The sequence below is a fragment of the Serratia sp. BW106 genome (genome assembly GCF_002607755.1).
Lineage (GTDB): Bacteria > Pseudomonadota > Gammaproteobacteria > Enterobacterales > Enterobacteriaceae > Serratia > Serratia proteamaculans.
On sequence record NZ_MCGS01000021.1, the window covers coordinates 170672 to 227686 of the forward strand.

Genomic DNA, 57015 nt, shown 5'->3' on the forward strand with positions numbered 1-57015 from the left:
CAGTCGAAGAGCGTAACCGCTGGCGCAATGGGGTCTACGCCAATGACTATTGGGATCCTAACGATCTGAAACCTGGCCAACCTTCCTGGAGTAACAACCAGAAGCGTACTCGCTATACCGCCCGTTACGGCAACAAACGCGAGCGTGTTGAACTGTCCCTCAGCCAGCAGCTGTGGGCGGGTGCCAGCCTTTATGCCAACGTTAGCCATCAGAACTATTGGGGCGTATCGGGTAACGATCGCACCGTTCAGTTAGGTTATAACGACGGTTATAAACGCATTTCTTACGGCGTCTATGTCCAGGATACTCGCGGACAGTACGGCTATTCCGATCGCAGCGTAAACTTTACCGTTTCTATGCCACTGGATTGGGGTCAGAACAATAATTCAACCACGGCCAACTTCAGCGCGGCGCACAGTAAGCAAAGTGGCGACAGCTATTCCACCGGCATCAGCGGCACCATGCTGGACGACCGTCGTATGAACTACTCGGTCTCTACCGGCCACACGCAATCTTCCGGTCAGAGCAGTAACCTGAACCTCGGTTACAGCAGCAGTGTGGGTAACATTGATGGCAGTTACGCGTATAGCTCTAATTATCGTCAAGCTGGGGTAGGTTTGTCGGGTGGTCTGCTGGTGCATTCCGGCGGAGCAACCTTAACGCAACCGCTGCAGAACACCATTTTGTTGGTTGAAGCCAAGGACGCCAAAGGCGTACGTCTGGAAAACCAACCGGGCGTGACGATTGACCGTTTCGGTTATGCCGTAGTGCCATCGGCAAACCCATACCGCTTCAACTATGTTGCGTTACGCACTGAAGATTTCGGCCCAGGCCTGGATGTGCCTATTGCCAGTAAACAAGTGGTGCCAACCGAGAAGTCGGTGGTCAAGGTGACCTTTGACACTTTCAAAGGGGTCAGTCTGTTGATTCATGCTCAACTCGGGGATAACAACTATCCCGCCATCGGTGCCGGCGTGTTCAATGAAGATGGCCGCAACAGCGGGACCGTGGGTCTGAATGGCGATACCTATGTTTCTGGTGTGAAGCCAGGTGAAAAACTGACCATTAAATGGGGCCCGAAAGCCGATCAGCAGTGTGTACTGCCGATCCCGGCCAGCGTGGGTAATCAACAAACTGGTATGGGATATCAGGAACTGACTCTGCAATGCCAAAAACTGTAAGGTGCACCATGAACTTAAGCAAATTCGGACGAAATACACTTCTGTCACTGGTGGCATTGGCAGGGTTGGCGATGGCGCAGCAGGCAGCCGCAATGCAGTGCCGGTTCGGTAACTCGACCGGTTCCAGCAACCCAACCGGTAGCGTCACACAGGATATTGACGTTGGACGAGCGATTGTTTTGGCCGCGAGTGATTTCGTTAAAGGCAATCTAATCTGGCGTTCGCAGAACTTTACCTCGACCTTTACCTGCTGGGATACCGATGGTTACCCAAAGGGCGAACACGCTTATATTTACTGGAACCCGCGGAACTCCTTCGGTGGATTGGATCCATCCCTAGAGATCGGGGTATCGATCAACGGGCAGGACTATGACGCGATTAACAAGAAGCAAAGTTCCAACCGGCCAACCGGCCCTGATCTGGGTCCGGGTACCAAGCCGGGTAGCAACAGAAGGAAAGCTGACCCTCAGGCGGTAACTGCCAGTTATTCGGTATATATCAAAGCCACTGGCGTTAAACCCCCTGCGGGCAATTTTGCGCCATTGGCACGGGCTTCATTGTTCCAGATTGACGGTGAGTTGGGGCTGAATGCGACCAAAGACAGTAACTTTAACGCCTATATTAAAGGGCTGGACAAGATCCGCGTGATCCAGTGTAACCCGCAGATCAGCGTGTTAGCGAATAATGGTGCCAGCGTCGATTTTGGTGTGCTGAGTACCTCCAGTGCCAAAAACGGCACCGTTGCTAAACAGGTTCCGTTTGCAATCAAAGCCACGTTGAGCGGCGGTGAATGTGCGGGGCAGTCGCTGCAGGCCAGTTTTAGCAGCACCAATGCCGATCCGTCGGATAACACGCAGATTCTACCAACCACCAAGCCGGGTGTAGCGATCTTCCTGACCCAGCAACGCGACACCAGCAAAAAGCCGATCCCTCTGCAGACCAACGTAGACTTTGGCGGGGTATTGCAGGACAAGCAGAACGAAGTGTCGGAAACCTTCATCGCTAACCTGAAATGGCTGACAAACAATCCAACGCCTGGGGTGTTTAACGCCACGGCTAACGTAGACGTCACGTTCAAATAAGCATTACCGTGACTAGTCCTGGCATAGGTTGACACTTTGATGCCTGTAAAACGCCTGATGCACTGCATCGGGCGTTTTGTATTTCAGCGACTGGTGAGGGCGCTCTCTGTTGTAAATATCTATCGATTCTTTCACCATCTTTCTTGCCTGTTCCAGATCTGCCGGGCGTGACAGCAAAAACTCCGTCTTCAGTATTCCGTTCACCCTTTCCGCCAGTGCGTTCTGATAACAGTCATAGCCATCTGTCATTGAGCAGATTAGCCCGTATCTTTCATGGACTGCCTGGTAACTTGCTGAACAATATTGTATTCCACGGTCTGAGTGATGGATTAGCGGCTGGGTCGTTTTTCTCAGCTTTAAGGCCTGTTTTAGAGCCTGCACGACATTATCAGTACGCAGATCACTGTGCACATGATGACCCATAATTTTCCTTGAGCAGGCATCCGTTATCAGGCTCAGGTAGACCATGCCACTCCGGGTTGGCAGATAAGTAATATCCGCCACCCAGACCTGTTCTGGCCGCCTTACCACCACCTGTTCCGGCCCCGCCTTTAATAAATTGGGATGTCGCCGAAAACGGTGATGACTGTCCGTTGTTTTATGGTATGCCCGTCTGACAGGAACCAATAGTCTGCGTTCCTTTAGCAGGGAGAACAACCGGTCACGTCCGATATGTAATCCATCATCTGATTGTTTATTCAGCAGATAATGCAACTTACGGGTTCCGATACGCGCCTGACGAACTCTTATTGTTTTAACAAAATCGACGATCCGGACGTCACGACTCCGCAGCTTACTGAGCCGTGTATTGTGTTGATACCAGGCCTGTCGGCTGTGCCCCAGGAACAGGCAAACCCGGGTAATGGTTATTTTTTGGGTCTGTTTTTGCGTGAGGACTTGCCTGGCCGCTTTTTTATGACGCTGATCCCATAGTCATTTTTCAGCACGTTAACGACGGCATCCAGGAACTCAGCTTTCTGGGTGACCAGCTCAAGCTGTTCTTCAAGTTCCTTAATCCTCTGTTCAGGTGTTAAAGGGAGGGTAGGTTGATTCATGGGCAGCTCCCGGTTGGCGAGATGGGGAAGACCCGGAGCCCAGTTAAGGTGGCCATGCTTTCGCAACAAGGTCAGAACGGTCGAACGTCCCTGAATACCATAGCGCAGTTGAGCCTGTTTGTAGGTCATTTCGCCTTTTTCAACCTGCTCAACAACAGCAATTTTAAAAGACAAAGGATAGTCACGTTGTGTACGTTTAAACTCAGCCATTATCACGTTCTCCGGATTTAAGGCGAAAACGTGTCAACGCTATTCAGGACGGGTCACCGCAATAAAGAATGCCGCCCCTTTTAAAACACCAGCACGGTGCTTAAAAGGGGCGGCATTTTGCTATTCTGAGAGGGGCGCTATTGTCCCATCCAATTACCACATTTGCCGTCCAGACATTTGCCCGCATACCACAGATGCACGCCCGGTGACTCGTGGCGATGCCCTTTCAATGGCTCGATCGCCTGCGGGCGCATTTCTGCCACATCCCAGCGCGTGGTGCGGCGATACACCGCCGGCGTTTTACCGAACTGTTTTTTAAACGCGCGTGAAAATGATGGCTGGGAATCAAAGTGGAACTGCAGAGCGATATCGAGAATAGGGCGTGGGCTCGAACGCAACGCCTGTGCCGCCTGCGACAGGCGACGCTCGCGGATATAACTACCCAGCGCATGACCGGTGGTACTGCGGAACATCCTTTGCAGATGCCATTTGGAGTAGCCTGACTTTGCCGCTACGTTGTCTAACAGCAACGGTTGATCCAGATGATTTTCAATCCAGTCCAGCAAATCGTGAATGATATTGACGCGATCCATTGTTTAAGTTCTCCCGCAGTACGACATTCAGGTCAGTGTAGGTAAGAGTAATTATCCAAGTTAGTTCTTTGATAATAGGCCGGAGCACCGGGTTACGCAAGTGTTAACTAGGGTGCTAAAGGTGGCTAAAAGTGCTGTTACCGCCTCTAAGAAATGAAAAAGGCCGCACGAGGCGGCCTTGAAGCGAGTGGGAAAAGGGCTATCAGTTGGTTTCCGGCTTCACTTCGATATAGTTCAACTGCAACACGCTGCTGGTATAGCCACGGATCTTGTTGGTCATTTCAATATCGCCATTCAGCTTGTGGCCGTAGGACGGAATGATCTCTTTCAGTTTGCTCTGCCATTCCGGCGTCGCCACTTTATCTTTGAACACGGTTTCCATCAGGTGCAGCATAATCGGCGCGGCAGTAGATGCGCCCGGTGATGCGCCCAGCAGGGCGGAAATGCTGCCATCTTTGGCGCTGACCACTTCGGTACCGAACTGCAGCACGCCGCCTTTGTCATCGTCTTTCTTGATGATCTGCACGCGTTGGCCAGCGGTCCACAGCTTCCAGTCTGCCTGTTTGGCTTCAGGGAAATACTCTTTCAGCGCGGCGAAACGGTCGTCGTCGTTCATCATCAACTGACCCACCAGGTATTTCACCAGGTCGAAGTTATCCAGCCCGACGTGTGTCATTGGCATCAGGTTAGAGGTGCTCAGGGAATGCAGCAGATCGAACAGTGAGCCGTTTTTCAGGAACTTGCCGGAGAAGGTGGCGAACGGCCCGAACAGCAAGACACGTTTGCCATCCAGCATACGGGTATCCAGGTGCGGAACCGACATCGGCGGTGAACCTACGCTGGCCAGGCCATAAACCTTGGCCAGGTGCTGGTTAGCGATTTCCGGGTTGGTGGTGACCAGGAACTGACCGCCGACCGGGAAGGCGCCATAGCCCTCGGCTTCAGGAATGCCGGATTTCTGCAGCAGTGTCAGAGAGGCACCGCCCGCGCCGATAAACACGAACTTGGCATTAACGCTGGTTTCTTTGCCGTCACGGTTCAGATCGGCCACGGTCACGCGCCAGGTGTTGTCGGCGTTACGTTTGATATCGCGTACTTCATGGCTCAGGTTCAGCTTGAAGTTTGGATTTTTGGTCAGGGTATCCACCAGTTGGTGGGTGATCACGCCAAAGTTCACGTCGGTGCCCAGCGGCATGCGGGTGGCGGCAATTTTTTGCGTTGGATCGCGACCGTCCATCACCAGCGGTGCCCACTGTTTAATCTGGTTGGCGTCTTCAGAGTACTCCATACCACGGAACAGGGTGCTGTGCTGCAGTGCCGCATAGCGTTTGCGCAGGAAGTTGACGTTATCGTCACCCCAGACAAAGCTCATGTGCGGTACGCTATTAATAAAGGATTTTGGATCTTTCAGGACGTTATTTTTAACCTGATAAGACCAGAATTGACGAGAGATTTCAAAAGACTCGTTCACCACCACGGCTTTACTGATATCGATGCTGCCGTCTTCTTTTTCTGGGGTGTAGTTCATTTCGGCGAAGGCTGAGTGACCGGTACCGGCGTTATTCCAGCCGTTGGAACTTTCTTCCGCTACGCCATTCATGCGTTCATACATGTCGATGGACCAGTTTGGCTCCAGCTCGTGCAGATAAGTCCCCAGCGTGGCGCTCATGATGCCACCCCCGATCAGAACCACATCAACGGTCTTATTCTCTTCTGCTGCGGCCTGTTGCGTGACGCCAAACAGGTTCAGACAGAAAATCAGGACGAGTAATTTTCTCATTAATTCAAATCTCTTGTGTGTAAATTCTACTCATTGCAGGTGAAAGAATTTATTGGGAGCTACCCTGGGAATAGGTGAAACTAACCCGCCCGGCAAAGCCGAATAGCAGTGATAATGTCTTTTTGTTAACCATTTTTTTAACGAAAAGTGGATTATTACAGGCTGCCTGGGGACAGATTGTTCAACTCTGGTTACTGAGGGGATATTATTGTTTGCAATATTGTTAAAAACTACTTTTGTAATTAAAAAAAGCGGATTAAAGGCAGGAATAATTCATTTTTATTTATATTCAAATATAACCGCTTTATTAACAGGGTTTAATTGCCGCTGATTTAAACGATATTCTGCTATCACACAATATTTATGGAACAATTGCAAATGACAGCCGGTAACAAAAAGAAAATGGCCGCCGGGCAGGGCAGCCATTAGCCGGTTAACGCGCTTGCCAAACTCCGCTGGGGAGGGTGTCGGCGATGTAAGTGCTGAAATCTCGCGGGGCACGCCCGAGACTGCGTTGAACGTCCTCGGTCAGTGAGGCGTTGCGTCCGTCCAACACGGTGCTGAATAGATATTCCAGCAGCGTGACCATTTCCGCCGGCAGTTGTGCCTCGCGCAGGTATCCGACGTAATCTGCCACCGGCACCTGCTGATAGTGGATCTCACGCCCAGCGGCGGCGGCAATCTCGCCAATAGCCTGTTCAAAGGTCATCAGGCGCGGGCCGGTCAATTCATAATGCGTATTGCTGTGGCCGGGTTGGGTGAGGGCGGCAACCGCAACATCGGCAATATCATTCGCATCAATAAAAGGCTCGGGGATCTCGCCCGGTGGCAAATAGACTGCGCCGTTTAGCAATTCATCAAGAATAAAACTCTCGCTGAAGTTTTGCATAAACCAACTGGCGCGCAATATCGTCCAGTCTGCACCACTGAGTTCAACCACTTCTTCCGCCTGACGGGCCTCGTCCTCACCGCGCCCGCTGAGCAGGACTATCTTTTGTACGCCGCCATTTACCGCTTGCCGGCAAAAACGTTCAACGATTTCGGTGGCACCCGGTACTGCCAGGTCGGGTTGAAAGCTGAGATAAAGTTTTTGCACATCCTGTAAGGCCGGTTGCCAGGTGTTGCTGTCTTGCCAGTCGAAGGGGATGGCGGCACCACGATGTCCGGCCCGCACCGCTATGCCAAGCTGTTGCAAACGTGCTGCCACACGGTTGCCGGTTTTTCCGGTAGCGCCTAAAACCAGAATGGGTGAACCCTGTTCGTTGTTGTTCATGATGCCGCTCCAAATGTGAGTATTACTCATGTTTTGTAAATATGATAAACCCTCGTATTATTGTCAAGGCGGTTTTTGTTCAAAGGACGAGACATGATGATTGATAAGCAAAAAAAAACGCCCGCCCTGCGGCGTAAACCCAGCCAGACACGAAGCCGCGAGAAGGTGAAGCTGATCCTGGATTGCGCAACGGCGCTGATAGCCCAGCAGGGCAGTGACGCGATGCGGATGAGTGAAGTGGCGCAAAATGCGGGTATTTCTATTGGGGCGCTGTACCAGTACTTTCCGGATAAAACCGCCATCGTACGGGTGCTGGCGCAAGGTTATAACCAGGAAGCGCGTGAATGCATCGAGCAAGGCTTAATTCAGGTGCAGACGTTACCGCAGTTGATCGAGGCATTTAACTGCCTGATCGACGAATATTACGCCTTGTTTATGGCTGAGCCGGTCATGCGGGATATCTGGGCGGCGACGCAGGCCAACAAAACGCTGCGCGAGGAAGAGGTGGCGGAAAGCCGGTTAAACGGCGCGTTACTGGCGGCGGCAATACGTCGGTTACGGCCGCAGTCAGATCCGGCGGTGGTGGAGAATGCGGCTTTCTTGCTGATGCATTTGGGGGAAGCGACCATGCGGCTGGCGGTCAGTACCGGCCCAGATGAAGGCCGGGAATTGGTGGCGAGTTATAAGCAAATGGCGGCCAGGATGCTGGTGGATGGCTAGAGGTAGCCTGGTTCACTCTTTATTTTTGCTTGGCTCCACAGGGTTTATTCAACAGGCTGGGGAATAGTTTTTGCGCCGTTGGGCCATCGGTCATGATGCTAAGCGCGGTCACCTTCAGTTCACTGCGTAGCGTAGCGCTGTTCACTGGGATGCCGTTGATCACAGTCACTAATGTTTTGCCGATGTTGTTGCCGGTCGTGGTTGCTGCCAGCCGTTGTGCCGCCTGCGGTTGCAGTTCGACGTCCAACTGTACGTTGTCGGGATTAACCGGGTCTTCGAGAATGATGTTTAGCTTGCTGAAATCACAGGCAGAATCAAAGCGCATCTGCACCGGGGAGGCGGCCAGGGTAGAGGTCGCAACCAACAGCGAGCCGGAAAGAATAATCAAACGGAGTAACGCCATGAGGAGTCCTTCTCGAAAGCGAAAGTAGTCCTTCAATATAGCAGTTACCCGCTGTTTATAAAGGGTAAAAACGCCATTCATTGCCCTGAGTGCCGGCAATGAATGGCGTTTGGATATTAGGCTGTTAACTTACTTAATCGCCATTGCATCACGCATGGTATAGAACAGATCCGTCTGATCGGTTAGCCCAACCACGTTGGCAGCACGTGGGCCGTAGGCGGCAACCCGCAGTTGAGTGCCGGTATGCCCCTGTGAATCCTCTTCCGAATTGCCGTAGCTGATGGTCATCGGTGCGCCATCTTTGGTGGTCAGCGTTTGTGTCAGGCCAGGGGCCTTGGCATCGGTGGCGATAATCTGGCTCGAGTGGGCGTGGTCTGCGGTAACAATCACCAGGGTGTTACCCTCGGCGCGGGCGAATGCCAACGCTTTCTGTACCGCTTCATCCAGGTCAACAGTTTCACCAAACTGGCCGCACGGGTTGGCCGCATGATCCTGTTTGTCGATCGACGCGCCCTCAATCTGCAGGAAGAAGCCGTTTTGGTTGGTTTTCAACAGGTCGATGGCTTTTTCGGTCATTACCGCCAGCGTCGGGATATCGGCCGTGCGTGCCGGGTTGTTTTCGCAGGTTACCGCCGGTTGGTCGATATTGCCGTGATAAGTGGCTTTCGGCCCCTGCCAACGCACCGGCATATTACCGGCGGCAAACAGCCCGAGCAGCGGTTTTTGCTGGTTTGCCACGCTGACGGCGTTCAGTGCATCGAGGTTTTCGACCCATTGATAACCGAGAGCCGTTGCCTGGTCTTTCAGCGATTTTCCCTGCCATTCGCCACTTTTTGCTAACTGATTAAAGGATTTTGCCCCGCCGCCCAAGGTGACGTCGGCGCGCGCCTTGAGCAACTGCTCGCTGATGGAGCCACGGCCGCCGTTTTCCAGCGCGTTGGTGGCGCATTTTTCACTGGTTTCTTCCGGGCCGTAACATTTACGTGAGGTGACGTGGGAAATCTGCGCCGCTGGCGTGGCGTCCTGTAGCTCGGCGGTAGAGACATTACCGGTGGCTTTGCCTGCCGCCTTGGCGATTTCCAGCAGCGTCGGTTGGTCTTTACCGTTGACGTCCACACCCAGCGCACCGTTATAGGTTTTTACGCCGCTTGACCATGCGGTCGCCGAGGCGGCAGAGTCAGTCACGTAATTCGGTTTGTGGGTTTTTTTATCCAGTGAGTAATGGGTGTATTGGCCGGTCAGCGGCAGGGCATCGATACCTTTAAAATAGCCGCCCGCGCCTTCGGCGTAGTTGCGCGCCGAGGTGATTTCAGAATCGCCCATGCCGTCGCCGATCAGCAAAATCACGTTTTTGACAGTTTTGTCCGACAGCGAAGCTTGCAACGCGGCGGTCTGATCGCCACTCAGACGTCGTGCGCCACCGGGTTCAACGATGTTGCCACGTGCTGCACGTTCGTAAAGGCCTGCGGTATTGACCGGTGTTTCATCGGCGAAGGCGGTGGAACACAATAACGCGGATAAAACGGCGCCGGCGATCAGGGAAAGGGACTGTTGCATAGGGGGAAAGCTCCTTTTCGAAATGCAAAATTATAATTGGCATCAATTTGTTACGAAGGAGAGTAGTGCAGGGGTGTGACAGTTTTATGACGCTGCCGATGGTGAAAAAGGATAGCCGGGCGGCTATCCCAGGGGATCCATTATTCGCTGCGGGCGGGAATATTCAGGCCGCGTTGTACCGCCGGGCGCGCCAGACCGCGCTCCAGCCATTGCCCCACCAGTGGGAAGCTATCGAACTCTACCAGCTCACGCGCTTCGTAGAAGCCGATCAGATTACGGACCCAACCCAGCAGTGAAATATCGGCAATGGTGTAATCCTGACCCATGATCCAGTCACGGCCTTCAAGCCGGGTTTCCAGCACGCCGAGCAGGCGTTTGGATTCATTCTTATAGCGTTCCAGCGGACGTTTGTCCTCATATTCGCGACCGGCGAATCGGTGGAAGAAGCCGAGCTGGCCAAACATTGGGCCAACCGCCGCCATCTGGAAAAACACCCACTGGATGGTTTCATAACGTAGAGCGGGATCCGGCGGCAGGAACTTACCGCTTTTCTCCGCCAGATACAGCAAGATAGCGCCGGATTCAAACAGCGCCAGTGGTTTACCGCCGGGGCCATTAGGATCGATGATCGATGGGATCTTGCCGTTCGGGTTCAGCGACAGAAACTCCGGCGTCCAGGTTTCGTTCTTGCCGATATCGATCAGGTGCGGTTCATAAGCCAGGCCAATTTCTTCCAGCATAATGGATACTTTTACGCCGTTGGGCGTAGGCAGAGAGTAAAGCTGTAGCCTTTCCGGGTGCTGTGCGGGCCAGCGTTTGACGATCGGGAATTGGGTTTGGCTGAGCATGAAGAATCCTCGGGTTGACGGTTTGCCTATTGAGTATTGCAGCAAAACTAACGTGACGCAGGGTTAAAGCGTGAGACCAAAATGTGCTGTCAGCGCTTTTTTACCGGTGGCAGTGAGCTGCAGTTCACGAGTTTCAAGCTGACGGCGGATCCAGCCGCGATCGATAAAGACGTTGAGCACCGCGGCTCCCAGAGCGCCGCCAAGGTGAGCCTTGCGTTCGCTCCAGTCCAGACAGCCACAGGCGAAGCGCCGCCGTGAAAGCGCCGCCGAACAGTCGATGCCCAGCCGGGTTAAGGCAGTGCGGCCAGCGTCCGTTAACCGGTAGTCTTCATCCCCCTCCAGCCAGGCTACTTGATGCAACCGGTCATGCAATTTTACCGCGACTTCTCCGGCCATATGGTCATAACAGGTGCGGGCGAATTGCAATGAGGTTGGGGTAGTGCTTTTTACTACCGGCCTTTCAACGCCGGCCAGCGCCATCAATGTTTCCAGCGCGGCGGCCACCGCCGGCCCGGTCAGGCGGAAATAGCGATAGCGGCCCTGTTTGACGCAGACAATCAGCCGTTGTTCCTGCAGGCGTGCCAGGTGCCCGCTGGCGGTAGAGGCTGCGACGTCCACCGCCGCGCTCAGTTCGGTCGCGGTATAGGCACGGCCATCCATCAGCAGGCACAGCATGCGCGCCCGGCTGCGGTCGGCAATGGCGGCGGTCAGTGCCGCCAGACGATCTTCAATATCGATGTTATTCATACTTCGAGATTAGACGAAGTATGGCTGCTAGGCTAGCGCTAGGATGGGTTTTCACACTGGTTCGGTTCAACGGAGAACACTATGACAGTTTGTCCCTATTCCCGTGCGCTTGCTGCCGTGACTTCTGATGATCCGCTTGCTGACTATATGCCGATGGTGCCGATGGCATTTCAAGCGGACTTGCAGAGTTGGGTAGCCGTTTCTCCTGTGGTGGTGCGGGAGGTTTTGCACAATATTGACTTTGGGGTACGTCCTGCAACTGAACCTGTCCCCGCGGCCTTATTGAACACGCCAGCACAGCCCATTTTCGGTGCTCTGGTACGAATGTTGGAGGGGGAACAACAGCTCAGGCTCAAAGAGGCCATTCTGCAGACGTTAACTGCCTTTAACCCAAACCGGGTCCGGCAAACCGCATTAAGCGTGGCGCGAGAGTTAATGCCTTCCTCACCGGATCCACACCAGATCACCCGCTTTAACTATGCCCTGCCAGTGTGCGTTATCGCGGCACTGCTGGGTGTCCCAGTGGATGAGTGGTCGGAGTTAGTTGATGACATTCTGGCTTTTTCCCGCTGCATTGCTCCGGGGGGGAGTGAGCAACAGGTAGAGCGGGGGATCCTGGCCGTGGAGCGTTTAACGGCACGCCTGGAAGATTGTCGTGGCCCGTTATGGCTGAGTTTGCAGCATTCATGTGCGATACAAGGTCTTGACTGTCAGGTGGCAATGGCCAATGCCATTGGCTTGATGTTTCAGGCTTGTGAAGGGACTGCCGGCCTGATCGGGCAGGCGTTGTTATTGATGCGCAACCACCAGGGAAGCGCGCTGGAACTGATTGAAACAGTCTTGTCCGACACCCCCTCGATTCAGAACACCCGCCGCTTTGCTTTGCGGGATACGCAGGTTGCCGGCTACCCGGTGTTGGCTGGGCAGAGCGTCCTGGTGTTGTTGTGCACGGGGGATGAAAGTTTTGCTTTCGGTGAGGGGGCGCATCGCTGTCCGGGCGCGGACTGGGCGAAAATGATCGCGCGTTGTGGTATCGAGCATTTATCCGCCTTGGGTATTGATCTGCAACTGCTGAACAATGTGCGCTGGCGGGCTTCGCAAAACGCGCGCGTGCCTGAATTTACCGCTGACAGGAGCTTATTATGATCGCCGTTATTTTTGAACTGCAGGCCGCCGACGGCCAGCGCGAAACCTATCTTGATTTGGCGGCTGAGCTGAAGCCGTTGCTGGCGGAGATTGACGGGTTTATTTCCATTGAGCGCTTCCAAAGCCTGGCCGATCCGCAGCGGTTGCTGTCGCTTTCTTTTTGGCGTGATGAAGCGGCGGTGCAGCAATGGCGCAATATCGAAAAGCACCGTGCTGCGCAGACGCGTGGCCGTCATGGCGTGCTGGCGCAGTATCGCCTGCGTGTGGCGGAAGTGGTACGCGACTACGGGCTGGATCAGCGGGAACAGGCACCGCAGGACAGCCGTGGTTATCACGTCGATTGACAACTCTTGGGGTTTATCTTATTGATATCTGATGAACAGAAATCGTTTTTCATTCGTGCAGATTATTATCACCATTCATAGAGTGGTGGGATAGCGCGTCTGTTTTAAGCGAAAACCCGCCAGTCAGGCGGGTTTAGCACTCCCTCCTGTTGGCAACATCCCCTGGAGGAACCCATGGAAAATCATCTCCCTACCGTGTTGCATTTGATGTGCGGTAAAGCCGGTTCAGGCAAATCGACGTTAGCGCACAGCCTTGCGCAGCAACCTCAAACGCTGTTGCTGGTTGAAGATAGCTGGCTGAAAACGCTGTATGGACAACAGATGGCGACTTTGCAGGATTATGTTCACTACTCAGCCCGGCTACGCGAGGCGTTGAGTGAGCATGTTGTGCAACTGCTGGGTCATGGCCTGTCTGTGGTGCTGGATTTTCCGATGAATACGCCGGACCGGCGGCTGTGGGCACGACAATTAGCCGAGTTGGCTGGCGTTGGTCACTGCCTGCATTTTATCGACGTCAGTGATGCATTATGTAAAAGCCGGATAAAACTCAGAAATGAGCAAGGCGACCATCCCTTTACGCTAAGCGAGGAGGCTTTCGATCTGCTCACCCAGTACTTTGTCGTCCCTACTGAAGAGGAGCGTTTGACCATTGTCCGGTATGCCTGAGTATCCGGAATAAGGCAGGCCCTGATTCGGGCGCTGCCTCATTATTTGTCATTTGTCGATTAGAAAGGCTTGGTTGGCAGGTATTTACCGTCGAGGGTGATCACCGCGCGTTCGCCACCGTCCGGATCCGGCACTTTTTTGATATCCAGTTTGAAGTTAATGGCGCTGATGATGCCGTCGCCAAACTGCTCATGCACCAGGGCTTTCAGCGTGGAACCGTAGATTTGCACCATTTCGTAGAAGCGATAAATGGTCGGGTCGGTCGGTACGCCGCCGGGAATGCTGCCGCGTAGCGGAATGGTTTGCAGCAGGCGAATGGCGTCTTCGTCCAGATCCAGTTTTGCTGCCACCACACGGGCGGCTTGCTCCGGCAGCGGATGCTGGCCCAGCAGGGCGGCGGTGACGAACGCCAGGCTTAGCCCGGTGCCCTGATTAATCGCTTCGAAGGTCAGGTTTTTGCGGATCTTGGCCATCATAATGGTGTCGGTCAGGGTTTCGCGTGGGGATGAGTAGTGCAGTGACTGGGTCATATTGTTTCCTTAAGGAATGAAATTAAAAACGGGCTACGGCAGGGGTTGCCGTAACTTCAGGATTCGTGGCCAGCGGAATAAAACGACGGGTTTCGCCATCCAGCGCTTCAATGCCGCCGCTGGCGATGTCATAAACCCAACCGTGTAGTTTCAATCGCCCTTGTTCAAGCGCCACTGCTACGGAAGGGTGCGTTTTGATATTGGTTAACTGTGCGATGACGTTCTCGCGCACCATCGAACTGACCCGCCCGGCCTCGGTGGCATGCTGATAAGCCTGATTGACCGCCTTGGCTGAATCGGCATAGCGCAGCCAGTTAGCCACGGTGGGCATATGTTCCAGGCACTGACAGGTGGCGATAGCGGTCATCGCGCCGCAGTCGGAATGCCCACAAATCACGATATCTTCAACCCCGAGCGCGGCGACGGCATATTCCACCGACGCGGATACGCCACCGGGTTCCGGGCCGAACGAAGGCACGATATTGCCGGCATTGCGGATCACAAACAGATCGCCCGGTTCACGCTGGGTAATCAGTTCCGGGACCAGGCGGCTGTCGGAACAGGAGATAAACAGGGTTCGAGGGTTCTGCTGGGTAGCCAGCCGCTGGAACAAGGCCGTACGCTCGACAAACGCCTCGCGCTGGAACTTCAGAAAACCTTCGATAACTTCTTTCATATTGCCTCCATCTGGTTGCTGTTAAGCGATGGATGCATCATGCGCCGCTCTGGCTATAGGGTCTAAGACCCATTTATAATGGTAGCCATAGGAATTACCAATAATAGAGGCGTTATGCTGCTGCGACATATCCGTTATTTTCTGGCCGTTGCCGAACAGGGCAACTTCACCCGTGCTGCCGAAGCGCTGCACGTCTCGCAACCAACGCTGTCGCAGCAAATCAAACAGCTGGAGGAAACGCTGGGCACACCGCTGTTTGATCGCAGCGGCCGAACGGTGCGGCTGACCGACGCCGGTGTTGCCTGGATGCGCTATGCCCAACTGGCGCTGCAGGATCTGGATGCCGGTGCGCGGGCAATCCATGACGTGGCAACGCTGGAGCGTGGCAACCTGCGGTTGGCGATGACGCCGACCTTTACCGCCTATCTGGTGGGCCCGGTTATCGATGCCTTTTATCGGCGTTATCCGGGGGTAACCTTGAGTATTCACGAGATGACACAGGACAGGATTGAGGCGCTGTTGGCGGAGGATCGGTTGGATCTGGGTATCGCTTTCGGTCAGGCGCAGTCGGTAGACATTGAGGCTACAGACCTGTTTAGTGAATCGTTGAATATGGTGGTTGGCGCCGACCATCTTTTGGCCCAACGGCAACACCCTTTGACGGCGGAGGAGCTTGAAGGGCAACCCCTGGCTTTGCTGAGCGAAGATTTTGCTACCCGTCAGTTTATCGACGACTATTGCCGGCAGCAGGGGATCCGGCCACGGGTCGTGGTGGAGGCCAATGCGATTGGTGCTATCCTCGAGATTGTGCGCCGTGGTCAGCTTGCCACCATTCTACCGGCGGCAATTGCCCTCGCGGATCCGCAGTTGCGTTCGGTGGAACTTGTCGCCGCTCTGCCGGCGCGTCGGGCGGTATTACTGCAACGTAAGAGCGCTTACCGTAGCGCGGCATCGCAGGCGTTTGTGGCGGTTTTACATCAGCAGGATTTGATGTCGGCACATTCCAAACCGGTATAAAACCGGTTGAATAAGGAGACTTTTATGAAAATGATTTTTCGCGTTGTGACTTTGCTTGTTGTTTCTTTCTGTTCCCTCAACGCTTATGCCGCTGAACAAAGCAGTGAAGAGACAGAGAATGTTTTATCCAGGGTTAACAATTTCTCTTTGGGAATGAATGGGTTTGTTGGCATTGGCAGCGTTGGCGAAACCGAGTTAATAAAAATCCTAACCTACCAGGATGCGGGAGCCGTTTTCTTGCGTATTGCCAATAACCCGCAGGCAACGCCAGAAGCTAAACTTTATGCTGCCTGTGGTTTAAAAAAGCTAAATAACAACGATGGCGAACCCAGGTTTACCCAAGAGTGGGATAAAGAAGTTTCGGTATTGAAAGGGGATGTTTTAAGGAAAGAAAAGTTTAAAGATATCTATTTCAGTATCTTAAAACATGGGTGCTGGTGAGTGTATTAACCTCCCTTTAACCCGCCGGATGAGATTTACTGCATCCGGCCTCATGGCACCGCGTATTGCCTGGCTTCCCCTGCCAGCGCATCATTGCTCAAATTGTCACCGAAACTTCCCGCGATCTCTTATCCCCGTTATGGCATAATGCGCGCCAAATCACATTCCTAATGATATGAAGAGCGAGCGCTGTGTTAAGCACTAACAACATTACTATGCAGTTTGGCAGTAAGCCGCTGTTTGAAAACATCTCTGTTAAATTTGGTGGCGGTAACCGCTATGGTTTGATCGGGGCTAACGGCTGCGGCAAATCCACCTTTATGAAAATCCTGGGCGGCGACCTGGCATCGAGCGGCGGCAACGTGTTCCTCGATCCGAACGAGCGTCTGGGTAAACTGCGTCAGGATCAGTTCGCTTTTGAGCAATACAGCGTGCTGGACACCGTCATCATGGGCCACCATGAGCTGTGGGCAGTGAAGGAAGAGCGTGACCGTATTTACGCTATGGCCGAAATGAGCGAAGAAGACGGCTATAAAGTAGCCGATCTGGAAGTCGCTTACGGCGAGATGGACGGTTACACCGCCGAAGCACGTGCCGGCGAACTGCTGCTCGGCGTAGGCATCCCGGTTGAACAGCATTATGGCCCGATGAGCGAAATCGCACCGGGCTTCAAACTGCGCGTGTTGCTGGCGCAGGCGCTGTTCTCCGATCCAGAAATCCTGTTGCTCGACGAACCAACCAACAACCTGGACATCGATACCATTCGCTGGCTGGAGCAGGTGCTGAACGAGCGTAACAGCACCATGGTTATCATTTCGCACGACCGTCACTTCCTGAACATGGTGTGTACACACATGGCGGATTTGGACTACGGCGAACTGCGCGTGTATCCGGGCAACTATGACGAATACATGACGGCGGCAACCCAGTCGCGTGAACGTCTGATGGCGGATAACGCCAAGAAAAAGGCACAGATTAACGAACTGCAGTCGTTCGTTAGCCGCTTCAGCGCCAACGCCTCCAAATCCAAACAGGCGACTTCACGTGCCCGCCAGATCGACAAGATCCAGCTGGAAGAAGTGAAGGCTTCAAGCCGTCAGAACCCGTTCATCCGTTTCGACCAGGACAAAAAACTGTTCCGTAACGCGCTGGAAGTGGAAGCACTGACCAAAGGCTTCGACAACGGCCCGTTGTTCAGCAAACTCAACCTGATGGTTGAAGTGGGCGAGAAAGTCGCGGTGCTGGGCCCGAACGGTGTTGGTAAGTCGACCCTGCTGAAAGCGCTGGTTGGCGATGCTCAACCGGACAGCGGCAGCGTGAAATGGTCTGAAAACGCCAAGATCGGTTACTACGCTCAGGATCACGAATACGAATTCGATGACACCCTGACGGTATTCGATTGGATGAGCCAGTGGAAGCAGGAAAAAGACGACGAGCAGGCAGTTCGCAGCGTGCTGGGTCGTTTGCTGTTCAGCCAGGACGACATCAAGAAGAAAGTGAAGGTGTTGTCAGGGGGTGAGAAGGGCCGCATGTTATTCGGCAAGCTGATGATGCAGCGTCCTAACATCCTGATTATGGATGAACCAACCAACCACCTGGATATGGAATCCATCGAGTCGCTGAACATGGCGTTGGAAATGTATGAAGGCACCCTGATCTTCGTTTCCCACGACCGTGAGTTCGTTAGCTCGCTGGCGACCCGCGTACTGGAAATGACACCGACCAAGGTGATCGACTTTACCGGTAACTACGAAGACTATCTGCGTAGCCAGGGTATCGTCTAACTCTCTGGTAGGGGCGCGTTATACGCGCCCGCAAAAATAACCAGTGATAATCGAAGGCGGGAGCACTCCCGCCTTTTTTATGTATGTTATTCCCCGCCACACACCTCGCACTGCGGATTTTTCGGCAGCTTCATTTCACGAAATTGCATCGTCATGGCATCAAACATCAGCAGTTTGCCGGTGAGCGGCTGGCCGTATTGCGTCAGCAGTTTGATGGCCTCCATGGCTTGCAAGGTGCCGATGGTGCCCACCAGCGGGGCCATTACACCGGCTTCGACGCAGGTCAGGGCGTTATCGCCGAATAACCGGCTCAGACAACGGTAGCAAGGTTCATCAGGCTGGTAGGTGAAAACGCTCAGCTGCCCCTCCATACGGATCGCCGCGCCGGACACCAGCGGTTTGCGTTGCGCATGGCACAGGCGATTCAGCAGGTCGCGCGTTGCTACGTTGTCGGTACAGTCCAGCACCAGATCGCAGGCGGCAATCTGTGCCGCCATCTGAGAGTCGTCCAACTGCCCGTCAACGGCGTCAATGTGGATATGCGGATTGATGGCGCTCAGTTCGATACGCGCCGATTCCACTTTCGCCATGCCAACGCGTGCGTCGCGGTGCAGGATCTGGCGTTGCAGGTTGGAAAGCGAAACGGTGTCGAAATCAACCAGCGTCAGGTGACCGACGCCCGCCGCAGCCAAATAGGGCGCGGCGGCGCAACCCAATCCACCGAGGCCGACAATCAGTACCCGTGCGGCCTTCAGCTTTTCCTGGCCGTCGAAGTCGAAGCCGCGCAGGATAATCTGGCGGTTGTAGCGCAGCGCTTCGGCATCGGTTAATTCCGGCAGCATGTTCAGCTCCTCAGCAGGGCGTTGAAGGGCTCAATGTCCACCATTTCGCCCGTCGCCACTGAGCCACGGTCGCGCTCCAGCACGATAAAGCAGTTGCCCTGGCTGAACGAGCTGAAGACGTGCGAGCCCTGATGACCGGTGCTGCTCACTTCCAACTCACCCTGGGCGTTGCTGGTAAATACGCCGCGCTGGAAATCGAGACGGCCCGGTGCTTTCTTCAAGGGAGTTAATGCGCGCGCTTGCAGACGCGGTGGCAACTGCCAGTCGCTGTAACCGGCCAGCTTTGCCAACAGCGGTTGCACCAGTTGGTAGAAGGTCAGGGCGGCGGAAACCGGGTTGCCCGGCAGGCCGCAGAACCAGGCGTGTTTCAGCTTGCCGAAGGCAAAGGGCTTACCCGGTTTGATCGCCAGCTTCCAGAAGCTGACTTCGCCCAGCTCATCGAGCATCTGCTTGGTGTAGTCGGCTTCACCGACCGAAACGCCACCGCTGCTGATCACCACGTCGGCTTGACTGTCCGCCTGCTCGAAAGCGGCGCGCAGCGCTTCTTGATTGTCGCGGATAATGCCCAGATCGATCACCTCGCAGCCCAGTTGCTCCAGCATCAGGCGCACCGCAAAGCGGTTGGTATCGTAGATTTGACCTGCCTGCAGCGGTTGACCGACCGGTTGTAACTCGTCACCGGTGGAGAACACCGCGACTTTCAGTTTGCGCATCACCTGGACTTCGGCGACGCCGAGCGAGGCCAGCAACGGCAACTGTGCCGCGCCCAACCTGACGCCAGCGGGTAACACCCCGGCACCCAGGCGAATATCTTCCCCCGCCAGACGGATATTTTGCCCGGCTTGCACTTCGGCCGTGAAGCGTACTCCGGCATCACTCACCTCGGCCTGCTCCTGCATGATCACCGCTTCGGCGCCAACAGGGATAGGGGCGCCGGTCATGATGCGCACGCAGGTGTTGGCTGGCCAGTCACCGTTGAATGGCGCACCGGCAAAGGCTTTGCCCGCCACGGGCAGCGGGGCATTGGCCTGCAAGTCGGCGAGGCGCACGGCGTAACCGTCCATCGCCGAATTGGCAAACGGAGGGACATCAATAGGGGAAATCACCGCTGCGGCTGTAATACGGCCGGCGGCGGCGGTCAGGGCAATGGATTCGGTCTGCTGCAGGGGAGAGAGCTGGCTGAGCATCTTCTCCAGCGCCTGCTCCAGGGAAATGAGATCGGAAGTATGGCAATGATCCATTGAGAGAACTCCGTAATCAGGGTGCGCGAAATTTTCGGCAAAGTGGGGGTATTATGAAGGATGCTATGCTGAAGTAAACAACAGGAGACCGTGATGCACAGACAGGTATTAGACTTCTGGTTCGACGAGATCGAACCGGCAATGTGGTTCAAAAAGGATGATGAATTTGATCGCCTGCTGCATACCCGCTTTGGCCAGATTTGGCAGGCCGCCGCTGCCGGTGAACTGGCGCACTGGCGAGAAACCATTGAGGGGCGATTGGCGGAGGTGATCGTGCTCGATCAGTTCAGCCGCAATCTGTTCCGTGGCACGCCCGGTTCATTTGCCAGCGACTGTATGGCGCTGGTGTTGGCGCAGGAAGCGGTGCGCAGCGGGCAGTGTGAACAGCTCAGCCGGGAACAGCGGGGTTTTCTCTATCTGCCGTTTATGCACTCGGAGTCGGCGCTGATCCATCAGCAGGCGCTGGCGTTGTATACCGAACTGGATAATGGCGATCAGCTGGAGTTTGAATTGCGACATAAAGCCATTATTGACCGTTTTGGCCGTTACCCGCACCGTAATGCGATATTAGGCCGCGTCTCAACCCCGGAAGAAGAAGCATTTCTGTTGCTGCCGGGCTCCGGGTTCTAAATATTATCATCTGCGTTCAGCCTGCTGAAAAACAGCAGGTTGAACCTGTGACAGCTTAATATACAGAGATATCGGTTATTTCTCCGGATAATAGTTGTCTATCTGCCCAGTGCTTTTACCAAAAATCCCAACCGTTATTTACGGTGTTTTCGCTCTATTCTAACTGACTGTTTTTATTCCATTAAGCTATTTCAATGTGCGAAATAATCTAAGCGAACTACGCTAAATGCTGAGTAGTGACTTAATGCTTTACATAGAATGTCGGGCTAAATATAGTCGGGAAAAGAAAAAATAATTAATTATCAGCCCGGGAACGGTGTGGGGTTGGCAGGTTTAACACAGGGTGTCAGGCAAATGAGCAAACCAGTGATTGCCATTCACGGCGGTGCGGGTGCAATTACCCGTACGGCGCTGAGTGCTGAAAAAGAACAAGAGTATATTCAGGCGTTATCCGGCATTGTCGCCGCAGGTCAGCAGATCCTCGCCCAGGGTGGCAGCGCATTGGATGCGGTGACTGAAGCGGTGCGGTTGCTGGAAGAGTGCCCGTTATTCAATGCCGGTAAAGGCTCGGTGTTCACTCATCAGGGTACCCATGAACTGGATGCCTGCGTGATGGACGGACGCACCTGTGATGCCGGTGCCGTTGCGGGTGTCAGCCGGATACGCAATCCGATACTGGCTGCGCGTGCGGTGTTGGAAAACAGCCAGCATGTGCTGTTCGCCGGCGAGGGTGCCGAAAAGTTTGCCACTGCCCACGGCCTGGAAATGGTCGCCCCTGACTTCTTCTTTACCCAATCACGTTTTGACCAACTGCACCGCGCTCAGGCGGAGCTGGGACGAGTGTTGCTCGATCACGACGGTGCTGAGCCGATCGACCCCGACAGTAAGTTTGGCACCGTGGGTGCGGTGGCGTTGGACGCCCTGGGCAATTTGGCGGCGGCGACCTCGACCGGTGGCATGACCAACAAACAGGCCGGTCGGGTCGGCGATACGCCGATAATCGGCGCCGGCTGTTACGCCAATAATGCCACGGTGGCGGTCTCCAGCACCGGCACCGGTGAAATATTCATGCGCGGCGTGGCGGCCTATGACGTTTCCGCGTTGATGGAATACGCCGGTCTCAGCCTGCAGCAGGCCAGCGACCGGGTAGTGATGGAAAAACTGCTGGCGATGGGCGGTAGCGGCGGGATGATCGCCATCGACAGCCAGGGTAACGTGGCGCTGCCTTTTAACAGTGAAGGGATGTACCGCGGGTTTGGTTATGTCGGCGATGCGCCGTCCGTAGGGATTTATCGCTAACCGATCACCAGGAGGGTGCATGACCGATACCTTGATGCCGCCCACGGCCGACGCTGGGCTATGGTTGCCGCCACAACGCGTACTTTCAGTATGCGATCTCAGTATTCAGTTTCATCAACAGGGTGACACCCTGGATGCGGTGCGCAACCTGTCATTCGATGTCGATCGCGGTGAAACGCTGGCGATCGTCGGCGAATCCGGCTCGGGCAAATCCGTCACCTCGCTGGCCTTGATGCGGCTGGTGGAACAGGGCGGTGGCAATATCGTCAGCGGTGCCATGCCCTTCCGTCGGCGCAACGGTGAGGTGCTTGATTTGGCCCGTGCCCGCCAGGGGACGCTGCGGACGGTACGCGGTGCCGATATGGCGATGATTTTTCAGGAGCCCATGACCTCACTGAATCCGGTATTCCCGGTGGGTGAGCAGATCGCCGAATCCCTGCGTCTGCATCAGGCGATGGATCATCGGGCTGCCAAACAAGCCGCCTTGCAGATGCTCGATCTGGTCCGCATTCCCGAAGCCAAAGACGTGCTTAACCGCTACCCGCATCAACTTTCTGGCGGCATGCGCCAGCGAGTGATGATCGCCATGGCGCTGTCTTGTAAACCGGCATTATTGATTGCCGACGAACCGACCACCGCGCTGGATGTCACTATTCAGGCGCAGATCCTGCAGCTCATCCGCGTGCTGCAGCAGGAAATGCAGATGGGGGTCATTTTCATCACCCACGACATGGGCGTGGTGGCGGAGATTGCCGACCGGGTCCTGGTGATGCGTCAGGGGGAACGGGTGGAGCAGGGACCGGTGCGCGAGCTGTTTGCCGCACCGCAACAGCCCTACACCCAGGCCTTGTTGGCAGCGGTACCGAAGCTGGGTTCGATGGCACAACAAGATTTTCCGGCCAAATTTCCGTTGCCGAACGGGGCGGACAATGGCGGCCCACAGGATACCGTGCCGCCCGGTGCGGCGCCGATCCTGCGGGTGGAGAATTTGGTGACGCGCTTTGATCTGCGCAGCGGCATTCTGAACCGGGTCACCCGCCGGGTACACGCGGTGGAAAACGTCAGTTTCGATCTCTACCCCGGTGAAACCCTGGGGCTGGTGGGGGAGTCCGGCTGCGGCAAGTCCACCACCGGCCGATCCTTGCTGAAGCTGGTGGACAGTCAGCGCGGCACCATTACCTTTGACGGTCGCCAGATCAATCAGTTGAAAGGCCCGGCGTTGCAGCATCTGCGGCGGGATATCCAGTTTATCTTCCAGGATCCTTATGCCTCGCTCGATCCGCGTCTGACCGTCGGCTTCTCGATTATGGAACCGCTGCTGGTGCATAACGTGGCACGCGGCAAGGCCGCACAAGAACGGGTCGATTGGCTGCTGGAGCGCGTCGGATTGAAACCCGAACACGCACGTCGCTACCCGCATGAGTTCTCTGGCGGGCAACGACAGCGAGTCTGCATTGCGCGCGCGCTGGCACTCAACCCAAAAGTGGTGATCGCTGATGAATCGGTATCGGCGCTCGATGTGTCGATTCAGGCGCAGATCGTCAACCTGTTGCTCGATTTACAGCGTGAGTTTGGCATTGCCTTTCTGTTTATCTCACATGATATGGCGGTGGTGGAGCGTATCAGCCATCGCGTTGCGGTGATGTACCTCGGGCAGATTGTCGAGATTGGCCCGCGCCGTGCGGTGTTTGATAACCCGCAGCACGCCTACACCCGCAAGCTGATGGCAGCAGTACCGGTGGCCGATCCGGCCCATGCTCACCAACGCCAGCCGCTGCTGGTCGATGAAATTCCCAGCCCGATCCGCGCGCTGGGCGATGAACCCGTTACCGCACCGCTGGTGCAGGTTGGCCCCGGGCACTTTGTTGCCCGTCATCCGATCGCCGGTGCCTTTTAATGACCTCAGGAGATGCAAGCACCATGAAGCACACATTCAAACGTAAGGCATTAGCGGCCGTCGTGCTGTTGGCGGCGGTGGGCGCAGGCCCGGCCTGGGCGGCGAAAGATGCGGTGATCGCCGTCGCGTCCAATTTCACCACGCTTGACCCGTATGACGCCAACGACACGCTGTCGCAGGCGGTGGCCAAATCCTTCTATCAGGGTCTGTTCGGCTTTGACAAGGACATGAAGCTGGTAAACGTGCTGGCGGACAGCTACGAGGTGAGCCCAGACGGCCTGACTTACACCGTCAAGCTGCATCCGGGAGTGAAATTCCATGACGGCAGCGAATTTAACGCCGAAGCGGTGAAGGTTAACCTGGATCGTGCCAGCAACCCGGACAACCACCTCAAGCGTTACAACCTGTTCAAGATGATCGACAAAACCGAAGTGGTGGATGCTACAACGGTCAAGATCGTGCTGAAAGCGCCATTCTCGGCGTTTATCAATAACCTGGCGCACCCAGCGGCGGTGATCATTTCCCCGGCGGCGCTGAAGCAGTATGGCAAAGAGATTGGTTTCCATCCGGTCGGTACCGGCCCTTACCAGTTCGTGACCTGGAACCAGACCGATTTCGTCAAGGTGAAGAAGTTTGACGGTTACTGGAAGCCGGGGCTGCCGAAACTCGACAGCATCACCTGGCGGCCGATCGTGGATAACAATACCCGCGCGGCGATGTTGCAGACCGGCGAAGCGACCTTTGCTTTCCCGATCCCTTATGAGCAGGCCAAGGTGCTGGAAGGCAATGCCAAGCTTGATCTGGTGGCGGCCCCTTCTATCCTGCAACGCTATATCAGCCTGAACGTCACCCAGAAGCCGTTTGATAATCTGAAAGTGCGGCAGGCGCTGAACTACGCCATCAACAAAGATGCGCTGATCAAGGTGGCGTTCTCCGGCTACGCGGTACCGGCAGAAGGTCCAGTGCCGCCGGCGATAGACTTTGCTACCCGTTATAAGCCATGGCCATACGATCCGGCCAAGGCGCGCGAACTGCTGAAGGAAGCAGGCTACCCGAACGGCTTCACCACCACCCTGTGGTCGTCGCATAACCATAGCACCGCGCAGAAAGTCCTGCAGTTTGCCCAGCAGCAGTTGGCGCAGGTAGGGGTAAAAGTGACGGTGACGGCGATGGATGCCGGTCAACGTGCGGCACAGGTGGAAAGCGTTGGGGTGAAAGACACCGGCGTGCGGATGTTCTATACCGGCTGGTCTGCGTCAACCGGTGAGGCGGATTGGGCGCTGTCGCCGCTGTTCTCTACCCAGGCGGCACCACCCAAGCAGTTCAACACCGCGTTCTACAGTAACCCACAGGTGGACCAGGATCTGACCGGTGCGCTGGCGACCACCGATCGCGGCGAGAAGCAAAAACTGTACAAGGACGCGCAGGATCGCATCTGGGCTGATGCGCCGTGGATCTTCCTGGCGACCGAGCGTTTGCTGTCGGCCAACAACAAACAGTTGAGTGGTTTCTATGTAATGCCGGATACCTCGTTCAACTTTGATAATGCCGACCTTAAATAAGGCGCCAATCCCCGCTCTCATTGAGGGCGGGGTGAGGGGACTCACCCGAGATGCTTAATTATTTTCTGAAACGACTGCTGGGGTTGATCCCGACGCTGCTGATTGTCGCGGTGCTGGTGTTTCTGTTCGTCCATATGTTGCCCGGCGATCCGGCGCGGCTGGCGGCAGGGCCGGAGGCCGACGAGGCGGTGGTGCAACTGGTACGCAAGGATCTGGGGCTCGACAAGCCGCTGCCACAGCAGTTCGTGCACTTTTTTGTCAATGCGCTGCAGGGGGATTTTGGCACCTCAATGGTCTCCAAACGCCCGGTAAGCGAAGAGATTGGCTCGCGCTTTCTGCCGACCCTGTGGCTGACCCTGACCAGCATGCTGTGGGCGACGATCTTCGGTATGGGCATCGGTATGGTGTCTGCCGTCTGGCGTAACCGCTGGCCGGACCGCCTCGGCATGACGTTAGCGGTTTCCGGCATCTCATTCCCCGCTTTTGCGCTTGGCATGCTGTTGATGCAGGTGTTCTCCGTCAACCTTGGCTGGTTGCCGACGGTGGGGGCCGACAGCTGGCGGCACTATATTCTGCCCTCGATCACGCTGGGAGCGGCGGTGGCAGCGGTAATGGCGCGTTTTACCCGTGCTTCGTTCGTCGAAGTGCTGCAGGAAGACTACATGCGTACCGCGCGCGCCAAGGGCGTACGGGAAACCGTGGTGGTGGTGAAACACGGCCTGCGTAACGCGATGATCCCGGTCGTCACCATGATGGGATTGCAGTTTGGCTTTTTGCTCGGCGGCTCGATCGTGGTGGAGAAGGTGTTCAACTGGCCAGGGCTGGGCAGGCTGCTGGTCGACTCGGTGGAGATGCGTGACTACCCGGTGATCCAGGCCGAAGTCTTGCTGTTCTCACTGGAGTTCATTCTGATTAACCTGTTGGTGGACCTGCTGTATGCGGCAATTAACCCGGCGATACGCTACAAATGAGGACGCTGGATGATTAAGTATTGGCGACGCAACGCTGCACTGAAGGCGATGCCGACGATCAACCCTAACGCGGTTCGCACGCCCTGGCATGAGTTCTGGCGGCGGTTCCGCCAACAACGCGTGGCCCTGGTCGCCGGGCTGCTGGTGCTGTTGCTGGTGGTCGCCGCGCTGTTGGCACCTTATCTGGTGCCGTTTGATGCGGAAAACTACTTTGATTATGACCGTCTGAACGAGGGACCTTCGCTGGTGCACTGGCTGGGTGTGGATTCGCTAGGCCGGGATATTTTCAGTCGCATTCTGATGGGGACCCGCATTTCATTGGCCGCCGGGGTGTTCTCGGTGCTGGTCGGCGGGCTGATCGGCACGCTGTTGGGGCTGCTGGCCGGTTATTACGAAGGCTGGTGGGATCGTATCACCATGCGAATCTGTGACGTGCTGTTCGCCTTTCCCGGCATTTTGCTGGCGATTGGCGTGGTGGCGATTATGGGCAGCGGTATGTCCAACGTGATCATCGCGGTCGCGATTTTCAGCATCCCGGCTTTTGCCCGGCTGGTGCGCGGCAATACGCTGGTATTGAAGCACCTGACTTATATCGAGTCGGCGCGCAGCATCGGTGCGTCCGACTGGACCATCATCCTGCGGCATATTCTGCCGGGGACGATTTCGTCGATTGTGGTGTATTTTACCATGCGTATCGGCACCTCGATCATCACCGCCGCCAGTCTGTCATTTCTCGGTCTGGGCGCGCAGCCGCCAACACCGGAGTGGGGCGCGATGCTCAATGAGGCGCGGGCGGATATGGTGATTGCACCGCACGTGGCGATCTTCCCCAGCCTGGCGATATTTATCACCGTACTGGCGTTCAACCTGCTGGGCGACGGGCTGCGTGACGCGCTGGATCCGAAATTAAAGGGATAGAGCAAAGCGAAAATAATAACGATTAATATACGAAGGTGTTAATCATTTAATTAAACATGACATGTTAGCATATTCGGTAAGTATACCCAATGTGCTAATCTTTTATTTTGTTATCATGTCTTTATTTTATTTAAAAGTGTTTGCATTTAATTTGTACAATTATACTATTGATATGTTTTACATCAATCTGGCTATTAAGGTTAGATAAGTTTAATTCATGGAGTGAATAATATGACGATTCGAGAGCTAACAACACAGGATCTGGCTTTGATTTCTGGGGGAAATGCTGACTCAGGTTATGAAGGTAATGGGGGACGGATGGATAGAGAAGGCCGTTATGGCGGAGCCCCTAATACCTGTGCGAATCAAGTTGGGATGAACGCTATTATTGGTGCGTTCACAGGAATGCCAGGAGGCCCATCGGCCATGCTTGGTTTATCTGTGGCTGCTGGTTTAAGCACTGCAGTGACGTGTGCAAACCAAAAATCTAACAGAGGAGATAACCGAGGTAATAATGGTGCTCTTGCTGGGAACCGTAATCCAAATAGTGTAAATGGTCAATGTCGTTGGTAGCATGTAAAAATGTCAGCCTCAAGGTTAAGTATGAAAGGGTTTTTGGCTTTTTAATTTTAGGTCTTTAGGTTGAAGTTAAATATACCAAGTCTTGCTTGGTCTGGAGTATTTAAGATTGGATATCGTTCAGTATTGTATGCGAAGATGGATAGTTCATGCATGCATATAATATAAAAGAATCTTTTGTTTCGGGTGTTAGCCTTGTGTTGACTATACTAATATTCAATGCGTCATCTTTGAGTATCACATTTGAAAATAATAATTACATTGAATTAATAATATTGATTCTTATTTTCTTTGGGTTCAGAGGTGTTTGCTTCCACCTGATTGATTTCTATCGCTGGTATAATGGTAAGTAAAGACCAATAGATCATTGATCAGCGGAACAGGTGTTCGGCGTGGAAGCGTAGGTGGTCTTCGATAAAGCTGGCGATGGTGAAGTAGCTGTGGTCGTAATCCGGTTGAATGCGCAGGGTCAGCGGCCAGACATGTTTTCGCCATGGTGTGTGGAGCACATTTGAATGGGCTAACACCGCTCCCTGGTGTTACTATCCGTTCAATAAGCCGTGTTGCTTGCACGAAGGCTATTGTGGAGGTACTGATGCCAGTAAAACAACGAACGACGCAAAGCGTTACCATGACGGTAGAACGCAGCTTGTTGAGCCGTGCACGTGAGGCGGGTATTAACCTCAGTGCTACGCTGAACGCTGCTTTGGATGCCGAATTGCGTCAGCATGAGATGAGAAAATGGAAGGAAGATAACCGAGAGGCTATTGAGGCTCTGAACCGTTTTCATGATGAACATGGCTGTTTCAGTGACGAATACAGGACGTTTTAGCGATGCAATTTACGGTATATGCAAATACAGGGAAAAGTACTGTTTACCCGCTGCTGCTTGATGTGACGAGCGATATCATCGGGCAATTAAATCGTCGAGTCGTGATCCCGTTATTGCCCATTGAAAAATACCCAGGTAGCACTCGCCCGGAACGTTTGGTCCCATTGGTCAGGCTGGTGGATGACAATGAGTACGCCGTTATGACTCATGAGATGGCCAGTATCCCCGTTCGTACCTTGGGCGCTGAATTTTGCGATGCTACCCAATACCGAACCGAGGTCAAAGCCGCAATAGATTTTCTTCTCGACGGTATTTGATTAAATCCGGGCGGGGTAACCGCCCAGATTTTTCGATCAGCGGAACAGATGTTCGGCGTGGAAGCGCAGGTGGTCTTCGATAAAGCTGGCGATGGTGAAGTAGCTGTGGTCATAACCCGGCTGAATGCGCAGGGTCAGCGGCCAGTCGCGCTGGCGGGCCAGCTCGGCCAGCTTCGCCGGTTGCAGTTGATCCGCCAGGAACTGATCGTCATCACCCTGATCCACCAGCACCGGCATTTTTTCCGCGCCGTTGGCCAGCAGGTGGCAACTGTCATATTGCAGCCATTGGCTTTCGTCGTTACCCAAATAGGCGGCGAAGGCTTTACGCCCCCATGGCACCTGGCAGGGGTTAACGATGGGCGCGAACGCCGACACCGAACGGAAACGCTGCGGATTGCGGAATGCCATCACCAGTGCGCCGTGGCCACCCATTGAGTGACCGAAGATCGACTGACGATCGCTGACACTGAAATGCTGATGGATCAACGCCGGCAACTCATCGCTGATGTAGTCGTACATGCGAAAGTGCTTGTCCCAGGGGGCCTGGGTGGCATTCAAGTAGAAGCCGGCCCCCTGACCCAGGTCGTAACCTTCATCATTGGGCACATCGTCGCCACGCGGGCTGGTGTCAGCCATCACCAGCACCAGCCCCAGCTCGGCGGCGATACGCTGCGCACCGGCCTTCAGCGTGAAGTTTTCATCATTGCAGGTCAGCCCCGACAGCCAGTACAGCACCGGCGGCGGGTTATCATCGCGCGGTGGCGGCAGATAGATGCTGAAAGTCATGTTGCAATTCAGGCTCTGCGCCGCGTGGCGATAACGCTGTTGCCAGCCGCCGAACATACGGTGCTCTTCGAGAAGTTCTAATGACAAGGTCATCTCTGCCTCCTGGCTTATTTTTTGTCGAAGTGAATAACGGAACGGATGGATTTGCCTTCGTGCATCAAATCGAACGCTTCGTTAATCTGCTCCAGCCCCATGGTGTGGGTAATAAAGTCATTCAGCGCAAACTCGCCGTCCATATAACGCTGGACGATGCCTGGCAGTTGCGAACGGCCCTTCACGCCGCCGAAAGCGGAACCACGCCACACACGGCCGGTCACCAGTTGGAACGGACGGGTAGAAATCTCCTGACCGGCACCGGCTACGCCGATAATCACCGATTCGCCCCAGCCTTTGTGACAGCACTCTAGCGCCGAACGCATCACGTTGACGTTGCCGATACATTCGAAGGAGAAATCAACGCCGCCGTCGGTCAGTTCAACGATCACGTCCTGAATCGGCTTATCGTAGTCTTTCGGGTTGATCAGGTCGGTTGCGCCCAGTTTGCGTGCCAGGTCGAACTTGCTGGTGTTGATATCGATGCCGATGATGCGGCCTGCGCCTGCCATCTGTGCGCCGATGATCGCCGACAGGCCGATGCCGCCGAGGCCGAAGATGGCCACGGTATCGCCTTTCTGCACTTTGGCGGTGTTGATTACCGCACCCATGCCGGTGGTAACGCCACAACCCAGCAGGCAGACTTCTTCCAGCGGCGCTTCTTTACTGATTTTCGCCAGTGAGATTTCCGGTACCACGGTGTATTCGGAGAAGGTGGAAGTGCCCATGTAGTGGAAAATAGGCTGGCCATCTTTGTAGAAGCGGGTGGTGCCGTCCGGCATCAGTCCCTTGCCCTGGGTCGCGCGGATTGCCTGACACAGGTTGGTTTTGCCGGATTTACAGAATTTGCATTCGCCACATTCCGGGGTGTACAGCGGGATCACGTGATCGCCGACTTCCACGCTGGTCACGCCTTCACCAATGGCCTCCACCACGCCACCGCCTTCATGGCCGAGGATCGCCGGGAACACGCCTTCCGGATCGGCACCGGACAGGGTGTAGGCATCGGTGTGGCAGACGCCGGTGGCGACGATCCGCACCAGCACTTCACCTTTTTGCGGTGGCATTAAATCGACTTCTTCAATTTTCAGCGGCTGGTTCGGGCCCCAGGCAACGGCGGCGCGGGTTTTGATCATTTCCATCATAGTCTCCAGTGGTCTATTTTTTAATCAGGCTATGTCGATAGCATCTGGTAAATCACAGGCAGTGTTTTCAACCGCGAGGGTTTCCGCCTGTTCAATAATTAATTCTTTCAGGGCACGCACGTTCGGGCCAAAGGCATCCCGCCGCCACAATAGCCAGGTGGCGGTTTGGGCGATGTCATCCGGCAGGGTATGCACTTTCACGCGCTCATGGCCTGGCAGCAGGCTAAGCACCGAATGCGGGATCATCGCCAGCCCGGCACCGCTGGCGACACAGGCCAGCATGGCGTGGTAGGACTGAATTTCCATCACCTGACCCGGCAGCACGCCTTCGCGCTTGAACCAGGATTCCAGCCGCAGGCGATAAGAACAACTGGCGCGGAAGGCAAACAGCGTTTCGCCCTTGGCGTCTTTGGCGCTATGGATCGGCAGGTGATCGAGGCAGGAGATCACTACCATATGCTCGGGGAAGGCGATGCAGCCGTTGAGTTCGTCATATTGCACCGGCCCGTCGACCAGCGCCGCTGCCAACGTACCGGCGCGCACCCGTTCGGTGATCTCGCCGGAGGTACCGGTGGTCAGCGACAGCGACACCTGTGAGAAGCGTTGGTGATAGGCCGCCAGCAAAGTGGGCAAACGGGTGGCGGCGGTGCTTTCCATCGAACCGATAGCGAAGTTGCCTGCCGGCTCACCGGCATGGGTGATACTCATGGCTTCTTCGCTCAGCGCCAGAATACGGTTGGCATAGCAGAGAAAGTTATGGCCCATCGGCGAAAGGCGCAGGCGCTGTTTTTCGCGAATGAACAGATCGGTGCCCAGTTCCTGTTCAAGCTGACGCAGGCGGGTGGTCAGATTAGAGGGTACGCGGTGCAGTTGCTCGGCAGCACGGGCAACGGAGCCGGTTTCGGCGACGCTACAGAACATGCGGAGCTGGGTCAGATCCATTATCTTCTCTTTTCGTGATGAACTTGGTGAGTATTATTCAGTTTTTGTGAGTGTAATACTGCGGCATGATACTGGCAACTTTCTTTTAACAGTCTGGAAACTCTACATGGCCTTAAGAATTGCCCTGAGCGGCTTTATTGCGTTGATCGTAGCCATGGGGATTGGCCGCTTCGCCTTTACCCCGCAGGTGCCGCTGATGATTGCCGAGCACCAGTTTACCCTGACCGGTGCCGGGCTGGTGGCGGCCATCAACTACCTGGGCTACCTGTGCGGTGCTTATGACGCGATGCGGGCCAGTCGGCATGTCGAGCGTCGGCTGTGGCTGGGCGTGTGGGGCGCGGTCATCTTGACGTTGCTTTCTGCCTGGGTGCAGGGCGAATGGTGGCACGGTGCCGTGCGTTTCCTGATTGGCTGGGCCAGCGGCTGGGCGATGGTGCTGGTGGCGGCCTGGACCAATGAGCGGCTGGCACATTATGGCCGTCCGGCTCTCAGTGCGGCGGTCTTCGCGGGGCCGGGGGCCGGGATTTTTATCAGCGGTATGCTGGCGGTTGGCATTCACAGCCTGGCACTGACGGCGTCTCAGGCCTGGCTGGTGTACGGCGTGCTGGCGCTGGTATTGATTGGTGCAATCAGCATTAACCTGCCGAAGGCCGGTGAATTACATCGTCCGGATGTGGCTCCGGAGCCGCTGCTGCTGACCCCGGCGCTGAAGCGGCTGGTGTGGAGCTACAGCCTGGCGGGCTTTGGCTATATTCTGCCGGCCACCTTTCTGTCGCAAATGGCCGCCGCACGTTTTCCCGGCAGCGTGTTCGCGCAATTTGTCTGGCCGATCTTCGGTGGGGCGGCGGTACTGGGGATTGTTATCGGTATCCTGACCCGCCACAAGCTGACCACCCAAACCCGTCTGGCCATTACCCTGTGGGTACAGGCGTTAGGAGTCTTGAGCGCGGAAATCGTGCCGGGGGTGGCCGGGCTGGCGCTGGGGGCATTGTTGACCGGTGGTGGTTTCCTCAGCGTGGTGCAGTTGTCGATCCAGCACGGCAGGGAGCTGGCACCCAAGCATGCGCGCTATATGGCGGGATTGTTGACTACGGGTTATGCCGTGGGTCAGTTGGTTGGTCCTACGCTGTCGGCGCTGTCAACGGCCCTGACCCATAGGTTGGAACCGGCGTTATATGTTGCTGTGGCCGGCCTGATTGTCGCCGGACTGCTGGTGGTGAATACGCCGGCGCGTGAGCTGGCACGAAAACCGACGCCGTTGTGATTAAATTCCGTACAAAAAACGTGGAATAGCCGCAGCGGGCCTGATTGTGCTAAATGCGAATATTTCACCTGTTGATGAAGCACAATCACTGGATAATCCCCTCACTCTCATCTAGAGTGGGGTCAAAATCTTGACCGGGTTCACGTTATTAATGACGGAAACTTCTGTCGTCAGGAGAGTATGCAATTCGCCCGTCTGCTCGGTAAAGCAGCCGGAGGGGTGAGTTCCAGTCCGTTGGAGAGATGAAATGACATCATTAAGTAAAGAAGCTGTACTGGTTCACGCGGCGCTCGAAGAGCGTGGCCTGGAAACCCCGTTGCGTGGTGAAGTGCTGGATCGCGAGACGCGCAAGCGCCGTATTAAAGAGCACATGACGGAAATCATGCAACTGCTTAATCTCGATCTGTCCGACGATAGCCTGGCGGAAACCCCACACCGCATCGCCAAAATGTATGTTGATGAGATTTTCTCTGGTCTGGACTACGCCAACTTCCCAAAAATCACCGTCATCGAAAACAAGATGAAGGTGGATGAAATGGTGACGGTGCGCGACATTACCCTGACCAGTACCTGTGAGCACCACTTCGTCACCATCGATGGCAAGGCGACCGTGGCCTATATCCCGAAAGATGCGGTGATCGGCCTGTCGAAGATCAACCGTATCGTGCAGTTCTTCTCCCAGCGCCCACAGGTGCAGGAGCGTTTGACTCAGCAGATCCTGGTGGCATTACAAACTCTGCTGGGCACCAATAACGTGGCGGTATCTATCGATGCGGTCCATTATTGTGTTAAGGCGCGCGGTATCCGCGACGCGACCAGCGCGACCACCACCACCTCGCTGGGTGGGCTGTTCAAGTCCAGCCAGAACACTCGCCAGGAATTTCTGCGTGCGGTGCGACATCACCAGGGGTGATGTGTGAGTGATAAAAAAACAGGCGCCTGCGGGCGCCTTTTTAATGACCGGAATACAGCGGTAAAATAATGAACAACACTTCGACCACACCGCTGCCGCGCATCGCCACTCTGGACTGTGTGCGCGGTATCGCCATCCTTGGCATTCTGCTGCTGAATATCAGCGCCTTTGGCCTGCCGAAGGCGGCCTACCTGAATCCTGCCTATCTGGGGCTGCCGTCATCGCGTGACGCCTGGACCTGGGCGCTGCTGGATATTTTCGCACAGGCCAAGTTCCTGGCGATGTTCGCCTTGTTGTTTGGTGCCGGCCTGCAGATGCTGCTGCGGCGCGGCAAGGGATGGATACGTGCTCGGCTGTCGTGGCTGGTGCTGTTTGGCTTGGCGCATGCCATTTTTCTTTGGGACGGTGACATCCTGCTGGCTTACGGTCTGATCGGGCTGGTGTGCTGGCGGATGATCCGCGAAGCCAAAGAAACCTATCAACTGTTGAAAACCGGCGTGGTGCTATACCTGATCGGTGTCGGGGTCCTGCTGTTACTGGGCTTTATGTCGCACGGTGAACCGGGTGGTTTCTGGCAGCCTGGGGTGGCGGAACTGCAGTATGAAAAATTCTGGAAGCTGCAGGGCGGTATGGAGGCCTGGCGGAGCCGTACCGATCTGCTCTCTTCCAGCCTGTTGGCGATTGGCGCGCAATACGGTTGGGAGTTGGCGGGGCTGATGCTGTTTGGTGCCGGACTGATGCGCAGCGGTTGGCTGCGTGGCACCTATTCGCCGGGTTATTACCGCCGTCAGGCCGCCTGGCTGATACCGCTTTCATTGCTGATCCAACTGCCGGCAGTGGCGTTGCAATGGCATCTTCACTGGGACTACCGCTGGAGCGGGTTTTTATTGCAGGTGCCGCGCGAACTGGGTGCACCGCTGCAGGCTATGGGCTATCTGGCGCTGTGCTACGGTTTCTGGCCAACGCTGTCGCGCCTGCGTATCGGGCATTGGCTGACGCAGGTCGGGCGTATGGCGCTGAGCAATTATCTGCTGCAAACGCTGATCTGCACCACGCTGTTCTACCGCTTCGGCCTGTACCAACAGTTTGACCGTCTGCAGCTGTTGGCGTTTGTTCCGCTGGTCTGGTTGGCTAACCTGTTGTTTTCTAACCTGTGGCTGCGTTATTTCACCCAGGGACCAGTGGAATGGCTGTGGCGCAAATTGACCCATCTGGCCGCCGGCAAGACCGAGCCAAGAGCGCTGAATTGAGATCTGGCGCAGGTAGGTTAAAAAAATGTATGTAAACGTTTTCTTTCCTGTGACGTAATTCACGCAGAGGAGGATGACAAACGGGGTAGGATAGCGCCACTGTCAACTACCCCGACCTCAGGATCTTTCATGACCTCCTCTGTTCACCCAACCACCATTCGCGACGTGGCGAAGCGTGCGGGCGTGTCCGTAGCGACCGTCTCCCGCGTGCTGAATCACAGCGCCCTGACCAGTAAAGAGACGCGTGAACAGGTGCTGAAGGCGGTGGCTGAACTGGGTTATCGGCCCAATGCCAATGCGCAGGCGCTGGCCACGCAGAGCAGCGATACCCTCGGGGTGGTGGTGATGGATGTCTCCGATCCCTTCTTTGGTGCGCTGGTGAAAGCGGTAGACACCGTGGCGCAGCAACACCACAAATATCTGCTGATCGGCAACAGTTATCACCAGGCGGATAAAGAGCGTCACGCCATCGAGGTGCTGATTCGCCAGCGCTGTAATGCCTTGATTGTTCATGCTAAAACGTTGTGTGATGCCGAGCTGATGACCTTTCTCGATCAGGTGCCGGGCATGGTGTTGATCAACCGTATTATTGCCGGCTATGAGCACCGCTGCGTCGGTCTGGACAACGTCAGCGGCGCGGAGATGGCGATGCGCTTGCTGTTGTCGCAAGGTCATCAGCGTATCGGCTATCTGGGCTCCAATCACCCGATCGAAGACGGGCCGCTGCGCCAGCAGGGTTACTCGCAGGCCATGGGCGCTGCAGGGCTGATCACGCCGGACAACTGGCGCGCCTACGGTTCGCCGGACCTGCAGGGCGGGGAAGCGGCCATGGTCGAGTTACTCGGCCGTAACCTGCATTTGAGCGCGGTGTTTGCCTACAATGACGCCATGGCCGCCGGTGCCATGGCGGTGCTGAAAGAAAACGGTATCACAGTACCGCAACATTTCTCGCTGGTGGGGTTCGATGATATCCCCATCGCACGCTATACCAGCCCCAAGCTCACCACGGTGCGCTATCCCATTGTTACCATGGCGACGCTGGCTACCGAGCTGGCCCTGCTGGGTGCGGCAGGCCGGCTGGAGCCACAGGCCCGTCATTTGTTTATGCCTACCCTGGTACGTCGCCATTCTGTGGCGCCGTGGCAAAGTGAGGCAGCGGTCACTCTCTGAACATTTAATCTTGTGTAACCGTTTTCAATCTGTGAGAAAATTCACAGATTATTAACATCGCGCCGTCTATGCTCTAGGCGTTTTCCAGCGCAAAGGCACTTGCCGCTGCTGTTTTTTACCTCGCGCTGGCACCACCTTTTTCAGGAATAACATGATTCACGGATGACAGGGAAACTGCCAGGCCCGGTTGTGCACTCACCACCGGTTACCTTTGGCCTAATACCGAGCAAGACCCTACCTAAACCGGAGACACACAATGAATAAGAAGGTTTTCACCCTGGCCGCGACGGCCGCAGCCATGATGTTTGGCGCCGCAGCGCATGCAGACACCCGTATTGGCGTCACAATTTATAAATATGACGACAACTTTATGTCGGTGGTACGCAAGGCAATAGAGAAAGACGCCAAGGCCTCTCCGGACGTTACCCTGCTGATGAATGACTCGCAGAATGACCAATCCAAACAAAACGATCAGATCGACGTGCTGATCGCCAAGGGCGTTAAAGCGCTGGCGATCAACCTGGTTGATCCGGCCGCCGCTCCGGTGATTATCGATAAGGCGCGCGGAAACGATATCCCGATCGTGTTCTACAACAAAGAACCTTCCCGCAAAGCGCTGGACAGCTATGACAAAGCTTATTACGTAGGGACCGACTCCAAAGAGTCCGGGGTGATCCAGGGCCAACTGATCGAGAAACACTGGAAGGCTAACCCGAACTGGGATCTGAACAAAGACGGCCAGATCCAGTACGTGCTGCTGAAAGGCGAGCCAGGTCACCCGGATGCCGAAGCGCGCACCACCTATGTGGTGAAAACGCTGAACGACAACGGCATCAAGACTCAGGCGCTGCAGATGGATACCGCGATGTGGGATACCGCTCAGGCCAAAGACAAGATGGATGCCTGGTTGTCTGGCCCTAACGCCAACAAAATTGAAGTGGTGATCGCCAATAACGATGCGATGGCGATGGGTGCGGTTGAAGCGCTGAAAGCGCATAACAAAACCAGCATTCCGGTATTCGGTGTCGATGCACTGCCAGAAGCTTTGGCGATGGTGAAGTCCGGCGCGATGGCGGGAACGGTGCTGAACGATGCTGACAATCAGGCTAAGGCCACCTTCGAACTGGCGAAAAACCTGGCTGCGGGCAAACCGGCTGCCGACGGCACCAAATATAAGATTGAAAATAAAGTGGTCCGTATTCCTTACGTTGGCGTAGATAAAGACAACCTGTCTCAGTTTGTGAAATAAACGCTGAGATAACCCACAATGACCCCCGCCCACGGCCGCCAACACCAGGAAAGCCGTGGGTGGGGGAATTTACGATATTAAAAGACCGATAAGCCAGGTGTATTTATGGCCGACAGCCCACGCGAATTTCTGCTGGAAATGACTGATATCAGTAAGTCGTTTCCCGGCGTCAAGGCATTGGATAATGTGAATCTGCGCGTTCGTCCGCACTCCATTCATGCATTAATGGGGGAGAACGGCGCGGGCAAATCGACATTATTAAAATGCCTGTTTGGCATTTATAAAAAAGATGCCGGCAGTATTATTTTTCAGGGCCAGGAAATTGATTTCAAAAGCTCTAAAGAGGCGCTGGAACACGGCGTTTCAATGGTGCATCAGGAATTGAATCTGGTGTTGCAGCGCACCGTGATGGACAACATGTGGTTGGGACGTTATCCGACCAAGGGCATGTTTGTCGATCAGGACAAGATGTTGAAGGACACCCAGGCGATATTCGACGAGCTGGATATTGATATCAACCCACGGGATAAAGTGGGCACGTTATCGGTATCGCAAATGCAGATGATCGAAATTGCCAAGGCATTCTCCTACGACGCCAAGATTGTGATCATGGATGAGCCGACCTCTTCGCTGACGGAAAAAGAGGTGAATCATCTGTTCACCATTATCCGTAAGCTGAAAGAGCGCGGTTGCGGCATCGTCTATATCTCGCACAAGATGGAAGAGATCTTCCAACTGTGCGACGAGATCACCATCCTGCGTGATGGTCAGTGGATCGCCACCCAGCCGCTGGAAGGGCTGGATATGGACAAGATCATTTCGATGATGGTGGGGCGTTCGCTCAGCCAGCGTTTCCCCGATCGGCAGAATACGCCGGGCGAGGTGATCCTGGAGGTGAAGGGCCTGACCTCATTACGCCAGCCTTCGATTCGCGATATTTCCTTCGATCTGCATCAGGGGGAGATCCTCGGTATTGCCGGGCTGGTGGGCGCCAAGCGCACCGACATCCTGGAGACGCTGTTCGGCATCCGCGAAAAAGTGGCGGGCACCATCAAGCTGCACGGCAAGGCGATCAATAACCACAGCGCCAATGAAGCGATTAACCACGGTTTTGCCCTGGTGACGGAGGAGCGCCGTTCCACCGGGATTTATGCTTATCTGGACGTCGGTTTTAACTCGCTGATCTCCAACATCCGTAACTATAAAAACAAAATCGGCCTGCTGGATAACGCCCGCATGAAAAGCGATACCCAATGGGTGATCGACGCCATGCGGGTCAAGACGCCGGGTCATCATACCAATATCGGTTCGCTGTCCGGCGGTAACCAGCAGAAGGTGATCATCGGCCGTTGGCTGCTGACCCAGCCGGAAATATTAATGCTGGATGAACCGACGCGTGGCATTGACGTTGGCGCCAAATTCGAAATTTATCAGTTGATGACCGAACTGGCGAAGAAGGGCAAGGGGATCATTATTGTCTCGTCTGAAATGCCGGAGCTTTTGGGAATTACCGACAGAATACTGGTGATGAGTAATGGTCAGGTTGCGGGCATCGTTAACACCAAACAGACCTCGCAAAATGAAATTTTACGTCTCGCATCCCTGCACCTTTAAGGATCAGAATTATGAACGCGCTGAATAAGAAAACTTTGTTCACCTATTTCAAGGAAGGTGGCATTTACGTAGTGTTGCTGGTGCTGCTGGCAATTATTATTATCCAGGATCCGACTTTCCTCAGCTTAATGAACCTGAGTAACATTCTGACTCAGTCTTCAGTACGCATTATTATTGCACTGGGTGTGGCGGGGCTGATTGTTACCCAGGGGACGGACCTGTCCGCCGGGCGTCAGGTGGGGTTGGCCGCGGTGATCGCCGCGACGTTGTTGCAGTCGATGGACAACGTCAACAAGGTGTTTCCGCACATGGAAACCTGGTCGATCCCGCTGGTGATCCTGCTGGTGTGTGCCGTGGGTGCAGTGATCGGTCTGGTGAACGGGTTGATCATCGCCTACCTGAACGTGACGCCGTTTATTACCACTCTGGGTACCATGATTATCGTGTACGGCATTAACTCGCTGTATTACGACTCTGTTGGCGCATCCCCAGTGGCGGGGTTTGATCCCAAGTTCTCCACCTTTGCTCAGGGGTTCCTGCGCTTTGGCGACTTTAAGCTGTCGTACATTACCTTCTACGCCATCATTGCGATTATTTTCGTCTGGATCCTGTGGAATAAAACCCGCTTCGGCAAAAATATCTTCGCCATCGGTGGTAACCCTGAGGCAGCCAAGGTTTCCGGCGTCAATGTGCCGTTGAACCTGATCATGATTTATGCGCTGTCTGGTGTGTTCTATGCCTTCGGCGGTTTGCTGGAAGCGGGGCGTATCGGCAGTGCCACCAACAACCTCGGCTTTATGTATGAGCTGGATGCTATTGCGGCCTGTGTGGTGGGCGGAGTGTCCTTTGCCGGCGGGGTAGGTACGGTGCTGGGGGTGGTGACCGGGGTGATCATCTTCACCGTCATCAACTACGGCCTGACCTACATTGGCGTTAACCCTTACTGGCAGTACATCATCAAGGGCGGCATCATTATCTTCGCGGTAGCGTTGGATTCACTGAAGTACGCCAAGAAGAAGTAAGTCTTCGCTACAATGGGAACGGTCAGCAAATGCTGGCCGTTTTTATTTTTAGTGAGGGGGGAATTAAGGCTGTTTGGCTTTCTGTTTTTCCGCCGCCAGCTTGTGCTCCAACTCGACCAATTGTTCCGGTGATACTGCCGGATAACCCTGGGCATCTTCCGGGATGGTGTGCATGGAGGAAATTGGGATCAGCGGGCCGAGAAAGCGCGGTTCACGTTTGAGAATATACAAGTCGGTCAGTGCGCCAAGGCGGGCGAAGATCTCACGCACACGCACTGTCATCATATCTTTTGGTGACGGTACCGCGTAGCACTGCGCCTGGATCCCCATATGCAACGCGATAAACAGCGCGCGCTCACAGTGGAAGCGTTGGGTGATAATAATAAAGTCATTGGTATCGAACACTTTACGGGTGCGCACGATCGAATCCAGGGTGCGGAATCCGGCGTAATCCAGCACGATATCACTGGGCGCTACACCTGCGGCGATCAAATCGCGGCGCATGGTCATAGGTTCGTTGTAGCTTTGCTGGGCATTGTCACCGCTCAGCAGCAGATATTTCACCTTGCCGCTGTTATAGGCGTTGATCGCGCCCTGAATACGGTAGCGGTAATATTGGTTGATCACGCCGGTACGGTAATATTTGGCGGTACCCAGTACCACGCCGACCTGGCGATGGGGCAGCCCTTGCAGTTCATCATAGACGAAAGGTGCCGTTTTCCAGCTGATCCAGCGATCGAGCGCGAGAGCCGAGAGCATCAGCAGTGCAATGATGACGAACAGGCTGATTATCAGGCGTTTCCACATGTTATTGCCTTACGCGCACAGGGGCCAAAAAAGATGGCTCAAGGCTACTTTACCTGACTGGTTGAAGCAAGCTTGTCCCCGCCTCTGGCACGCATTGCGCCGCATTTTTAGGCGGTTTTGCCAATAAAAAAGGCCCGGCGAGCCGGACCTTGGGTTTGTTGATCAGTTGTCTTCATGCCCGAGATACTCGGGCCTAGCGCACCGAGGGGCACTCCGGCAGCTGAAGCTGCTACGACCCCTTCGGCACGCTCTCCCTAATAACGGGCTTTGGTGGGACAATATATCTACAAATCAGAATGAGGTGCGCTTGTAGCTGCGGTATTGCGGCCGCCAGAAGTTGTGTTCGATGGCTTTTGACAGGGCTTCTTCAGAGGTGACTACCGCCATTCCCTGCAACTGAGCCGCTTTGCCGACTTCCATCGCGATGCATTTTGACACGCCTTGAATATCGTCGATATCCGGCAACAGTGCGCCATGCCCGTCGGTGGCCAGCGGGGAACATTCGGCCAACGCACGGCTGGCGGCCATCAGCATTGCGTCCGTGACACGGGTCGCGCCGGAGGCCAACACACCCAGACCAATACCCGGGAAGATATAGGAGTTGTTGCACTGGGCGATTGGGATCTGCTGATCTTTATAGTGCACTGGTGCGAACGGGCTGCCGGTAGCGACCAGCGCAGCGCCTTCAGTCCAGTTGATGATGTCTTCCGGACGGGCTTCCACGCGTGAGGTCGGGTTGGACAGCGGCATCACGATTGGGCGCGGACAATGCTTGTGCATTTCGCGGATCAGTTCTTCGGTGAACAAGCCCGGCTGGCCGGAAACGCCGATCAAAATGCTTGGCTTGGCGTTACGTACCACGTCCAGCAGCGAGATGGCATCGCTGGACGTCTGCCATGCGCTCAGGTTTTCGCTCTTCTGCACCAGCTTGCTCTGGAAATCGAGCAGGTTAGGCAGTTTGTCGGTCAGCAGACCAAAACGGTCGACCATGAACACGCGGGCGCGCGCTTCATCTTCGCTAAGACCTTCGGATTTCATCTGCGCGATAATTTGCTCGGCAATGCCGCAACCGGCGGAACCGGCTCCCAGGAAGGTGACGGTTTGATCGCGCAATTGGCTGCCGGCAGCGCGGCTGGCGGCAATCAGGCTGCCCAGCGTGACCGCGGCGGTGCCCTGAATATCGTCGTTGAAGCAGCAGATTTCATCACGGTAGCGGTTCAGCAGTGGGGTCGCGTTATTCTGAGCGAAATCTTCAAACTGCAGTAGCACGTTCGGCCAGCGGCGTTTCACCGCCTGGATAAATTCTTCAACGAAAGCGTGGTATTCATCACCTGAAATACGCGGATGACGCCAGCCCATGTACAGCGGATCGTTCAGGCGCTGTGGGTTATTGGTACCCACGTCCAGCACCACCGGTAAGGTATAGGCCGGGCTGATGCCCCCGCAGGCGGTATACAGCGACAGTTTACCGATAGGAATGCCCATGCCGCCAATGCCCTGGTCGCCCAGGCCGAGAATACGTTCACCGTCGGTGACGACAATCACCTTAACGTTTTGCTTGGTGGCGTTTTGCAGCATGTCGTCAATGCGATCGCGGTTAGGGTAAGAGATAAACAGCCCACGCGCCCGGCGATAAATATCAGAGAAGTGCTCACAAGCTTCACCCACCGTTGGCGTGTAGATGATCGGCATCATTTCGCTCAGGTGTGAGTCCAGCAGACGGTAGAACAGAGTTTCGTTGGTGTCCTGGATGTTACGCAGGTAGATGTGCTTATCGCTGTCGTTTTTAAAATCCTGATACTGGCGATAGGCGCGTTCCGCCTGCTCCTCGATGGTTTCCACCGCATCGGGCAGTAAGCCTTGCAGGTTGAAATGGCTGCGCTCATCCTCGGTGAAGGCACTGCCTTTGTTCAGCAGCGGGAATTCCAGCAGGATCGGGCCGGCATAAGGGATGTAGAGAGGGCGTTTGCTTTCGTATTCAAGTTCCATGGCTTTTGCTCTTCAACGTATCGGATAACTTTATAAGGGTGATCCTAAAAGATCGGGGAAATATGTACAGCAATTGTTATCGGATCATGAGGTAAATTGGCGTAATTATCGACGATCAAGTCCTAATTTAACTAAAGAAAGTGTTTTAAGACGTGAATGCCATTGTAATCGGCTTGCGGGGCTGTTAACAGCGGTGCCGGGCGGCACCGCCAGGGTCAGGATCAGAAAGTAATGCGGCTGACATTTTGGCAACCCAGGGCAGCCAGGGTGGCACGGGTCGCGTCCCATTGGGTAAGGATGGCGCTTTCGGGTTCGGCCAGTACCGCGCGGCTCACTTTTTGGCAGTCGCCGCCGGAGACGTTCATCAGGATCAGCGCGGCTTGCAGCGGTGGCAGACTCGGGTTGAAAGCGGCGTTTTCCGCATAGCGGCCGGTGTAAATGGTGCCGTCCTCGGCTTCCAGCGCGACGCCGCTGTGGGCATTGCTGTAGGGAGCGTGACTCTGATTGGCGGCAGCCAGTGCTGCCTGTTCCAGTTCGTCAGTCAGGGCCAGTTGGAAGCCGTGATCGACCCGATCCATCAGCAGCGTGGCGATATCCAGGTCTTTCGGGCCGAAGGCATCCGGCAGATAATCGCCAAGCGTTGCCGGCTCACGACCGGGCAGACGGATTTTCAGATCGCTACCGCTGTTCAGTTCATTCATAAACTGGCGGCAGTGGCCGCAAGGCGTGTAGTTAACGGTGATGGAAACCAGAGCGGGTTCGCCACGCAGCCAGGCATGGGTAACCGCACACTGTTCTGCATGAATGGTTTGTTGCATCGGCGCGCCGCTGAACTCCATGTTGGCGCCAAAATACAGATTACCGCTCTGCCCGCGGGCAATGGCACCGACGTAAAACTGGGAGATCGGGGCTAACGAGCAGGCTGCCGCCAGTGGCAGCAGAGCGAATGCCAGAGCATCATCATCCAGCCCGCAGCGTTGCTTAATCGCCTCCACCTGTTCTGCTTTGAGCATGGCCGGGAAATCAGGCGCATCCATATAAGACAGCAGGACGGATTGCAATGAGGCGGGCAGTTCGCCGAAAGCGGTTTGAAAACGCGGGTGCATAGAAACTCTCTCTACAGGTTAACGGGATAACATTCTAGGCAGCCCTGCGTGAATAAAGTGTGATGCAAATCTCTTTATTGATGAAATCAATGCAATGAAAGCCATAATTGCGAGATGTCTCGCAAGTTTTGGGCCGTTTAACCGAACAAATGCAGCAATACCGGAAACAAAAAGGGGGCCAGCAGTGAGGTAATGATGCCGCAGATCACCAGCGCCAACGAGCCGAATGCGCCTTCCTGATAGTCCATTTCCGCGCAGCGTGCAGTCCCCAACGCGTGAGAGGCTGTGCCCATTGCCAGTCCACGCGCCGAGCGGGTGGTGATCTTCAATATTTTAAACAGCGTATGCCCGAATACTGCGCCGAGAATACCGACGAAAATCACGCAGACGGCGCTGATCGCCGGGATACCACCGAGCGACTCCGCGACCGCCATGGCGATGGGCGTGGTGACCGACTTCGGCATGATGGACGCGGCAATTTCCGGCGTGGCACCCATCCACAAAGCAATGGCGCCGCCGCTGATCATGGCGGTCATGCTGCCGATAAAACAGACGGCGATAATGGACTTCCAGCGCGCACGGATTTGATGCAGTTGCTCATACAGCGGATAGGCCAGCGCCACCACGGCCGGTTGCAACAGGTCGTTAAGGATTTTGCTGCCCTGAAAGTAGCGCTCATAAGGGATGCCGGTCAGTAACAGCAGGGGAATGATCACCGCCATCGATACCAGCAACGGGTTCAGCAGTGGCATATTCAGCCACTGTGCCAGCTTACGCGCTGCAAAGTAGACCGCCAGCGACAGCGGCAATGACCACCAGATTTCATGGATCATTTTTCGCCCTCCGCCGCATCCGGTTTGCCAACGATGCGGCGCTCCCGGTGGAAATAATGTGAGGTATAGCCCACCACCACCAGCACCATCAGAGTGCTGACAATGCAGGAGACCACCAGTGGGCCGAGGTGATCGAGGATCTGGTCGTAGTATTTCATCACGCCAACGCCGATGGGTACGAACAACAGCACCATATAACGGATCAGCAGATGGCAGCCGGGTTTAACCCATTTGGCCGGCATAATTTGCGTGGAGAGCAGGGCGAACAGCAGCAACATGCCGATAATGCTGCCGGGAATCGCGATCGGCAGCAGTGCCGCGATAGCATTGCCGACAAACAAGCAAAAGTAGATAAGGACGATTGCCCTCAGGTATTTCCAGCACAGTGTGAGCACGTTGGCCATAACTTAATCCCGTTTAACTGACGCATTCATCATACAATTAAACTGTGACCTTCGCCACAAATCACACCATGAATTCTCTCTATGGCTTTCATGCCTGTCAGGCAGGTTGACAGCCGCAGTTAAGCCCGGTGCGCCTTTATTCTGTAGTGATAATGTCGGCACTGCGCGGCTGTTTTTGCGCCAGGCGATGGCCGAGGAAAAAGAATAACAGGCTGAACAACGCGGCGGCAATCAACATCAGGAACATCATGTGTGGGGCGGCGTAGCTAAGAATAAAACCGCAGAGTACCGGGTTGATGGCACCGCCCAGTGCGCTGAGGTTTTGTACCCCGTAGTAGCTGCCTTTTAGATGCTGTGGCGCGATAAAGTCGATAAACATGTATTCCACCGGGATCACAATAATCTCGCCCAGGGTAAATATGGCCATCGCCGCGATCCACAGCCAAAGCGATTGCCCGGCCAGACTAAACCCGATCAGCCCGAGAATGAAAAACAGCGTGCCCAACACCAGCCAGCGCAGCATGTTTTCCTGACGCATGCCGCGGCTCAGCAGGTACTGCAGGGCAATGACGATACAGGCATTGACGATCATCACCGCCCCAATGACCTGATAGGCGAACTCTGCGTTGGAAACGAGGATCAGGTATTGCGACAAATAGCCGGTGAACTGGCCGAAAACGACCGCCCCGAGCGTACTGCCGAGGGTAAAGTAAATCAGCCGGCGATCGTTACGCAGGATGGCCAGCGTCTGGCGGAAATCGGGCGCTGCGATCGGCGCGAGCTCGGTCGCTCCAGGTGATGCCGTGCCTTGCCGGCGCAGGCCAAAACTCAGCGCCGTCACGGTGAGCAAGGCCAGCCCCCCGGAGAGATAAAACGGTAATAACGGATTCAAGCCTGCCACCATCACGCCCAATGATGAGCCCACCGCCCAGCCAACGTTCACCAGCGTGTAATTAATCGAAAAGGCCTTGATGTGCTGGGCAACCGGCAGCCAGTCGGCAAAGCAGGCCTTGATGGTGATGCCCAGTACTGAATAGGCGGTATGCAGGATCGCCAATACCACGATGATACCGCCCGGTCTCGGGATCCACGGGATAGCGAAAAAACTCAGGGCGAACAGCAGAATAGAAATCAGGATCAACGTGTTTTTGTTGAACTTGTCGACTAAATAACCGCCGTACAGGCTGGCGAAAATGCCAATTGCCAGGCTAGCGCCCAGAATAATGCCGACGCTTTTCGGCAGCAGGTGGAAATGCCCGGTGAGATAGATGGTAATGAACGGCAGCGTGACGCCACGGCCAATGGTCAGTACCAGCGAACTGGCCAGCAATGCGTTAATCAGCGGTGGGAATCCCTTCATGTCAGACCTGTTTATGCATACAGTAATTAAACCCGTATGGATAAGATAGCTTATTTGGGCCGATTTTGTCGTTGTCGCAATGAATGAAAGTTAATAAAAAGGGCCGAGCAAGCTCGACCCTGATGCAGTAAAAAACAGGTGTTATTTCACCTGCATGCCTGGCTGTGCACCGCTGTCCGGGCTGAGCAGGAAGATCTCTTTTCCGCCTGGGCCGGCAGCCATCACCATGCCTTCAGAGATACCGAAGCGCATTTTGCGTGGTGCAAGGTTGGCGACCATGATGGTCAGGCGACCTTCAAGCGCTTTCGGGTCCGGATAAGCGGAACGAATACCGGAGAAGATCTGACGTGTTTCACCGCCAAGATCCAACTGCAGCTTCAGCAGCTTGTCCGAGCCTTCAACAAAGTCGGCGCTGGTGATCAACGCAATACGCATATCAACCTTGGCGAAATCATCAAAGGTGATGGTGTCCTGAATCGGATCGTCCGCCAGTGGGCCAGTGACTACTTTCGCCGCCGCCATGTCTTCTTTCGAGGCGCTGACCATTTCATTCACCTTGTCCAGATCGATACGGTTGAACAGGGCTTTGAACGGGTTGACCTGATGGCCCAGTAACGGTTGCTGGATGCTGTCCCAGCTCAGCTCACAGTTAAGGAAAGCCTCGGTGCGTTCAGTCAGTGATGGCATTACCGGTTTCAGGTAGGTCATCAGTACACGGAACAGATTGATGCCCATTGAACAGATGGCTTGCAAATCAGCATCACGGCCTTCTTGCTTGGCCACTACCCACGGTGCCTGCTCATCCACATAGCGGTTTGCCAGATCGGCCAGCGCCATGATTTCGCGGATTGCCCGACCGGACTCACGGCTGGCATAGGCATCGGCGATGCTTTGTGCTGCGTCAACGAAGGTTTGGTACAGCGCAGGATCGGCCAGTTTGTCGGCCAGTTGCCCTCCAAAACGCTTGCTGATAAAGCCGGCATTGCGCGAAGCCAGGTTAACCACCTTGTTCACGATGTCGGCGTTCACCCGCTGTACGAAATCTTCCAAATTCAGGTCGATATCGTCAATGCGTGAAGACAGTTTGGCGGCGTAGTAGTAACGCAGGCAGTCGGCATCCAGGTGTTGCAGATAGGTGCCCGCCTTGATAAAGGTGCCACGAGATTTGGACATCTTGGCGCCGTTCACCGTCACGTAGCCGTGTACGAACAGGTTTGTCGGCTTGCGGAAGTTACTGCCTTCCAGCATTGCCGGCCAGAACAGGCTGTGGAAATAAACGATGTCCTTGCCGATAAAGTGATACAGCTCGGTGGTGGAGTCTTTGCGCCAGAACTCGTCAAAGTCCAGATCGCCGCGTTTGTCGCACAGGTTTTTAAATGACCCCATGTAGCCAATTGGCGCATCGAGCCAGACGTAGAAGTATTTGCCTGGGGCATCCGGGATTTCAAAGCCGAAGTACGGCGCATCGCGGGAAATATCCCACTGTTGCAGACCGGACTCAAACCACTCCTGCATTTTGTTCGCCACTTGCTCTTGCAGCGCACCGGAGCGGGTCCAGGCCTGCAGCATTGCGCTGAACGACGGCAGATCAAAGAAGAAGTGCTCGGAGTCACGCAGCACCGGCGTCGCACCGGAAACCACAGATTTGGGATCGATCAGCTCGGTCGGGCTGTAGGTCGCACCACAGACTTCGCAGTTGTCGCCGTATTGATCCGGCGATTTGCATTTCGGGCAGGTGCCTTTGACGAAGCGGTCAGGCAGGAACATGCCTTTCTCCGGATCGTACAGCTGAGAAATTGTCCGGTTCTTGATAAAGCCGTTTTCTTTCAGGCGGCCGTAAATCAGGTTCGACAGTTCACGGTTCTCATCGCTATGGGTTGAATGATAGTTATCATAGCTGATGCCAAAACCGGCGAAATCCTGTTGGTGCTCCTGGCTCATTTCCGCAATCATTTCTTCCGGCTTGATGCCCAACTGCTGAGCTTTCAGCATGATCGGCGTGCCGTGCGCGTCGTCCGCACAGATGAAATGAACCTCGTGGCCGCGCATTCGTTGGTAACGAACCCAGATGTCTGCCTGGATGTGCTCGAGCATGTGGCCGAGATGGATGGAACCATTTGCGTACGGCAGCGCGCACGTCACCAATAATTTTTTCGCGACTTGAGGCATAGTGAGAACTTGGTTTCTGTAATGAATAAAAGGGTCTTCGATGTTACCCGATCGCGCTCGCCACGGCTAGGGCGGTTTCTTTATACAGACATGCGCCGAGCGGCCCGCAGTTCTGATATGCTTAGCGGGAAGCTATCCATTCAAAATCAAGGAGCCGGGATGAGCACAAAATCCCCCGAGCAGACCAACCCCGAAGTTCTGCGTGCCCTGGTGACCGGTGTACTGGCCGCCTTTGAACACCCGACGTTAAAAAATAATCTGACCGCGCTGAAAGCGATCCACCATTGCGCGCTGTTGGACCATGTGTTGCACATTGAATTGACCATGCCATTCGCCTGGCAGAGTGGTTTTGAAGAACTGAAAGATACCGTCAGCGCAGAACTGTTGCGCGTGACCGGTGCTGAGGCGATCGACTGGAAATTGAAGCATGACATTACCACTCTGAAACGGGCCAACGATCAGGCCGGCATCAAGGGTGTGCGTAATATTATTGCTATCAGTTCCGGTAAGGGTGGGGTGGGCAAATCCACTACGGCCGTTAACCTGGCGCTGGCGCTGGTCGCTGAAGGTGCCAAGGTCGGTATTTTGGATGCTGACATCTACGGCCCGTCGATCCCGAATATGCTGGGTACCGAGAATGAACGCCCAACTTCGCCGGACGGCCAGCACATGGCGCCAATCGTGGCGCACGGTCTGGCGACCAATTCTATTGGTTATCTGGTGACCGACGACAACGCCATGGTGTGGCGCGGCCCAATGGCCAGCAAGGCGTTAATGCAACTGTTGCAGGATACGCTGTGGCCGGATCTGGACTACCTGGTACTGGATATGCCGCCGGGCACCGGTGATATTCAGTTGACGCTGTCGCAGAACATTCCGGTTACCGGGGCGTTGGTGGTTACTACGCCGCAGGATATCGCGTTACTCGATGCCGCCAAGGGCATCGTGATGTTCGAAAAGGTTCACGTGCCGGTATTGGGCATCGTGGAAAACATGAGTGTGCACATTTGCAGTAACTGCGGTCACCATGAGCCTATTTTCGGCACCGGCGGGGCTGAGAAGCTGGTGAAGAAATATCACAGTCGCCTGCTGGGGCAACTGCCGCTGCACATTTCGCTGCGCGAGGATTTGGATCGTGGCGAGCCGACGGTGATTAGTCGCCCGGACAGCGAATTTGCTGAGTTGTATCGTCAGCTTGCCGGTCGCGTTGCCGCGCAGATGTATTGGCAGGGTGAAGCTATTCCGACGGAAATTTCTTTCCGCGCGCTGTAATCGCCCTCGGCTAAAAAACAAAACCCCGGACAAGTTCCGGGGTTTTGTTTATGGAGCAACGGACAGCTTATGCAAATCTGCTCGGGTATAGGGGCGTTCGATTTGTGCTAATACGGTGGCAATATGTTCTAACAGGCCCTGTGTTGGTGCCGGTTGCCGAAAGCCCATCAGAACCATCGGCAGAGCCAGTGCCACAACGATCTGCGGCGTGGAGAGATTTGGGCGCGGTTTACCGCGCTGTAACCACAAGAACAGCGTACTGGCCAGGTAACCCAGAATCAGTCCACTGACTACTTCCGAGGGCGAATGTACATGGATTGCCAGTCGTGATAACCCGATAGTGAGGGGCAATACCAGGCCAACAACCAGCGCCATACTGCGTACTGCATGCGAGAAACGCCCTGTTAGCGTCCAGAGCAGTACCGGCCAGATACTGGCTGATAGCGCAGAGTGACCACTAAAGCCGGTAAAGTCGTAACTTTTGATGCCAATGCCCCAGCCCATAAAAGCCAGTTTGGATACGCAAACCATGCCACCGGCACAACCGAAGAGTAGCGCCCATTGCCAACCGGCAGTTCGGGTAGCGTGAGGTGCGACTAATACGGCAAAAAGAATCAGCGCGCAGGGTAACAGCAACATGCTGTCGCCAAAAAATGTCAGAAAATGCCAGTCCAGCACGTTAGTCTCCGGTGAAATACAACATCCTATTTCAAGGATAATCATCAAGCCGCCGAGTTTACCCTGTCATACGGGATTGCCCTAGACGCATTAGTCTTAAAACCGTGGAGCGCTGGTTATGGCAAAATAACCTGAGATAGCGGCCCGGCGGCGACAATATAGGCTGGCGCTATGGCCGCTAACTCCCTATAATTGTCCCGTTTTAGTTCCCCCCCCCTTCACACTACGAAATCAGGTCTTCAATTTTATGACTGACAAGCCGCATCAGTGCGTCATTATTGGTATAGCTGGCGCATCTGCCTCCGGAAAAAGCCTTATCGCCAGTACGTTATATCGTGAACTTCGCGATCAGGTTGGCGATGAACATATCGGCGTGATTCCTGAAGACAGTTACTACAAAGACCAGACTCACTTGACCATGGAAGAACGGGTCAAGACAAACTATGACCACCCGAGCGCCATGGACCACAACCTGCTGTTTCAGCATCTGCAAATGCTGAAATCAGGCAAGGCGATAGAGTTACCCTTGTACAGTTACACCGAGCACACACGGAAGAAAGAGACCATTCACCTGGAACCGAAAAAGGTGATTATTCTTGAAGGGATCCTGCTATTGACGGATATCCGTCTGCGTCAGGAAATGAACTTCTCGATCTTTGTCGATACGCCATTGGACATTTGCCTGATGCGCCGCATGAAGCGCGATGTGAATGAGCGTGGCCGCTCGATGGATTCGGTAATGGCGCAATACCAGAAAACCGTCCGCCCGATGTTCCTGCAGTTTATCGATCCTTCCAAACAATACGCTGACATTATCGTCCCACGCGGTGGCAAAAACCGCATTGCGATCGACATTCTGAAAGCCAAAATCAGCCAGTTCTTTGAATAATGCCGTTCAATGGCCGGAAAGTTGGTGTTTCCGGCCGGCGGGCAACTATTTACGCTGCGACGTAGACCTTTCGCCCGTTGTGTGGCAATTTTTGTTTTAGTGACACGCCTTGATGGAGATAAATAATGAGACTGTGCGACCGTGATATAGAAGCCTGGCTGGATTGTGAAAAACTGGTGATTTCACCGCGTCCGCCGATTGAGCGTATTAACGGGGCCACGGTGGATGTCCGTTTAGGCAATCAGTTCCGCGTGTTTCGTGGCCACACCGCTGCGTTTATCGATCTGAGCGGGCCAAAAGATGAGGTCAGCGCGGCGCTGGACCGTGTGATGAGTGATGAAATCGTTTTGCCGGAAGGGGAGGCCTTTTTCCTGCACCCCGGCGAACTGGCGCTGGCGGTCACGCTGGAGTCGGTCACGCTGCCAAACGATCTGGTCGGTTGGCTGGACGGTCGTTCTTCTCTGGCACGTCTGGGCCTGATGGTTCACGTTACCGCGCACCGTATCGATCCTGGTTGGCAGGGCCGAATTGTCCTGGAGTTCTATAATTCAGGTAAGCTGCCATTGGCGTTGCGCCCGGGCATGCTGATCGGCGCACTGAGTTTTGAACCTCTGTCCGGGCCGGCAGCACGTCCTTACAATAGCCGGCAGGATGCAAAATACCGCGATCAGCAGGGCGCAGTCGCCAGCCGAATCGACAAGGACTAACAGCGCTGGAAGCACGGTCGGTGTGGCGCTGACAAGAGGATGGCATGAGAAGATTTCTGACGACTTTGGTGATTTTACTGGTGGTGCTGGTGGCGGGGATGTCTGCGCTGGTGCTGTTGGTCAATCCGAATGATTTTCGTGCCTACATGGTCACGAAGGTTGAACAAAAGAGTGGTTATCATCTGACGCTGGATGGCGATCTGCGTTGGCATATCTGGCCACAGCTCAGCATTCTGTCCGGCCGCATGACGCTGACTGCACCCGGGGCGAAAGCACCGGTGGTGAGTGCAGACAATATGCGCCTTGATGTCAAACTGCTGCCACTGCTGTCACATCAATTGTTTGTGAAACAGGTGATGCTGAAAAATGCGGTCATCCGCCTTACCCCTGACAGCGAAGAACAAAACCAACCGGATGCGCCTATTGCGCCCGCAGGTCACTCTGAAGAGTCGATAGACACGCCGTGGAAATTTGACATCGATAATCTGCGGGTGGTGGACAGTCTGTTGATTTGGCAGCGCGCCAATAACGAACAGATTAACGTTCGCGATATTAACCTCACCTTGCAACAGAATGCCAAACGCCAGGCACAAATGGAGCTTTCCAGCCGGGTGAATCGCAATCAACGCGATCTGACTTTCAGCATGGCCGCAGATATCGATCTGCAACAATATCCGCGACGAATTGCCGCTAATGTCACCCAGTTCAGTTACCAACTGGAAGGCGCGGACATACTGGCCGGGGGTATTAAAGGCGACGGCAGTGCTCAGGTGGTGTATCAACAAACCCCGCAACAAGTCGCGCTAAGCCAACTGAGCCTGAGTGCCAATGACAGCACCTTTATCGGTGGTGCCAGCGTCAAGTTCGGTGAGATACCAGCCTATAAACTTGACCTGACATCTGCCGCGGTAAATTTTGATGCCTTCACTGGCTGGCAGTCCAGTAGTTCCCAGGTGCCGCAAGCACAGAACATGACTTCTTCACCGGTTATTGCCAGCCAAATGGATGATCCGCAGCAAAATCTTGAGGTGTTGCGAGAATTTAACGCTCAACTTAATTTGAGCGTGGATCAACTGACTTATCGCGGTATGAATATTACCCACCTTTCGACGCAAGCGGAAAACCTCCAGGGGCTGTTAACGTTGCATTCGCTTGCCGGGCAAGTAGCGGGCGGTGACTTCGCTTTACCTGGCTCCCTCGACGCGCGGGGTAAACGCCCGGTAATTTCCATGCAGCCGGTGGTGAAGCAGGTTGAACTTGGCACCGTTCTGAAGGCGTTCGATATGCCGCAAATCATGACCGGTAAGTTCAGTATGCAAGGGGATTTAACCGGCGATCGTCTTACATCACAGTCTTTTGAGCATCGCTGGCAGGGTACGGCTCAACTGGCGATGCAGGACGCGCAACTTCATGGTCTGAATATTCAGCAGTTGATTCAGCAGGCGGTGGCGCGTAATGACAGTAGCGTGCGCGGACAGGACGACTACCAGCGTTATACCGAGGTGAAACAGTTGTCGGCCAAAGCCAGTCTGAACCATGGCACGATAAAAATCACCGAGCTGGGCGCCGACTCTCCTTTGTTGAACCTGAACGGAAGCGGCACGGTGGATATGCCGGGCAAACAGTGCGATGTGGCACTGAACGTCCGCGTCACTGGCGGTTGGAAAGGGCGCGACGATTTGATCGAGGAGTTGCAGAAAACGCCAATCCCGCTGCGGGTTTATGGCCCATGGAACCAGCTTAACTATCAATTGCAGGTCGATCAGGTCTTGCGTAAGACGCTGCAGAACCGGGCGAAGGATGCGCTGAACAAGTGGGCCGATAAAAACAAGGATTCGCGCGAAGGTCAGGATCTTAAAAAACTGCTCGACAAGCTCTAATTACAAATTGTGCGGGCCGGTCCGCGGCCCGCATGCTCTGTAAACCCTGCCAGAGTATTTCCCTTTCCCAATAATTTCCTCCCGTAACTTTGACGGATATCATGACGTCTTTGTCAGACATTGTGCAGAGTGTGCGCAGTTAAGCGATTTATACGCTTCGGCACGGTCAAAAACGATAATGATAAGTTGAGGGAATATGATAGAGCTTCTGATTGGGGCTGCCGTTGCGGCGGGTGTTGGCCGTTACATCATCAAGGGTTACTCCGCTACCGGTGTCTTGATGGTAGGTGGCCTATTGCTGTTGGCCATCAGTGCCCTGATGGGCAAAAGCCTGTTGCCTGCCAGCGCTACATCTACCGGATGGCGCGCGACCGACATCATTGAGTACGTCAAAATTCTGCTGATGAGCCGCGGTGGCGATCTTGGCATGATGATCATGATGTTGTGCGGGTTTGCGGCTTATATGACGCACATTGGCGCCAATGATGTGGTAGTGAAACTGGCCTCCCGTCCACTGCAGATGATTAACTCCCCGTATCTTCTGATGGTGGCAGCCTATTTTGTTGCCTGCCTGATGTCATTGGCGGTCTCATCTGCCACCGGCCTGGGCGTATTACTGATGGCTACGCTATTCCCATTGATGGTCAACGTGGGTATCAGTCGCGGTGCGGCGGCAGCGATCTGCGCTTCGCCGGCGGCGATTATTCTGGCACCGACCTCGGGTGATGTGGTGCTGGCGGCCAAGGCGGCGGAAATGCCGTTGGTTGATTTTGCCTTTAAAACTACTTTACCCATCTCGATTGCGGCGATTGTTTGCATGGCGATTGCGCATTTCTTCTGGCAGCGCTACCTCGACAAGAAGGCCAACGAACAGCACCATATTATGGATGTGAGTGAAATCACCACGCACGCCCCGGGGTTCTATGCCGTACTGCCTTTTACGCCCATCCTTGGGGTGTTGGTATTTGACGGTAAATGGGGGCCGGAACTGCATATCATCACCGTGTTGGTAGGCTGTATGTTGTTGGCGGCGGTGATTGAATTCCTGCGTAGTTTCAGCGCCAAACAGGTATTCAGCGGTCTGGAGGTTGCTTATCGCGGCATGGCGGACGCCTTTGCCAGCGTGGTGATGTTGCTGGTTGCCGCCGGCGTATTCGCCCAGGGACTGAGCACCGTTGGTTTTATTAGCGGGCTGATCAGCCTGGCGCAGTCGTTCGGCACCGGCGGCATTATCATGATGCTGGTATTGGTGGTGATTACCATGCTGGCAGCAATGACTACTGGTTCAGGTAACGCGCCGTTCTATGCCTTCGTGGAGCTTATTCCTAAATTGGCGGCACAGATGGGGGTTAACCCGGCTTATCTGGTGATCCCGATGCTGCAAGCGTCAAACCTGGGGCGTACTTTGTCGCCGGTTTCCGGTGTGGTGGTGGCGGTGTCCGGTATGGCAAAAATCTCACCGTTTGAAGTGGTGAAACGCACTTCAGTACCGGTGATTGTTGGGTTGATCGTGGTTATTGTGGCGACGGAATTGCTGGTTCCCCAGCATTTGTAATGGAGGCCGGGCGATGATGCCCGGCACCGGTTTATACCTCGTAGTCTGGTTCTGGAACCAGCAGTGGGGTGATTTTTACTTTTAAAATACGGTGACTACTGACTTCGAGCGGTTCAAACAGGTAGTCACCGATCCGCAACTGTTCGCCTTCCTGAGGAATGCGTTGGCTGTGTTCCATCAGCAAGCCAGCCAGCGTGTGGTATTCACGCTTTTCTTCCAGCGGTAACGGCAAATACAACACCAAATCTTCTAGCGGCATATAGCCATTGGCCGTCCAGCTTCTGTCATCATTTTGCACAATGTCATGGCGGGCATCGACTTCTTCACCGGCTTCCGGCAGGTTACCGGCGATGGTTTCCATCACATCGGTTAGCGTGACGATCCCTTCAACCGAACCGAATTCGTCTACCACGAAGGCAAAATGCGTCTGTGCCTGGCGAAATTGCTCCAGTGCACTCAACAGGGTTAACTGTTCGGGGAAAATCAGTGGTTGCAGCACCAACGCGCGTAAATCGAGAGGAGCCTGGGTCAACTGCTGCTTAAGAACGTCTATGGTATGGATGACACCGAGCGGTTCGTCACTGGCGCTGTTTTCCACCACCACAATGCGCGTATGCTGATTTTTTTCCAGCAATTGGGTCAACTTTTCCTGCGGATCATTCAACTCGAGATATTCCACATCATGGCGAGAGGTCATGATGCTGCTCACCGTACGCTGCGCCATGCCCAGCACGCGTTCGATCATATGGCGTTCCTGCTGGTTGAAAATCTCGCCGC

At 54.9% G+C, this 57015-nt stretch carries 54 protein-coding genes and 1 pseudogene (2 of these 55 only partly in view); 30 read left to right on the forward strand and 25 right to left on the reverse strand.

Annotation, left to right across the window (positions count from 1 at the left end; all coding sequences use genetic code 11):
• Both BEI65_RS15395 and BEI65_RS15400 read left to right on the forward strand, forming a co-directional pair.
• On the forward strand, positions 1-1181 hold the 3' end of the coding sequence (locus tag BEI65_RS15395; protein WP_232519101.1) for a fimbria/pilus outer membrane usher protein. The gene continues 1384 nt to the left of window position 1, outside the view; only the last 1181 of its 2565 coding nucleotides appear in the window; the start codon falls outside the window, past its left edge; the stop codon is at positions 1179-1181.
• Between the two features lie 8 nt (positions 1182-1189).
• Entirely contained in the window at positions 1190-2263 is a 1074-nt protein-coding gene (locus BEI65_RS15400) for a fimbrial protein (protein ID WP_099064082.1), read from the forward strand.
• 12 nt (positions 2264-2275) lie between these two features.
• On the opposite strand, the gene BEI65_RS15405 is transcribed toward BEI65_RS15400, so the two are convergent.
• The 4 genes from BEI65_RS15405 to BEI65_RS15420 form a co-directional block, all read right to left on the reverse strand.
• Positions 2276-3531, reverse strand: a protein-coding gene (locus tag BEI65_RS15405) for an IS3 family transposase (protein ID WP_099064188.1) whose coding sequence is annotated in 2 segments (ribosomal slippage) — positions 2276-3180 and positions 3180-3531 — 1257 coding nt in all. Because the reading frame shifts where the segments join, the coding sequence is not laid out codon by codon here.
• Between the two features lie 134 nt (positions 3532-3665).
• A complete protein-coding gene (locus BEI65_RS15410) occupies positions 3666-4121 on the reverse strand; it encodes a helix-turn-helix domain-containing protein (RefSeq protein ID WP_099064083.1) in 456 nt (151 codons plus the stop codon).
• Between the two features lie 202 nt (positions 4122-4323).
• Positions 4324-5901 carry a malate dehydrogenase (quinone) gene (mqo, locus tag BEI65_RS15415; protein ID WP_099064084.1) on the reverse strand — a complete coding sequence of 526 codons (1578 nt, stop codon included), beginning with the start codon at positions 5899-5901 and terminating at the stop codon, positions 4324-4326.
• A gap of 433 nt (positions 5902-6334) precedes the next feature.
• Positions 6335-7174 carry an NAD(P)H-binding protein gene (locus BEI65_RS15420; protein ID WP_099064085.1) on the reverse strand — a complete coding sequence of 280 codons (840 nt, stop codon included), beginning with the start codon at positions 7172-7174 and terminating at the stop codon, positions 6335-6337.
• Between the two features lie 93 nt (positions 7175-7267).
• Between BEI65_RS15420 and BEI65_RS15425 the strand changes: the two genes are divergently transcribed.
• A complete protein-coding gene (locus tag BEI65_RS15425) occupies positions 7268-7894 on the forward strand; it encodes a TetR/AcrR family transcriptional regulator (protein ID WP_232519103.1) in 627 nt (208 codons plus the stop codon).
• 19 nt (positions 7895-7913) lie between these two features.
• Here BEI65_RS15425 and BEI65_RS15430 read toward each other — a convergent pair whose 3' ends face one another.
• The 4 genes from BEI65_RS15430 to BEI65_RS15445 all read right to left on the reverse strand — a co-directional run bounded on the left by BEI65_RS15430 (position 7914) and on the right by BEI65_RS15445 (position 11449).
• Positions 7914-8297 (reverse strand): hypothetical protein, encoded by a 384-nt coding sequence (locus BEI65_RS15430; protein WP_099064086.1) that lies wholly within the window; start codon positions 8295-8297, stop codon positions 7914-7916.
• 129 nt (positions 8298-8426) lie between these two features.
• The gene (gene phoA / locus BEI65_RS15435; protein ID WP_099064087.1) at positions 8427-9854 is read right to left on the reverse strand and encodes an alkaline phosphatase; all 1428 of its coding nucleotides are present in this window, start codon (positions 9852-9854) and stop codon (positions 8427-8429) included.
• Positions 9855-9994: 140 nt separating this feature from the next.
• The gene (locus BEI65_RS15440) at positions 9995-10702 is read right to left on the reverse strand and encodes a glutathione S-transferase N-terminal domain-containing protein (protein ID WP_099064088.1); all 708 of its coding nucleotides are present in this window, start codon (positions 10700-10702) and stop codon (positions 9995-9997) included.
• A 63-nt stretch (positions 10703-10765) separates the two neighbouring features.
• Positions 10766-11449, reverse strand: a complete 684-nt coding sequence (locus BEI65_RS15445; RefSeq protein WP_099064089.1) for a helix-turn-helix transcriptional regulator — start codon at positions 11447-11449, stop codon at positions 10766-10768.
• Positions 11450-11530: 81 nt separating this feature from the next.
• Between BEI65_RS15445 and BEI65_RS15450 the strand changes: the two genes are divergently transcribed.
• The 3 genes from BEI65_RS15450 to BEI65_RS15460 all read left to right on the forward strand — a co-directional run bounded on the left by BEI65_RS15450 (position 11531) and on the right by BEI65_RS15460 (position 13605).
• A complete protein-coding gene (locus BEI65_RS15450; RefSeq protein ID WP_099064090.1) occupies positions 11531-12595 on the forward strand; it encodes a cytochrome P450 in 1065 nt (354 codons plus the stop codon).
• Complete coding sequence (locus tag BEI65_RS15455; RefSeq protein ID WP_085115906.1) at positions 12592-12939, forward strand: antibiotic biosynthesis monooxygenase; 348 nt, start codon at positions 12592-12594, stop codon at positions 12937-12939. The genes BEI65_RS15450 and BEI65_RS15455 overlap by 4 nt, the downstream gene beginning before the upstream one ends.
• A gap of 174 nt (positions 12940-13113) precedes the next feature.
• Positions 13114-13605: an ATP-binding protein gene (locus BEI65_RS15460; RefSeq protein ID WP_099064091.1), complete on the forward strand. Its 492-nt coding sequence runs from the start codon at positions 13114-13116 to the stop codon at positions 13603-13605.
• A gap of 59 nt (positions 13606-13664) precedes the next feature.
• On the opposite strand, the gene cynS is transcribed toward BEI65_RS15460, so the two are convergent.
• Positions 13665-14135: a cyanase gene (gene cynS, locus BEI65_RS15465; RefSeq protein ID WP_099064092.1), complete on the reverse strand. Its 471-nt coding sequence runs from the start codon at positions 14133-14135 to the stop codon at positions 13665-13667.
• 22 nt (positions 14136-14157) lie between these two features.
• Positions 14158-14811: a carbonic anhydrase gene (locus tag BEI65_RS15470; RefSeq protein WP_099064093.1), complete on the reverse strand. Its 654-nt coding sequence runs from the start codon at positions 14809-14811 to the stop codon at positions 14158-14160.
• A 114-nt stretch (positions 14812-14925) separates the two neighbouring features.
• Between BEI65_RS15470 and cynR the strand changes: the two genes are divergently transcribed.
• The 3 genes from cynR (at position 14926) to BEI65_RS15485 (ending at position 18053) form a co-directional block, all read left to right on the forward strand.
• Positions 14926-15828, forward strand: coding sequence for a transcriptional regulator CynR (gene cynR / locus BEI65_RS15475; RefSeq protein WP_099064094.1), 903 nt, complete (start codon positions 14926-14928; stop codon positions 15826-15828).
• A 24-nt stretch (positions 15829-15852) separates the two neighbouring features.
• Positions 15853-16269 (forward strand): MchS3 family protein, encoded by a 417-nt coding sequence (mchS3, locus tag BEI65_RS15480; protein ID WP_099064095.1) that lies wholly within the window; start codon positions 15853-15855, stop codon positions 16267-16269.
• Positions 16270-16460: 191 nt separating this feature from the next.
• Entirely contained in the window at positions 16461-18053 is a 1593-nt protein-coding gene (locus BEI65_RS15485) for an ABC-F family ATPase (RefSeq protein WP_099064096.1), read from the forward strand.
• Between the two features lie 86 nt (positions 18054-18139).
• On the opposite strand, the gene moeB is transcribed toward BEI65_RS15485, so the two are convergent.
• Positions 18140-18895: a molybdopterin-synthase adenylyltransferase MoeB gene (gene moeB, locus BEI65_RS15490; protein WP_099064097.1), complete on the reverse strand. Its 756-nt coding sequence runs from the start codon at positions 18893-18895 to the stop codon at positions 18140-18142.
• A 2-nt stretch (positions 18896-18897) separates the two neighbouring features.
• Complete coding sequence (gene moeA, locus BEI65_RS15495) at positions 18898-20136, reverse strand: molybdopterin molybdotransferase MoeA (protein WP_099064098.1); 1239 nt, start codon at positions 20134-20136, stop codon at positions 18898-18900.
• Positions 20137-20229: 93 nt separating this feature from the next.
• On the opposite strand from moeA, the gene BEI65_RS15500 reads away from it, so the two are divergent.
• The 7 genes from BEI65_RS15500 (at position 20230) to BEI65_RS26850 (ending at position 27986) form a co-directional block, all read left to right on the forward strand.
• On the forward strand, positions 20230-20766 hold the full coding sequence (locus tag BEI65_RS15500; RefSeq protein ID WP_099064099.1) for a DUF924 family protein: 537 nt from the start codon (positions 20230-20232) through the stop codon (positions 20764-20766).
• Positions 20767-21120: 354 nt separating this feature from the next.
• Positions 21121-22065, forward strand: coding sequence for an isoaspartyl peptidase/L-asparaginase family protein (locus tag BEI65_RS15505; RefSeq protein WP_099064100.1), 945 nt, complete (start codon positions 21121-21123; stop codon positions 22063-22065).
• 19 nt (positions 22066-22084) lie between these two features.
• Entirely contained in the window at positions 22085-23962 is a 1878-nt protein-coding gene (locus tag BEI65_RS15510) for a dipeptide ABC transporter ATP-binding protein (RefSeq protein WP_099064101.1), read from the forward strand.
• 23 nt (positions 23963-23985) lie between these two features.
• Positions 23986-25524, forward strand: coding sequence for a glutathione ABC transporter substrate-binding protein GsiB (gene gsiB, locus BEI65_RS15515; RefSeq protein WP_099064102.1), 1539 nt, complete (start codon positions 23986-23988; stop codon positions 25522-25524).
• Between the two features lie 50 nt (positions 25525-25574).
• Complete coding sequence (gene gsiC / locus BEI65_RS15520; RefSeq protein ID WP_099064103.1) at positions 25575-26495, forward strand: glutathione ABC transporter permease GsiC; 921 nt, start codon at positions 25575-25577, stop codon at positions 26493-26495.
• A gap of 9 nt (positions 26496-26504) precedes the next feature.
• Complete coding sequence (gsiD, locus tag BEI65_RS15525) at positions 26505-27413, forward strand: glutathione ABC transporter permease GsiD (protein WP_099064104.1); 909 nt, start codon at positions 26505-26507, stop codon at positions 27411-27413.
• A 231-nt stretch (positions 27414-27644) separates the two neighbouring features.
• Entirely contained in the window at positions 27645-27986 is a 342-nt protein-coding gene (locus BEI65_RS26850) for a hypothetical protein (protein WP_157765455.1), read from the forward strand.
• A 377-nt stretch (positions 27987-28363) separates the two neighbouring features.
• On the opposite strand, the pseudogene BEI65_RS15535 reads toward BEI65_RS26850, so the two are convergent.
• Positions 28364-28483, reverse strand: a pseudogene (locus tag BEI65_RS15535) (S-formylglutathione hydrolase); the annotation flags it as partial.
• 104 nt (positions 28484-28587) lie between these two features.
• Here BEI65_RS15535 and BEI65_RS15540 point away from each other — a divergent pair.
• Together BEI65_RS15540 and BEI65_RS15545 are read left to right on the forward strand one after the other, a co-directional pair.
• Complete coding sequence (locus BEI65_RS15540; RefSeq protein WP_012005987.1) at positions 28588-28824, forward strand: type II toxin-antitoxin system CcdA family antitoxin; 237 nt, start codon at positions 28588-28590, stop codon at positions 28822-28824.
• Between the two features lie 2 nt (positions 28825-28826).
• A complete protein-coding gene (locus BEI65_RS15545) occupies positions 28827-29141 on the forward strand; it encodes a CcdB family protein (protein ID WP_099064106.1) in 315 nt (104 codons plus the stop codon).
• 36 nt (positions 29142-29177) lie between these two features.
• Here the strand turns inward: BEI65_RS15545 and fghA are convergent, their stop codons facing one another.
• From fghA to BEI65_RS15560, 3 genes are read right to left on the reverse strand one after another with little or no spacing between them, the layout of a single operon-like run.
• The gene (gene fghA / locus BEI65_RS15550; RefSeq protein ID WP_099064107.1) at positions 29178-30020 is read right to left on the reverse strand and encodes an S-formylglutathione hydrolase; all 843 of its coding nucleotides are present in this window, start codon (positions 30018-30020) and stop codon (positions 29178-29180) included.
• Between the two features lie 14 nt (positions 30021-30034).
• Entirely contained in the window at positions 30035-31162 is a 1128-nt protein-coding gene (locus BEI65_RS15555; protein ID WP_198404463.1) for an S-(hydroxymethyl)glutathione dehydrogenase/class III alcohol dehydrogenase, read from the reverse strand.
• Positions 31163-31189: 27 nt separating this feature from the next.
• Positions 31190-32107: a LysR family transcriptional regulator gene (locus BEI65_RS15560; RefSeq protein ID WP_099064108.1), complete on the reverse strand. Its 918-nt coding sequence runs from the start codon at positions 32105-32107 to the stop codon at positions 31190-31192.
• A 106-nt stretch (positions 32108-32213) separates the two neighbouring features.
• On the opposite strand from BEI65_RS15560, the gene BEI65_RS15565 reads away from it, so the two are divergent.
• From BEI65_RS15565 to mglC, 7 genes are all read left to right on the forward strand, one after another.
• Positions 32214-33371: a YbfB/YjiJ family MFS transporter gene (locus BEI65_RS15565; RefSeq protein WP_099064109.1), complete on the forward strand. Its 1158-nt coding sequence runs from the start codon at positions 32214-32216 to the stop codon at positions 33369-33371.
• Positions 33372-33618: 247 nt separating this feature from the next.
• A complete protein-coding gene (gene folE, locus BEI65_RS15570) occupies positions 33619-34284 on the forward strand; it encodes a GTP cyclohydrolase I FolE (protein ID WP_012005993.1) in 666 nt (221 codons plus the stop codon).
• Between the two features lie 68 nt (positions 34285-34352).
• Positions 34353-35534: a DUF418 domain-containing protein YeiB gene (gene yeiB, locus BEI65_RS15575; RefSeq protein WP_099064110.1), complete on the forward strand. Its 1182-nt coding sequence runs from the start codon at positions 34353-34355 to the stop codon at positions 35532-35534.
• 129 nt (positions 35535-35663) lie between these two features.
• The gene (gene galS / locus BEI65_RS15580) at positions 35664-36704 is read left to right on the forward strand and encodes an HTH-type transcriptional regulator GalS (RefSeq protein WP_099064111.1); all 1041 of its coding nucleotides are present in this window, start codon (positions 35664-35666) and stop codon (positions 36702-36704) included.
• A 256-nt stretch (positions 36705-36960) separates the two neighbouring features.
• Positions 36961-37953: a galactose/glucose ABC transporter substrate-binding protein MglB gene (mglB, locus tag BEI65_RS15585; RefSeq protein WP_099064112.1), complete on the forward strand. Its 993-nt coding sequence runs from the start codon at positions 36961-36963 to the stop codon at positions 37951-37953.
• Positions 37954-38058: 105 nt separating this feature from the next.
• On the forward strand, positions 38059-39567 hold the full coding sequence (gene mglA / locus BEI65_RS15590; protein ID WP_085115932.1) for a galactose/methyl galactoside ABC transporter ATP-binding protein MglA: 1509 nt from the start codon (positions 38059-38061) through the stop codon (positions 39565-39567).
• 11 nt (positions 39568-39578) lie between these two features.
• A complete protein-coding gene (gene mglC, locus BEI65_RS15595) occupies positions 39579-40589 on the forward strand; it encodes a galactose/methyl galactoside ABC transporter permease MglC (protein WP_012005998.1) in 1011 nt (336 codons plus the stop codon).
• A 63-nt stretch (positions 40590-40652) separates the two neighbouring features.
• Here mglC and sanA read toward each other — a convergent pair whose 3' ends face one another.
• The 7 genes from sanA to metG all read right to left on the reverse strand — a co-directional run bounded on the left by sanA (position 40653) and on the right by metG (position 49257).
• Entirely contained in the window at positions 40653-41396 is a 744-nt protein-coding gene (sanA, locus tag BEI65_RS15600) for an outer membrane permeability protein SanA (RefSeq protein ID WP_085115933.1), read from the reverse strand.
• 291 nt (positions 41397-41687) lie between these two features.
• Positions 41688-43385 (reverse strand): NAD-dependent malic enzyme, encoded by a 1698-nt coding sequence (locus BEI65_RS15605; RefSeq protein WP_099064113.1) that lies wholly within the window; start codon positions 43383-43385, stop codon positions 41688-41690.
• Positions 43386-43606: 221 nt separating this feature from the next.
• The gene (gene cdd / locus BEI65_RS15610; RefSeq protein WP_099064114.1) at positions 43607-44491 is read right to left on the reverse strand and encodes a cytidine deaminase; all 885 of its coding nucleotides are present in this window, start codon (positions 44489-44491) and stop codon (positions 43607-43609) included.
• A gap of 137 nt (positions 44492-44628) precedes the next feature.
• On the reverse strand, positions 44629-45324 hold the full coding sequence (locus BEI65_RS15615) for a CidB/LrgB family autolysis modulator (protein WP_099064115.1): 696 nt from the start codon (positions 45322-45324) through the stop codon (positions 44629-44631).
• Positions 45321-45728, reverse strand: a complete 408-nt coding sequence (locus BEI65_RS15620) for a CidA/LrgA family protein (RefSeq protein ID WP_099064116.1) — start codon at positions 45726-45728, stop codon at positions 45321-45323. Before BEI65_RS15620 ends, BEI65_RS15615 begins: the two co-directional genes overlap by 4 nt.
• Positions 45729-45864: 136 nt before the next feature.
• Positions 45865-47088: an MFS transporter gene (locus BEI65_RS15625; protein ID WP_099064117.1), complete on the reverse strand. Its 1224-nt coding sequence runs from the start codon at positions 47086-47088 to the stop codon at positions 45865-45867.
• 141 nt (positions 47089-47229) lie between these two features.
• The gene (gene metG, locus BEI65_RS15630) at positions 47230-49257 is read right to left on the reverse strand and encodes a methionine--tRNA ligase (RefSeq protein ID WP_099064118.1); all 2028 of its coding nucleotides are present in this window, start codon (positions 49255-49257) and stop codon (positions 47230-47232) included.
• A 159-nt stretch (positions 49258-49416) separates the two neighbouring features.
• Here metG and apbC point away from each other — a divergent pair, with 159 nt between their 5' ends.
• Positions 49417-50529: an iron-sulfur cluster carrier protein ApbC gene (gene apbC / locus BEI65_RS15635; protein WP_099064119.1), complete on the forward strand. Its 1113-nt coding sequence runs from the start codon at positions 49417-49419 to the stop codon at positions 50527-50529.
• 48 nt (positions 50530-50577) lie between these two features.
• On the opposite strand, the gene BEI65_RS15640 is transcribed toward apbC, so the two are convergent.
• The gene (locus BEI65_RS15640) at positions 50578-51207 is read right to left on the reverse strand and encodes a phosphatase PAP2 family protein (RefSeq protein ID WP_099064120.1); all 630 of its coding nucleotides are present in this window, start codon (positions 51205-51207) and stop codon (positions 50578-50580) included.
• Positions 51208-51454: 247 nt separating this feature from the next.
• Between BEI65_RS15640 and udk the strand changes: the two genes are divergently transcribed.
• The 4 genes from udk (at position 51455) to dcuC (ending at position 56238) form a co-directional block, all read left to right on the forward strand.
• Positions 51455-52096 (forward strand): uridine kinase, encoded by a 642-nt coding sequence (gene udk / locus BEI65_RS15645; protein ID WP_012006009.1) that lies wholly within the window; start codon positions 51455-51457, stop codon positions 52094-52096.
• A gap of 125 nt (positions 52097-52221) precedes the next feature.
• Positions 52222-52803 (forward strand): dCTP deaminase, encoded by a 582-nt coding sequence (dcd, locus tag BEI65_RS15650; protein ID WP_012006010.1) that lies wholly within the window; start codon positions 52222-52224, stop codon positions 52801-52803.
• Positions 52804-52847: 44 nt separating this feature from the next.
• A complete protein-coding gene (gene asmA / locus BEI65_RS15655; protein WP_099064121.1) occupies positions 52848-54683 on the forward strand; it encodes an outer membrane assembly protein AsmA in 1836 nt (611 codons plus the stop codon).
• Positions 54684-54879: 196 nt separating this feature from the next.
• A complete protein-coding gene (gene dcuC, locus BEI65_RS15660; protein WP_099064122.1) occupies positions 54880-56238 on the forward strand; it encodes an anaerobic C4-dicarboxylate transporter DcuC in 1359 nt (452 codons plus the stop codon).
• 31 nt (positions 56239-56269) lie between these two features.
• On the opposite strand, the gene BEI65_RS15665 is transcribed toward dcuC, so the two are convergent.
• Positions 56270-57015, reverse strand: the end of a protein-coding gene (locus BEI65_RS15665; protein WP_099064123.1) for a TerC family protein. The gene runs 841 nt beyond the window's last position; only the last 746 of its 1587 coding nucleotides appear in the window; its start codon lies off the right edge, out of view — the gene reads right to left on this strand; the stop codon is at positions 56270-56272.

Excerpts from the sequence above, each read along its gene's own strand:
- BEI65_RS15400 (WP_099064082.1), top strand. The coding sequence starts at position 1,190 with ATGAACTTAAGCAAATTCGGACGAAATACACTTCTGTCACTGGTGGCA.
- BEI65_RS15410 (WP_099064083.1), bottom strand. The coding sequence starts at position 4,121 with ATGGATCGCGTCAATATCATTCACGATTTGCTGGACTGGATTGAAAAT.
- mqo (WP_099064084.1), bottom strand. The coding sequence starts at position 5,901 with ATGAGAAAATTACTCGTCCTGATTTTCTGTCTGAACCTGTTTGGCGTC.
- BEI65_RS15420 (WP_099064085.1), bottom strand. The coding sequence starts at position 7,174 with ATGAACAACAACGAACAGGGTTCACCCATTCTGGTTTTAGGCGCTACC.
- BEI65_RS15425 (WP_232519103.1), top strand. The coding sequence starts at position 7,268 with ATGATGATTGATAAGCAAAAAAAAACGCCCGCCCTGCGGCGTAAACCC.
- BEI65_RS15430 (WP_099064086.1), bottom strand. The coding sequence starts at position 8,297 with ATGGCGTTACTCCGTTTGATTATTCTTTCCGGCTCGCTGTTGGTTGCG.
- phoA (WP_099064087.1), bottom strand. The coding sequence starts at position 9,854 with ATGCAACAGTCCCTTTCCCTGATCGCCGGCGCCGTTTTATCCGCGTTA.
- BEI65_RS15440 (WP_099064088.1), bottom strand. The coding sequence starts at position 10,702 with ATGCTCAGCCAAACCCAATTCCCGATCGTCAAACGCTGGCCCGCACAG.
- BEI65_RS15445 (WP_099064089.1), bottom strand. The coding sequence starts at position 11,449 with ATGAATAACATCGATATTGAAGATCGTCTGGCGGCACTGACCGCCGCC.
- BEI65_RS15450 (WP_099064090.1), top strand. The coding sequence starts at position 11,531 with ATGACAGTTTGTCCCTATTCCCGTGCGCTTGCTGCCGTGACTTCTGAT.
- BEI65_RS15455 (WP_085115906.1), top strand. The coding sequence starts at position 12,592 with ATGATCGCCGTTATTTTTGAACTGCAGGCCGCCGACGGCCAGCGCGAA.
- BEI65_RS15460 (WP_099064091.1), top strand. The coding sequence starts at position 13,114 with ATGGAAAATCATCTCCCTACCGTGTTGCATTTGATGTGCGGTAAAGCC.
- cynS (WP_099064092.1), bottom strand. The coding sequence starts at position 14,135 with ATGACCCAGTCACTGCACTACTCATCCCCACGCGAAACCCTGACCGAC.
- BEI65_RS15470 (WP_099064093.1), bottom strand. The coding sequence starts at position 14,811 with ATGAAAGAAGTTATCGAAGGTTTTCTGAAGTTCCAGCGCGAGGCGTTT.
- cynR (WP_099064094.1), top strand. The coding sequence starts at position 14,926 with ATGCTGCTGCGACATATCCGTTATTTTCTGGCCGTTGCCGAACAGGGC.
- mchS3 (WP_099064095.1), top strand. The coding sequence starts at position 15,853 with ATGAAAATGATTTTTCGCGTTGTGACTTTGCTTGTTGTTTCTTTCTGT.
- moeB (WP_099064097.1), bottom strand. The coding sequence starts at position 18,895 with ATGCTGCCGGAATTAACCGATGCCGAAGCGCTGCGCTACAACCGCCAG.
- moeA (WP_099064098.1), bottom strand. The coding sequence starts at position 20,136 with ATGGATCATTGCCATACTTCCGATCTCATTTCCCTGGAGCAGGCGCTG.
- BEI65_RS15500 (WP_099064099.1), top strand. The coding sequence starts at position 20,230 with ATGCACAGACAGGTATTAGACTTCTGGTTCGACGAGATCGAACCGGCA.
- BEI65_RS15505 (WP_099064100.1), top strand. The coding sequence starts at position 21,121 with ATGAGCAAACCAGTGATTGCCATTCACGGCGGTGCGGGTGCAATTACC.
- BEI65_RS15510 (WP_099064101.1), top strand. The coding sequence starts at position 22,085 with ATGACCGATACCTTGATGCCGCCCACGGCCGACGCTGGGCTATGGTTG.
- gsiB (WP_099064102.1), top strand. The coding sequence starts at position 23,986 with ATGAAGCACACATTCAAACGTAAGGCATTAGCGGCCGTCGTGCTGTTG.
- gsiC (WP_099064103.1), top strand. The coding sequence starts at position 25,575 with ATGCTTAATTATTTTCTGAAACGACTGCTGGGGTTGATCCCGACGCTG.
- gsiD (WP_099064104.1), top strand. The coding sequence starts at position 26,505 with ATGATTAAGTATTGGCGACGCAACGCTGCACTGAAGGCGATGCCGACG.
- BEI65_RS26850 (WP_157765455.1), top strand. The coding sequence starts at position 27,645 with ATGACGATTCGAGAGCTAACAACACAGGATCTGGCTTTGATTTCTGGG.
- BEI65_RS15540 (WP_012005987.1), top strand. The coding sequence starts at position 28,588 with ATGCCAGTAAAACAACGAACGACGCAAAGCGTTACCATGACGGTAGAA.
- BEI65_RS15545 (WP_099064106.1), top strand. The coding sequence starts at position 28,827 with ATGCAATTTACGGTATATGCAAATACAGGGAAAAGTACTGTTTACCCG.
- fghA (WP_099064107.1), bottom strand. The coding sequence starts at position 30,020 with ATGACCTTGTCATTAGAACTTCTCGAAGAGCACCGTATGTTCGGCGGC.
- BEI65_RS15555 (WP_198404463.1), bottom strand. The coding sequence starts at position 31,162 with ATGGAAATGATCAAAACCCGCGCCGCCGTTGCCTGGGGCCCGAACCAG.
- BEI65_RS15560 (WP_099064108.1), bottom strand. The coding sequence starts at position 32,107 with ATGGATCTGACCCAGCTCCGCATGTTCTGTAGCGTCGCCGAAACCGGC.
- BEI65_RS15565 (WP_099064109.1), top strand. The coding sequence starts at position 32,214 with ATGGCCTTAAGAATTGCCCTGAGCGGCTTTATTGCGTTGATCGTAGCC.
- folE (WP_012005993.1), top strand. The coding sequence starts at position 33,619 with ATGACATCATTAAGTAAAGAAGCTGTACTGGTTCACGCGGCGCTCGAA.
- yeiB (WP_099064110.1), top strand. The coding sequence starts at position 34,353 with ATGAACAACACTTCGACCACACCGCTGCCGCGCATCGCCACTCTGGAC.
- galS (WP_099064111.1), top strand. The coding sequence starts at position 35,664 with ATGACCTCCTCTGTTCACCCAACCACCATTCGCGACGTGGCGAAGCGT.
- mglB (WP_099064112.1), top strand. The coding sequence starts at position 36,961 with ATGAATAAGAAGGTTTTCACCCTGGCCGCGACGGCCGCAGCCATGATG.
- mglA (WP_085115932.1), top strand. The coding sequence starts at position 38,059 with ATGGCCGACAGCCCACGCGAATTTCTGCTGGAAATGACTGATATCAGT.
- mglC (WP_012005998.1), top strand. The coding sequence starts at position 39,579 with ATGAACGCGCTGAATAAGAAAACTTTGTTCACCTATTTCAAGGAAGGT.
- sanA (WP_085115933.1), bottom strand. The coding sequence starts at position 41,396 with ATGTGGAAACGCCTGATAATCAGCCTGTTCGTCATCATTGCACTGCTG.
- BEI65_RS15605 (WP_099064113.1), bottom strand. The coding sequence starts at position 43,385 with ATGGAACTTGAATACGAAAGCAAACGCCCTCTCTACATCCCTTATGCC.
- cdd (WP_099064114.1), bottom strand. The coding sequence starts at position 44,491 with ATGCACCCGCGTTTTCAAACCGCTTTCGGCGAACTGCCCGCCTCATTG.
- BEI65_RS15615 (WP_099064115.1), bottom strand. The coding sequence starts at position 45,324 with ATGATCCATGAAATCTGGTGGTCATTGCCGCTGTCGCTGGCGGTCTAC.
- BEI65_RS15620 (WP_099064116.1), bottom strand. The coding sequence starts at position 45,728 with ATGGCCAACGTGCTCACACTGTGCTGGAAATACCTGAGGGCAATCGTC.
- BEI65_RS15625 (WP_099064117.1), bottom strand. The coding sequence starts at position 47,088 with ATGAAGGGATTCCCACCGCTGATTAACGCATTGCTGGCCAGTTCGCTG.
- metG (WP_099064118.1), bottom strand. The coding sequence starts at position 49,257 with ATGCCTCAAGTCGCGAAAAAATTATTGGTGACGTGCGCGCTGCCGTAC.
- apbC (WP_099064119.1), top strand. The coding sequence starts at position 49,417 with ATGAGCACAAAATCCCCCGAGCAGACCAACCCCGAAGTTCTGCGTGCC.
- udk (WP_012006009.1), top strand. The coding sequence starts at position 51,455 with ATGACTGACAAGCCGCATCAGTGCGTCATTATTGGTATAGCTGGCGCA.
- dcd (WP_012006010.1), top strand. The coding sequence starts at position 52,222 with ATGAGACTGTGCGACCGTGATATAGAAGCCTGGCTGGATTGTGAAAAA.
- asmA (WP_099064121.1), top strand. The coding sequence starts at position 52,848 with ATGAGAAGATTTCTGACGACTTTGGTGATTTTACTGGTGGTGCTGGTG.
- dcuC (WP_099064122.1), top strand. The coding sequence starts at position 54,880 with ATGATAGAGCTTCTGATTGGGGCTGCCGTTGCGGCGGGTGTTGGCCGT.